Source organism: Rhizobium sp. BR 315 (genome assembly GCF_050577975.1).
GTDB lineage: Bacteria > Pseudomonadota > Alphaproteobacteria > Rhizobiales > Rhizobiaceae > Rhizobium > Rhizobium miluonense.
Genome location: NZ_JARWKZ010000008.1, coordinates 57,358 through 111,951 on the forward strand (window position 1 = coordinate 57,358; position 54,594 = coordinate 111,951).

General features: G+C 60.3%; 60 protein-coding genes (2 of these 60 cut by a window edge). 30 read left to right on the forward strand and 30 right to left on the reverse strand.

Annotated elements, in window-relative coordinates:
- Positions 1-72, forward strand: partial view of an MmcQ/YjbR family DNA-binding protein gene (locus QD409_RS11285; RefSeq protein ID WP_430762759.1) — the 3' end only. Its footprint begins 258 nt before the window's first position; the window shows 72 of its 330 coding nt (coding positions 259-330); its start codon lies beyond the left edge, outside the window; the stop codon is at positions 70-72.
- Here QD409_RS11285 and QD409_RS11290 read toward each other — a convergent pair.
- Entirely contained in the window at positions 50-538 is a 489-nt protein-coding gene (locus QD409_RS11290; RefSeq protein WP_430762760.1) for a YcgN family cysteine cluster protein, read from the reverse strand. The genes QD409_RS11285 and QD409_RS11290 overlap by 23 nt on opposite strands.
- Positions 539-707: 169 nt before the next feature.
- Between QD409_RS11290 and QD409_RS11295 the strand changes: the two genes are divergently transcribed.
- From QD409_RS11295 to QD409_RS11315, 5 genes are all read left to right on the forward strand, one after another.
- Positions 708-2,903, forward strand: a complete 2,196-nt coding sequence (locus QD409_RS11295; protein WP_430762761.1) for a transglycosylase domain-containing protein — start codon at positions 708-710, stop codon at positions 2,901-2,903.
- 264 nt (positions 2,904-3,167) lie between these two features.
- The gene (locus tag QD409_RS11300; protein ID WP_430762762.1) at positions 3,168-3,755 is read left to right on the forward strand and encodes a DUF1214 domain-containing protein; all 588 of its coding nucleotides are present in this window, start codon (positions 3,168-3,170) and stop codon (positions 3,753-3,755) included.
- The gene (locus tag QD409_RS11305) at positions 3,748-4,296 is read left to right on the forward strand and encodes a DUF1254 domain-containing protein (protein ID WP_092845767.1); all 549 of its coding nucleotides are present in this window, start codon (positions 3,748-3,750) and stop codon (positions 4,294-4,296) included. Before QD409_RS11300 ends, QD409_RS11305 begins: the two co-directional genes overlap by 8 nt.
- 796 nt (positions 4,297-5,092) lie before the next feature.
- A complete protein-coding gene (locus QD409_RS11310) occupies positions 5,093-5,299 on the forward strand; it encodes a hypothetical protein (RefSeq protein ID WP_092845769.1) in 207 nt (68 codons plus the stop codon).
- Positions 5,300-5,750: 451 nt separating this feature from the next.
- Positions 5,751-6,758 carry a DUF2336 domain-containing protein gene (locus QD409_RS11315; protein WP_430762763.1) on the forward strand — a complete coding sequence of 336 codons (1,008 nt, stop codon included), beginning with the start codon at positions 5,751-5,753 and terminating at the stop codon, positions 6,756-6,758.
- A 7-nt stretch (positions 6,759-6,765) separates the two neighbouring features.
- On the opposite strand, the gene QD409_RS11320 is transcribed toward QD409_RS11315, so the two are convergent.
- Genes QD409_RS11320 through QD409_RS11330 form a run of 3 tightly spaced genes read right to left on the reverse strand, consistent with a single transcriptional unit; the run spans position 6,766 to position 9,712 of the window.
- Positions 6,766-7,125, reverse strand: coding sequence for a DUF1491 family protein (locus QD409_RS11320; RefSeq protein WP_430762764.1), 360 nt, complete (start codon positions 7,123-7,125; stop codon positions 6,766-6,768).
- Between the two features lie 48 nt (positions 7,126-7,173).
- Positions 7,174-8,205: a peptidoglycan-binding domain-containing protein gene (locus QD409_RS11325; protein WP_430762765.1), complete on the reverse strand. Its 1,032-nt coding sequence runs from the start codon at positions 8,203-8,205 to the stop codon at positions 7,174-7,176.
- Entirely contained in the window at positions 8,177-9,712 is a 1,536-nt protein-coding gene (locus QD409_RS11330; RefSeq protein WP_208858619.1) for a sensor histidine kinase, read from the reverse strand. The genes QD409_RS11325 and QD409_RS11330 overlap by 29 nt, the downstream gene beginning before the upstream one ends.
- A 470-nt stretch (positions 9,713-10,182) precedes the next feature.
- On the opposite strand from QD409_RS11330, the gene QD409_RS11335 reads away from it, so the two are divergent.
- Together QD409_RS11335 and QD409_RS11340 are read left to right on the forward strand one after the other, a co-directional pair.
- On the forward strand, positions 10,183-10,644 hold the full coding sequence (locus tag QD409_RS11335; RefSeq protein WP_430762766.1) for a DUF5330 domain-containing protein: 462 nt from the start codon (positions 10,183-10,185) through the stop codon (positions 10,642-10,644).
- Between the two features lie 128 nt (positions 10,645-10,772).
- Complete coding sequence (locus tag QD409_RS11340) at positions 10,773-11,195, forward strand: SufE family protein (RefSeq protein ID WP_430762767.1); 423 nt, start codon at positions 10,773-10,775, stop codon at positions 11,193-11,195.
- Positions 11,196-11,361: 166 nt separating this feature from the next.
- Here the strand turns inward: QD409_RS11340 and QD409_RS11345 are convergent, their stop codons facing one another.
- The 8 genes from QD409_RS11345 to QD409_RS11380 all read right to left on the reverse strand — a co-directional run bounded on the left by QD409_RS11345 (position 11,362) and on the right by QD409_RS11380 (position 18,288).
- A complete protein-coding gene (locus QD409_RS11345; RefSeq protein ID WP_004121588.1) occupies positions 11,362-11,793 on the reverse strand; it encodes a MucR family transcriptional regulator in 432 nt (143 codons plus the stop codon).
- A 529-nt stretch (positions 11,794-12,322) separates the two neighbouring features.
- On the reverse strand, positions 12,323-12,688 hold the full coding sequence (mnhG, locus tag QD409_RS11350; RefSeq protein ID WP_430762768.1) for a monovalent cation/H(+) antiporter subunit G: 366 nt from the start codon (positions 12,686-12,688) through the stop codon (positions 12,323-12,325).
- On the reverse strand, positions 12,688-13,065 hold the full coding sequence (locus QD409_RS11355; protein WP_430762769.1) for a cation:proton antiporter: 378 nt from the start codon (positions 13,063-13,065) through the stop codon (positions 12,688-12,690). Before QD409_RS11355 ends, mnhG begins: the two co-directional genes overlap by 1 nt.
- A complete protein-coding gene (locus tag QD409_RS11360) occupies positions 13,062-13,535 on the reverse strand; it encodes a Na+/H+ antiporter subunit E (RefSeq protein WP_430762770.1) in 474 nt (157 codons plus the stop codon). Before QD409_RS11360 ends, QD409_RS11355 begins: the two co-directional genes overlap by 4 nt.
- On the reverse strand, positions 13,532-15,097 hold the full coding sequence (locus QD409_RS11365; protein WP_430762771.1) for a Na+/H+ antiporter subunit D: 1,566 nt from the start codon (positions 15,095-15,097) through the stop codon (positions 13,532-13,534). Before QD409_RS11365 ends, QD409_RS11360 begins: the two co-directional genes overlap by 4 nt.
- A 4-nt stretch (positions 15,098-15,101) precedes the next feature.
- Positions 15,102-15,479, reverse strand: coding sequence for a Na+/H+ antiporter subunit C (locus QD409_RS11370; RefSeq protein WP_430762772.1), 378 nt, complete (start codon positions 15,477-15,479; stop codon positions 15,102-15,104).
- Positions 15,479-15,898: a Na+/H+ antiporter subunit B gene (locus tag QD409_RS11375; protein WP_430762773.1), complete on the reverse strand. Its 420-nt coding sequence runs from the start codon at positions 15,896-15,898 to the stop codon at positions 15,479-15,481. The genes QD409_RS11370 and QD409_RS11375 overlap by 1 nt, the downstream gene beginning before the upstream one ends.
- Positions 15,895-18,288, reverse strand: a complete 2,394-nt coding sequence (locus QD409_RS11380; protein WP_430762786.1) for a putative monovalent cation/H+ antiporter subunit A — start codon at positions 18,286-18,288, stop codon at positions 15,895-15,897. Before QD409_RS11380 ends, QD409_RS11375 begins: the two co-directional genes overlap by 4 nt.
- Positions 18,289-18,670: 382 nt before the next feature.
- Between QD409_RS11380 and QD409_RS11385 the strand changes: the two genes are divergently transcribed.
- The gene (locus QD409_RS11385) at positions 18,671-19,186 is read left to right on the forward strand and encodes a hypothetical protein (RefSeq protein WP_430762774.1); all 516 of its coding nucleotides are present in this window, start codon (positions 18,671-18,673) and stop codon (positions 19,184-19,186) included.
- Here QD409_RS11385 and trhA read toward each other — a convergent pair.
- On the reverse strand, positions 19,161-19,829 hold the full coding sequence (gene trhA / locus QD409_RS11390) for a PAQR family membrane homeostasis protein TrhA (protein WP_430762775.1): 669 nt from the start codon (positions 19,827-19,829) through the stop codon (positions 19,161-19,163). The genes QD409_RS11385 and trhA overlap by 26 nt on opposite strands.
- A 316-nt stretch (positions 19,830-20,145) precedes the next feature.
- Here trhA and QD409_RS11395 point away from each other — a divergent pair, with 316 nt between their 5' ends.
- The gene (locus tag QD409_RS11395) at positions 20,146-21,012 is read left to right on the forward strand and encodes a VOC family protein (protein WP_430762776.1); all 867 of its coding nucleotides are present in this window, start codon (positions 20,146-20,148) and stop codon (positions 21,010-21,012) included.
- Positions 21,013-21,111: 99 nt separating this feature from the next.
- Positions 21,112-22,281: an AI-2E family transporter gene (locus QD409_RS11400; RefSeq protein ID WP_430762777.1), complete on the forward strand. Its 1,170-nt coding sequence runs from the start codon at positions 21,112-21,114 to the stop codon at positions 22,279-22,281.
- Between the two features lie 13 nt (positions 22,282-22,294).
- Here QD409_RS11400 and QD409_RS11405 read toward each other — a convergent pair whose 3' ends face one another.
- On the reverse strand, positions 22,295-23,086 hold the full coding sequence (locus QD409_RS11405; RefSeq protein WP_092846014.1) for a polysaccharide deacetylase family protein: 792 nt from the start codon (positions 23,084-23,086) through the stop codon (positions 22,295-22,297).
- 262 nt (positions 23,087-23,348) lie between these two features.
- Between QD409_RS11405 and QD409_RS11410 the strand changes: the two genes are divergently transcribed.
- Together QD409_RS11410 and QD409_RS11415 are read left to right on the forward strand one after the other, a co-directional pair.
- On the forward strand, positions 23,349-24,260 hold the full coding sequence (locus tag QD409_RS11410; protein ID WP_092845803.1) for a DnaJ C-terminal domain-containing protein: 912 nt from the start codon (positions 23,349-23,351) through the stop codon (positions 24,258-24,260).
- A gap of 3 nt (positions 24,261-24,263) precedes the next feature.
- Positions 24,264-24,596, forward strand: coding sequence for a chaperone modulator CbpM (locus QD409_RS11415; protein ID WP_092845805.1), 333 nt, complete (start codon positions 24,264-24,266; stop codon positions 24,594-24,596).
- Positions 24,597-24,620: 24 nt separating this feature from the next.
- On the opposite strand, the gene QD409_RS11420 is transcribed toward QD409_RS11415, so the two are convergent.
- Entirely contained in the window at positions 24,621-25,010 is a 390-nt protein-coding gene (locus tag QD409_RS11420) for a DUF930 domain-containing protein (protein WP_092845807.1), read from the reverse strand.
- Positions 25,011-25,298: 288 nt separating this feature from the next.
- On the opposite strand from QD409_RS11420, the gene QD409_RS11425 reads away from it, so the two are divergent.
- From QD409_RS11425 to QD409_RS11440, 4 genes are all read left to right on the forward strand, one after another.
- A complete protein-coding gene (locus QD409_RS11425) occupies positions 25,299-27,392 on the forward strand; it encodes a S9 family peptidase (protein WP_092845809.1) in 2,094 nt (697 codons plus the stop codon).
- Between the two features lie 22 nt (positions 27,393-27,414).
- Complete coding sequence (locus QD409_RS11430) at positions 27,415-27,942, forward strand: DUF1697 domain-containing protein (RefSeq protein ID WP_092845811.1); 528 nt, start codon at positions 27,415-27,417, stop codon at positions 27,940-27,942.
- 100 nt (positions 27,943-28,042) lie between these two features.
- Positions 28,043-29,521 carry a protein adenylyltransferase SelO gene (locus QD409_RS11435; RefSeq protein WP_245297947.1) on the forward strand — a complete coding sequence of 493 codons (1,479 nt, stop codon included), beginning with the start codon at positions 28,043-28,045 and terminating at the stop codon, positions 29,519-29,521.
- A 72-nt stretch (positions 29,522-29,593) separates the two neighbouring features.
- On the forward strand, positions 29,594-30,121 hold the full coding sequence (locus QD409_RS11440) for a hypothetical protein (protein ID WP_092846016.1): 528 nt from the start codon (positions 29,594-29,596) through the stop codon (positions 30,119-30,121).
- A gap of 83 nt (positions 30,122-30,204) precedes the next feature.
- Here the strand turns inward: QD409_RS11440 and bla are convergent, their stop codons facing one another.
- On the reverse strand, positions 30,205-31,206 hold the full coding sequence (gene bla / locus QD409_RS11445) for a class A beta-lactamase (RefSeq protein ID WP_092845815.1): 1,002 nt from the start codon (positions 31,204-31,206) through the stop codon (positions 30,205-30,207).
- 229 nt (positions 31,207-31,435) lie between these two features.
- Between bla and QD409_RS11450 the strand changes: the two genes are divergently transcribed.
- Positions 31,436-31,849, forward strand: coding sequence for a MerR family transcriptional regulator (locus QD409_RS11450; protein WP_092845817.1), 414 nt, complete (start codon positions 31,436-31,438; stop codon positions 31,847-31,849).
- Between the two features lie 199 nt (positions 31,850-32,048).
- Positions 32,049-32,537 carry a GNAT family N-acetyltransferase gene (locus QD409_RS11455; RefSeq protein ID WP_092845819.1) on the forward strand — a complete coding sequence of 163 codons (489 nt, stop codon included), beginning with the start codon at positions 32,049-32,051 and terminating at the stop codon, positions 32,535-32,537.
- A gap of 38 nt (positions 32,538-32,575) precedes the next feature.
- On the opposite strand, the gene QD409_RS11460 is transcribed toward QD409_RS11455, so the two are convergent.
- From QD409_RS11460 to QD409_RS11475, 4 genes are all read right to left on the reverse strand, one after another.
- Positions 32,576-33,202: a C39 family peptidase gene (locus tag QD409_RS11460; protein WP_430762778.1), complete on the reverse strand. Its 627-nt coding sequence runs from the start codon at positions 33,200-33,202 to the stop codon at positions 32,576-32,578.
- Between the two features lie 108 nt (positions 33,203-33,310).
- The gene (locus QD409_RS11465; protein WP_092846018.1) at positions 33,311-34,225 is read right to left on the reverse strand and encodes a cytochrome c; all 915 of its coding nucleotides are present in this window, start codon (positions 34,223-34,225) and stop codon (positions 33,311-33,313) included.
- A gap of 101 nt (positions 34,226-34,326) precedes the next feature.
- Positions 34,327-34,770, reverse strand: a complete 444-nt coding sequence (locus QD409_RS11470; RefSeq protein ID WP_092845823.1) for a c-type cytochrome — start codon at positions 34,768-34,770, stop codon at positions 34,327-34,329.
- A 166-nt stretch (positions 34,771-34,936) separates the two neighbouring features.
- Positions 34,937-35,572 carry a LysE family translocator gene (locus QD409_RS11475; protein ID WP_092845825.1) on the reverse strand — a complete coding sequence of 212 codons (636 nt, stop codon included), beginning with the start codon at positions 35,570-35,572 and terminating at the stop codon, positions 34,937-34,939.
- Between the two features lie 129 nt (positions 35,573-35,701).
- Here QD409_RS11475 and QD409_RS11480 point away from each other — a divergent pair, with 129 nt between their 5' ends.
- Positions 35,702-36,403 (forward strand): helix-turn-helix transcriptional regulator, encoded by a 702-nt coding sequence (locus tag QD409_RS11480; RefSeq protein WP_092845827.1) that lies wholly within the window; start codon positions 35,702-35,704, stop codon positions 36,401-36,403.
- Between the two features lie 108 nt (positions 36,404-36,511).
- Here the strand turns inward: QD409_RS11480 and QD409_RS11485 are convergent, their stop codons facing one another.
- Complete coding sequence (locus QD409_RS11485) at positions 36,512-37,354, reverse strand: metallophosphoesterase (RefSeq protein WP_092845829.1); 843 nt, start codon at positions 37,352-37,354, stop codon at positions 36,512-36,514.
- A gap of 129 nt (positions 37,355-37,483) precedes the next feature.
- Positions 37,484-38,086: a superoxide dismutase gene (locus QD409_RS11490; RefSeq protein WP_092845831.1), complete on the reverse strand. Its 603-nt coding sequence runs from the start codon at positions 38,084-38,086 to the stop codon at positions 37,484-37,486.
- A gap of 271 nt (positions 38,087-38,357) precedes the next feature.
- Here QD409_RS11490 and QD409_RS11495 point away from each other — a divergent pair, with 271 nt between their 5' ends.
- On the forward strand, positions 38,358-39,005 hold the full coding sequence (locus tag QD409_RS11495; protein ID WP_092845833.1) for an Asp/Glu racemase: 648 nt from the start codon (positions 38,358-38,360) through the stop codon (positions 39,003-39,005).
- Positions 39,006-39,009: 4 nt separating this feature from the next.
- Here the strand turns inward: QD409_RS11495 and QD409_RS11500 are convergent, their stop codons facing one another.
- Positions 39,010-39,354, reverse strand: coding sequence for a nuclear transport factor 2 family protein (locus QD409_RS11500; RefSeq protein WP_092845835.1), 345 nt, complete (start codon positions 39,352-39,354; stop codon positions 39,010-39,012).
- A 178-nt stretch (positions 39,355-39,532) separates the two neighbouring features.
- Between QD409_RS11500 and QD409_RS11505 the strand changes: the two genes are divergently transcribed.
- The 3 genes from QD409_RS11505 to QD409_RS11515 all read left to right on the forward strand — a co-directional run bounded on the left by QD409_RS11505 (position 39,533) and on the right by QD409_RS11515 (position 42,369).
- On the forward strand, positions 39,533-40,348 hold the full coding sequence (locus QD409_RS11505) for a helix-turn-helix domain-containing protein (protein ID WP_092845837.1): 816 nt from the start codon (positions 39,533-39,535) through the stop codon (positions 40,346-40,348).
- A 108-nt stretch (positions 40,349-40,456) separates the two neighbouring features.
- Positions 40,457-41,143 carry a YbhB/YbcL family Raf kinase inhibitor-like protein gene (locus QD409_RS11510; RefSeq protein ID WP_092845839.1) on the forward strand — a complete coding sequence of 229 codons (687 nt, stop codon included), beginning with the start codon at positions 40,457-40,459 and terminating at the stop codon, positions 41,141-41,143.
- A complete protein-coding gene (locus QD409_RS11515) occupies positions 41,140-42,369 on the forward strand; it encodes an MFS transporter (RefSeq protein ID WP_092845841.1) in 1,230 nt (409 codons plus the stop codon). The genes QD409_RS11510 and QD409_RS11515 overlap by 4 nt, the downstream gene beginning before the upstream one ends.
- Positions 42,370-42,374: 5 nt before the next feature.
- Here the strand turns inward: QD409_RS11515 and QD409_RS11520 are convergent, their stop codons facing one another.
- Entirely contained in the window at positions 42,375-42,626 is a 252-nt protein-coding gene (locus QD409_RS11520; RefSeq protein WP_092845843.1) for a DUF1488 domain-containing protein, read from the reverse strand.
- A gap of 69 nt (positions 42,627-42,695) precedes the next feature.
- Positions 42,696-42,818 (reverse strand): hypothetical protein, encoded by a 123-nt coding sequence (locus QD409_RS11525; RefSeq protein ID WP_280949814.1) that lies wholly within the window; start codon positions 42,816-42,818, stop codon positions 42,696-42,698.
- A 142-nt stretch (positions 42,819-42,960) separates the two neighbouring features.
- On the opposite strand from QD409_RS11525, the gene QD409_RS11530 reads away from it, so the two are divergent.
- Complete coding sequence (locus QD409_RS11530; RefSeq protein WP_430762779.1) at positions 42,961-43,485, forward strand: GNAT family N-acetyltransferase; 525 nt, start codon at positions 42,961-42,963, stop codon at positions 43,483-43,485.
- Between the two features lie 17 nt (positions 43,486-43,502).
- Here the strand turns inward: QD409_RS11530 and QD409_RS11535 are convergent, their stop codons facing one another.
- Entirely contained in the window at positions 43,503-44,390 is an 888-nt protein-coding gene (locus tag QD409_RS11535; RefSeq protein WP_092845847.1) for a branched-chain amino acid aminotransferase, read from the reverse strand.
- A gap of 208 nt (positions 44,391-44,598) precedes the next feature.
- Here QD409_RS11535 and QD409_RS11540 point away from each other — a divergent pair, with 208 nt between their 5' ends.
- From QD409_RS11540 to zwf, 4 genes are all read left to right on the forward strand, one after another.
- Positions 44,599-45,639, forward strand: coding sequence for a zinc-dependent alcohol dehydrogenase family protein (locus tag QD409_RS11540; protein WP_092845849.1), 1,041 nt, complete (start codon positions 44,599-44,601; stop codon positions 45,637-45,639).
- 335 nt (positions 45,640-45,974) lie between these two features.
- Positions 45,975-47,534: a TerC family protein gene (locus tag QD409_RS11545; RefSeq protein ID WP_092845853.1), complete on the forward strand. Its 1,560-nt coding sequence runs from the start codon at positions 45,975-45,977 to the stop codon at positions 47,532-47,534.
- 15 nt (positions 47,535-47,549) lie between these two features.
- Positions 47,550-48,320 (forward strand): trans-aconitate 2-methyltransferase, encoded by a 771-nt coding sequence (gene tam, locus QD409_RS11550; RefSeq protein WP_092845855.1) that lies wholly within the window; start codon positions 47,550-47,552, stop codon positions 48,318-48,320.
- 173 nt (positions 48,321-48,493) lie between these two features.
- A complete protein-coding gene (zwf, locus tag QD409_RS11555) occupies positions 48,494-50,014 on the forward strand; it encodes a glucose-6-phosphate dehydrogenase (protein ID WP_092845857.1) in 1,521 nt (506 codons plus the stop codon).
- Positions 50,015-50,191: 177 nt separating this feature from the next.
- Here the strand turns inward: zwf and QD409_RS11560 are convergent, their stop codons facing one another.
- Together QD409_RS11560 and QD409_RS11565 are read right to left on the reverse strand one after the other, a co-directional pair.
- On the reverse strand, positions 50,192-50,518 hold the full coding sequence (locus QD409_RS11560) for a hypothetical protein (RefSeq protein ID WP_139115039.1): 327 nt from the start codon (positions 50,516-50,518) through the stop codon (positions 50,192-50,194).
- A 226-nt stretch (positions 50,519-50,744) separates the two neighbouring features.
- Entirely contained in the window at positions 50,745-51,143 is a 399-nt protein-coding gene (locus tag QD409_RS11565) for a hypothetical protein (protein ID WP_092845859.1), read from the reverse strand.
- A 216-nt stretch (positions 51,144-51,359) separates the two neighbouring features.
- Between QD409_RS11565 and QD409_RS11570 the strand changes: the two genes are divergently transcribed.
- A complete protein-coding gene (locus QD409_RS11570) occupies positions 51,360-52,871 on the forward strand; it encodes a helicase HerA-like C-terminal domain-containing protein (RefSeq protein ID WP_092846020.1) in 1,512 nt (503 codons plus the stop codon).
- Between the two features lie 116 nt (positions 52,872-52,987).
- Here the strand turns inward: QD409_RS11570 and QD409_RS11575 are convergent, their stop codons facing one another.
- Complete coding sequence (locus QD409_RS11575; RefSeq protein ID WP_092845861.1) at positions 52,988-53,764, reverse strand: VOC family protein; 777 nt, start codon at positions 53,762-53,764, stop codon at positions 52,988-52,990.
- Positions 53,765-53,980: 216 nt separating this feature from the next.
- Positions 53,981-54,594: the 3' portion of a DUF899 domain-containing protein gene (locus tag QD409_RS11580; protein WP_092845863.1), read on the reverse strand. It continues 112 nt past the right edge of the window; 614 of the gene's 726 nt are visible here — the last part of the coding sequence; its start codon lies off the right edge, out of view; its stop codon occupies positions 53,981-53,983.

The window sequence follows — 54,594 nt, forward strand, 5'->3', positions numbered from 1 at the left end:
GCGATCAGGGTGCTTTTACGGCGCGCCTGGCGGAACGTAGCGCCGAAATCTATGACTTTACCGGCAGATTAGGCAGCATATCGTCTTCGACCGTCAGCGGCCAGTCGACGACATAATCCTCGAAGTCGTCGAGTTCGACGTCGTTTTCGCTGACCGTGCGGCCGCGCGCGGAAACGCCGGCGATATGCACCGTCTCCGGATCGCCCGAGATCAGCGGATGCCACCAATAGAGATCGCGACCGTCTTTGACGAGGCGGTAGGCGCAGGTGGGCGGCAGCCATTCCAGCTCCGACACCTTCTCTGGCGTAAGCTGAACGCAGTCGGGCACGAAATCCCAACGATTCGGATAGCTGGTGCAACGACAGCTTTCACCGTCCATCAGCTTGCAGCGGATCGAGGTGAAGTAGACGTCGCCGGTATCCCACTCCTCGAGTTTGTTGAGACAGCAGAGGCCACAGCCGTCGCAAAGGCTTTCCCATTCCGACGGGCTCATTTCCGTCAGGCTCTTGCTTTTCCAGAAGGGTATCTCGTCTGTCATCATCATCATCCTCGCCACCCGACAAAAGAGGGAATTCGGGCTGCGGCATGCATGTCTCTTGTTCTTTTCTCTAAATCAACCAATTATTCAATTCGCCGTCCTATGAGATAATAGGCTTTGCGTGCGCCACAAGGAGACATGCAGCCGTAATTTGGTCGGGAAGTAGAGCGTGGAAGACCCATCCAATCCAGAAAACGGGCCGAAGATGGAGCCCGAGACGCGGAAGGACGACGGGGCCGAGAAGCCCCGGCGGCGGAAACGCTATTTTTTCCTGCGGCTCGATTCATGGATCGACTCCACCCTTTGGAACGCAGGTTTTCGTCTCGCCGAAGCCTGGGAAGAGATCACGATCTTCTTCCGCCGGTTCCGCGTGCGCGGCTGGAAACGCATTATCTTCGAACTGCTCGGCGAAGGTCTGACGCTCGGTGCTGCCGGCTCCGTCGTCATGCTGATGCTCGCCATGCCGGCCTTCGAGGCAACCCAGGGCGACTGGCGCAATCGCGGCAACTTCGCCGTCACCTTCCTCGACCGTTACGGCAACGTCATCGGCCATCGCGGCATCATTCATGAGAATTCCGTGCCGGTCGACCAGTTGCCGGACTATTTCGTCAAGGCAGTGCTCGCCACCGAGGACCGGCGTTTCTTCGACCATTTCGGCATCGATGTGATCGGCCTGTTCCGTGCGGTGACCGTCAATGCGCAGGCAGGCGGCGTCGTCCAAGGCGGCTCGACGCTGACGCAGCAGCTCGCCAAGAACATCTTCCTCAGCAACGAGCGCTCCATCGATCGCAAGATCAAGGAAGCCTTCCTGGCGATCTGGCTTGAGGCCAATCTCTCCAAGAAGGAGATCTTAAGCCTCTATCTCGACCGCACCTATATGGGCGGCGGCACCTTCGGTGCGGCGGCGGCGGCGCAATTCTATTTCGGCAAGAGCATCACCGACGTCAATCTGGCCGAAGCGGCGATGCTGGCCGGCCTGTTCAAGGCGCCGGCTAAATATGCGCCGCACGTCAATCTGCCGGCCGCCCGCGCCCGCGCCAACGACGTACTTTCCAACCTCGTGCAGAGTGGGCTGATGACCGAGGGGCAGGTGATCGCCGCACGGCGCAATCCCGCCTCCGTCGTCGACCGCGCCCAGATCGAATCTCCCGATTATTTCCTCGACTGGGCCTTCGATGAAGTGCAGCGGCTTGCCACGCGCTTTCCGGATCGCTCGCTGATCGTCCGATCGACCATCGACATGGGCCTGCAGAAGGCGTCGGAGGATTCGATCCAGTCCAGCCTGATGGAATATGGCGAGCGCTATCATGCCAAGCAGGGCGCGAGCGTGATGATCGAAAACGGCGGCGCCGTGCGCGCCATGGTCGGCGGCAGCGACTACGGCGAAAGCCAGTTCAATCGCGCCACCAAGGCGCTGCGCCAGCCGGGCTCCTCGTTCAAGATCTACACCTATTCCGTAGCGATGGAGAACGGTATGACGCCGACATCCACCATCGTCGACGCACCGATTACCTGGGGTAATTGGAGCCCGCACAACTACGAGAACCGCTACGAGGGCAAGATCACGCTCACCCAGGCGCTCACGCAATCGATCAACACAATCCCGGTGCGCCTGGCCAAGGAAAAATTCGGCATTCAGCCGATCCGCGACATGGCCAAGGCCTTGGGCGTGGAAACGCCGATCCGCAACGACAAGACCATTCCGATCGGCACATCGGAAGTCACCGTGCTCGACCAGGCGACCGCCTATTCAGTCTTCCCGGCGGACGGCATGCAATCAAGACGCCATGGCATCGAGCAGATCACCGGCTATGACGGCAAGGTGCTCTATGATTTCAGTCGCGACGAAACGACGGCCAAGCGCGTTCTCAGCGAGAAGGCCAATTCCTATATGACCCAGATGCTGACGCAGGTTCCGGTGATCGGCACCGGCCGCAAGGCAGCTCTGGACAACGGCATCGTCGTCGGCGGCAAGACCGGCACCACGCAAGCCTATCGCGACGCCTGGTTCATCGGTTTTACCGGCAACTACACCTGCGCTGTCTGGTTCGGCAACGACGACTACACGTCGACGAACAATATGACGGGCGGGACGCTGCCGGCCATGACTTTCAAGAAGATCATGGACTACGCGCATCAGGGCATCGTGCTGAAGCCGATCCCGGGGATCAGCGATCCGTTCCCCGTGCAGAAGCCGCAGACCGCTGCGGCCAAGAAGCCGGCGGATCCGGCAAGTGCCGGCCTGCCCCCGCTCGTGCGCCCACGATCCCTATCGGTGGATTCCACCAAGATCCTTCGCGATATCGGCGAAAGGCTGAAGGCCGCAGCTCCGCTCGCAGTACAAAAACTGGCAGCGGCGGAGTAGCAATTCGCCGGTGAAGGCGGCCGGCATGCCATGCCGCCTGATCTCAGCCGGATGGATTTCCATCGATGATGCGGAGCAGCGCATCTCTCGCCGAAATTGGCTGGCCTCCGCAGAGCCTGACGGGCGCTGACATCCGACCGTCGATCCCGACTTTGGTTCGGCTAGAAACCGTCCGCAAACTCGACCCTTCGACGCCCTGCCCTTCCCCCTGCCGTCAGAATCAGGAATAAATCGATATCGATTTGTCACGAGGACGATCCCAGGGTGTTCCGAGTTCCCCTTCTTGTTGCGCTTTCGCTGCTGATCGCCTTCGGCGGCGGGATACTGTTCACGCTCCTTGCGCTGAATGCGACATCCGGTTTCGGCGCGATCAAGCTAGGCGCCTGGCAGGCATTCCCGGAAATGCAGACGGCAGATGCGGACCCCTATGCGAAATCGCACCGTGCGCGCGCCGGGCGGTTGCTTTACGGCACGGCCGAAGGATTGGTGTTTACCGCCTCCGACGACGATACGGGCGCGCGGCTGACGGCAAATTGCAGCTATCGCATCAGCGGCCAGACGCCGCCGGCGCGGGTCTGGACGCTTTTCACCGCCGGTAATGACGGCGCACCGCTCGCCGGGCTTCCCGGACGTCCCTCGACGATCAACTCCTGGGTCGTGCTGCGCGCCCCGGACTCAAGCTTCAGCATCACCGTCTCGCCGAGTGCCCATGCGGACAACTGGCTTGCCCTGCCCGCCACGGGTAATTTCCGGCTGGTCTGGACGCTGCTGGATTCGCCGGCGGCCAGCAATTCCGGCCTGATCGACCTCACCATGCCGAAGCTCGAGAAGATCGGGTGCGGCAATGTTTAGGTTTGTTTTCGCCATCCTGACGGGCCTATTCGGCGCAGCGCTGCTGCATATCGTCATCATCCTGTCGCTGCCGCACTTCTCCGACCGCGATGCCTACACCCGCGTATCGGACGAAGGTGACGAGAACCACTTCTATATGCTTGAAGACAAGGATGACGATGCAGGGCTTTCCAACACCGACCCCTACATCCGCACCGCCGTTTGCGCTTATGACATCGAAGACAAGCCGGTGCATTTGACTGCAAAGGGCAAGGTGCCGTTCTGGTCGCTTGCCGTCTACGATGCTGCCTCGAACGAAGTGTTCAGCATGAGCGACCGCACCTCGGTCGGCGGCGCGCTCGACCTGCTGCTCGCCTCCCCCGTCCAGCTGACGGGCATACGCAAGGCTCTGCCGCCGGCTCTTGCGCAATCGATCCTGGTGGAAGCGCCGCGCGCACAAGGCTATGTGGTCTTGCGTACGGTGGCGCCACAGGCAAGCTTCAACAATGCGGCTAGAGAATTTCTGTCGGAGGCTGGCTGCGACGAATTCGGCGACGACTGAGGCTTGGTCAGTGACGAAGCTTGCGCTTCCAGTCGCGAGAGGCAGGTTGGCAAAGCAAACCCGCAGCAACCTATGGACGCGGGTTTGACGCTTCTTCCAGCCGGCGGGCGTTACTTGCCCTTAGCCCGCTTGGGCCCGGTTCCGGGACGGTGGGTAGGAGTATCCAGATGCTCGTAGCGCACTCCGGTAAACAGCAGTATCCGCGCTTCTACCGGCTCCCGCTGAGCGCGCTGCGGCAGGCGCGATCGCCAGTCTGAAAGGGATATTATCTTTGCCATTCTCGTCTCCATTTACGTCTTGAGACGGATGAACCTGCGACTGATTTCACCCTGCCCGCCATCAAAGCGGGCTAGCGCTTCCCTCTCTCAGCTCTATCCTTCCAGCTAAGACGAGGGACATTCACGCCTTCTCGCGGCATTCTCGGAACGCCTTGGCATGGGTGCCGTTTACGGTTCCATGCCCTGCTTGCACCTGATTAGATTCTGCCAGCGGCTGCTTTCACCGGAATTCAGACATAGTGCAGTTAACAGAATGCTAATCTTCGTCGCACGTCACCCTTGCCATAGGTGATCATACGCTACTAACGCCGTGACCGCGGCTTTGGTTTCACGAGCAGCCGAAAATTCCCAAAAGTCGATTTCGCGACGAAATCAAGCGATATCATATAGTTAAATAAACATGCGGTCCTACCGACGGGTAGATTGGCGATACATTCGTTGCAAAAAAGCGTCATGCAAATATTATTTGCGATCACGAAAAATTAACGTATTGTAAGGCCGGCAATCGAGGGCGACGCATGTTTGCGACGGGCAACTCCATCTTCTCTCCAGAGGATATCACTGTCCTGCGCCACGCGCTCGATGAATGGTGCCTGGAGAGGCGGATCGACATCAAAAGTGCCGAAGCCCAGTTTGCAGCGACGGCCGCGCTCGGCCTTTTTCAATCCGGCTACAACACCCCGGAAAAGCTCCTCGCGGCATTGCGCGAGCATCGGGGCATCTAGCCCGCATCCACGCCGTTTCAGCTTTCGCCGGCATTGAGAATGTCTCTCCGGGCAGCCGCCAGCAGGGCAAATGGGCCTGCCATCTATGAACCCCCATAGGTTGAAATCGAAATCGAATACTCCTGCGGAAAAAGTGTTTCGCGGCAGGCTCTACCCCTTAGAGGCCACATCATCCAGCAAAATTCAGGCGCTCGCTCGCGCGCAAGCTTAACGCGCAATTTTTATTCGGATTTTAATAAAGTTTTCACGAACCATTAACCGAACCGGCCTTAGTCTCACGCAAAAGCCAGACAAGGACGGTCGTGTCTATCCCCATTTCGACAATCGCCGCCGAGGACGCCCCCGTTGAGGGAAGTGTCATTCGGCGCGAACGAAAAGTGGTGCGACAATATCGGCGGTCGACGATCCGGCTCCCCGCGTTTTTGTTCTGCGTTTCTGTATGGGTGTTGGCGTGCGTGACCGGTTTCGAGACCTTGAAGAGCCTGCGACTGTCCGCAAGAAGGACGTGGTTCTGATGGCGACGATCACCAGCTTCGAAGGCATGGGCCACCCATCCAGATCCGAACTTCGGCAGTTTGCGGAACTCTTCACGCCAGTATTCCAGGCCTCCTCCGACGAAGCGAAGCGCCAGGCCGTGGCCGCCCTGTCCCAATGTGCGACAGTGCCGCAGGCCGTTGCCCTCTTCATCGGCTGCCAGCCGATCGCCATCGCCGCCCCCTTCCTCACCAGTTCGCAGGCGATCGACGACGACACCCTCATCACCATCGCCCGCACGCAGGGCGCGGCCCATGCCCGCGCGATCGTCAGCAGACCGTCGCTGTCGCCCAAGGTCATCGACGCGCTCGTTGGCCTGCATCAGGCCGAGCCGGATCGTGGCATGACTGCGCCGGACGCAGCAGCGAATGCACTTCCGCCGAAGGCCGATACGGCCGAAGCGGATAGGCTGGCGCGCGAGGAATCCTTACGCCTGCAGATCAAGCAGGTTGCACGTCATCTGGCTCGCGACGACAGGGATCGCCTCGGCCTGCGCAGCCTCGACGAAATGCAGGAGGCTCTGCTCGTCCGCTTCGCTCGGGAACGCGATGCACAGCAATTCGCAAAAACGCTCGCAGACGCGTTGTCCTCAAGCTATTGGCTGGCGGAGCGCATCATGCTCGATACGTCGGGGCAGCAGCTGGCCGTGACGCTGGTCAGCCTTGGCATGGGCATTGCAGACGCCGTCCATTCGCTGGAGCGTTTCTACCCGCATCTGACGGAACGGCACGGCAGCGTCAGCCGCGCATGGCTTGTGCTCGACGGCATCGATGCGGAGGAGAGCCAGACCCGCGTCGAAGCATGGCGTCGTGCCGACAGCTACACTTATCTTCCGCAGGAGAAGCCAGCAGAGCGCCTGGCCGCACCATTGTTCGGCGCCAAGTCCGGTACGATCCGCGAATTGAGAGTAGCAAACCGGCGATAGGGACTGCTCAATCCAGCGGATTGGCGCGAGAACCGGCCAAAGGGACGATTTCGGCCGCATCGTCCGTCTCCAGCTCAATGATCCACAAATCCGGATCGAACTTCAGCTCGCGATCGAGGACCTCGCGGATTTCCGCCGGCTCCTTGCGGTCGCTCCTGATCTCGAAGAGGCGGCCTTCGTCCCCCTCCCCATCGAAGAAACTCTGCGGCGCCGGACCATAAAGGGTTTCCAACCCGTCGCGGAAGCGTTGGCGGATGAAGATCGCTCCCGCCTGCTCCTCGCCCTTTCGCTCGACCGCAGCGAAATCGCCCCGGGCAAACAGGCGGCGGGTCATGGCGGAAACGAAGATGTCGCTGCGCAATCTCATAGCCGAGCTATAGCGGCGAGCGGCGAGCGAGGCAATTGAAGCGGAGGACTAAAGCGCGCCGATATCCTGCAGTTTCTTCAGCACGGCCATGTTCGGCTCTCCGGTCTCCGGCAGGCGATAATGCTTCTGGAACCGGCGGATGGCAGCCTTCGTCTGCTCGCCGGCGACGCCGTCGATGCTGACATTGCTATAGGCGATATTGCTCAGGCCCTTCTGGATCTGCATGACCAGATTGACCTTGGTAACCGTATCGCCCGACACGGGCTTCGGCACGACGGTACCGGTCCTCATGTTTTTTTCGGCGTTCTGAATGGCGGCGGCGACCGGATCGATGGCGTCCGCCGTGGCCGAGACATTGATTGGACGCTGTGCGGGAATGGCCGCAATGCTTGCCTTGCTGCCGGCAGCCGGCGGAGAGCCGGCGGCATTGCTGGCTTTCAGGGCAGCTAGAAGCTCCGGCGTCGGCGCCCCTGTCTGCGGCAGGCCGGATGCCTCCTGAAAGAAGAGAATGGCGGCTGTGGTGCGCGATCCCGGCACGCCGTCTGCTGCGCCATCATAGAGGCCGTGGCGGATAAGCTCGGCCTGCACGTCGGCAATCAGCTTCGTTGGCGCAGCGGAAGGCTGCGTGCCGGGTGAGTTCGCCGACGGTTTGCCGGCTGCAGGCGCGGCAGCAGTCGAATCCTGTCGTTCTATGCGGAACGTCGTGACATTGCCGGCATCGGCCTGCTGTGCGTGAAGGAACGATTTGCGGCCGGGGATCTGATAGGGAGAGGCGGGATCGCGGGTGCGCAGCAAGGGCGATGGATGCGCGCCCGTCTGATACCAGAGCGCATTCGCCGTGACGAAGCCGAAAACCCCGAGGAAGAGAGCGATGCCGCCGGCAATCGCAGGATGCCGGCCGACCGCGCCGCCGACCAGGCCCGCAAATACGCCTGCTCCGCGCAGACCGAGACCGCCCAGCGCGGTACCGCCACGCAGGCTGAGGCTGCCCAGGGCGACCACTCCGCGAGAAGCGAACCCAGGCTGCTTACGTTTGCCCTTGCCTCTTCCCTTAGGCGATTTTCGCTTTTGCGGCGCCATCCATCCCTTCCTCTTTTCGCCCTTCACTCATCTCCACAGTATGTTTCAGGCGCGGCGGAAAATCGACGGGGCGATTGACATCCACAGGCTGTTGCACAGCCGAGACGCCCGAACCGTCGAACGGAATAAGGATCGTGATCACCGTGCCCTCGCCTGGCGAGCTGGCTATGTTGAAGCTTCCGCCATGCAGGGAGACGAGCCCCTTGACGAGCGACAGGCCGAGACCAGTGCCGGCATAGCGGCGCGTGTAATCGTTCTGGATCTGCACGAAGGGCTGCCCCAGCGAGGCCAACCGCTCGCTGGCGATGCCGATGCCGGTATCTCCGACCGAGAGCTTCAGCATGCCGTCCGCCAATGCAGCATCGACAGTGACCGCGCCACCGGCATCCGTGAACTTGATGGCATTGCCGACGAGGTTGATCAGGATCTGCTGGATTGCGCGCTGATCGGCGACGATGTCTCCAAGGCCGCGCTGGACGCGGCTCGACAAGGTCAGTCCCTTTTCCTTGGCCTGCAGCGCCAGCATGGCTTCGCATGTGGCAATGGAATCCTCTATCGGAAAGGCTTCCATCAGCAGTTCATAGCGGCCAGCCTCGATCTTGCTCATGTCAAGCATGGTGTTGACCACCGACAGCAGATGCGCGCCGGACTGGCGGATCAGGCCGACATATTCGCGCTGGCGGTTGTTTTCCAACTTGCCGAAATATTCGCCGCTGAGGATATCGGAAAAGCCGAGGATGGCATTGAGCGGCGTACGCAGCTCATGGCTGACGGCGGCAAGGAAGCGCGACTTGGCGTCATTGGCCGATTCCGCTTCAGCCGTCTTGCGCGCGGCATCCTCGCGAAGCTGCTGATCCTGCGATATGTCGCGCAACTGACTGACGATCGCCGTCAGGCGTCCTTCGGCATCGCGTCGCGCGGTCAGTTCCACGCGAGCATGGACGAATTGCTGGTCGCTACCGATAACGGCGGAGCGCTCCAGGCGCAGGTCGACACAGAATGCGTCCCTTCCCTGGCGAAGCACGTCGATGGCCTGCAGAAACACGATCCGGTCCGATACGTGGATCTGCTCGATAAGACCGCGGCCCGTCGGATCGCGCATCCAGCTCAGGAATTCCGCCCGGTCACGACCACCGACGGTGGTGACGTTCCCTTGCGGATCGAGAAGCAAGACTAGGCCGAAGGCGGCTTCCAGCATCAGGTCGCGATGCTCGACGACGACGGCTTCAGCAGATTGGGAAGCGGGCCGCTGGCGCGACAGCGCGATGCTGCCGACCGCCGAAAACAGGAAAGCGGCGCAAACCGTGGCAACACCGGCAGGCAAAGCTACGGCGGGGCTGGTAATGAAGGAAAGCCCGGCAGGAACGGCAAAAAGCGCCACCGAGGAGGCAAGCGCAAGCCGCCGCAAGATCGTCAGCTCCTGCGCCCGGACCTCGCCATTTCCGCTCGTCCCGGAGAGCCAGCTTCCGCTCACCCGGTCTACGAAGGCTACAGCCCCGACAGCCATGTCACTCAATACGCGCACACTACAACCCGTCAAAACGGTCACTTATTGGACTGTACAATAGGCCTTCGCGACTTAAGGAAAGAATAAAGAGAGAACCCGCCGACCGGCCGAAAAGGCTCCAAAATCCCGTTTTGGCGCAGAATGCGAGACCTTTGTTTTTTGTGGTTAACAGCGGGTAAGCAGCGGATTTTATTCATATTTCCGGCGCGCGTTAACTTTTGTGACGAGCCCAAACTCCGCAAAGCCCTGCATATCAACAGGATCAGGCGAGACATGCTTAACAGCAATCGCTACAATTTGATCCAAATGCGGCTCGAATTCGGAAAGCTAAAATTTGAATCAAATTTGCCGAAAAAGCCGCGGAGTTTTGAAAAGCGATGTTGTCCTCTGCCGGGTAGGGTTCAAGCCACATCGGACAGACCAGTCCGAATCGGCGATCGAGCCGAACGACAGAGAAGGTGGGCAAGGACATGTGGTTTCTGATTAGAGCGGGGTTCTGGTTTTCACTGGTTCTCATGTTTCTGCCGATCTTTGCCAAGCCTGAGGGCGCTCCCCGGCCGGCCGGCGAGGCGACGCTACAGGTTTCCGATGCGATTTCCGCTGCCTCGGGTGTCGTTCAGTATGTCGGCGCCATGTGCACCGAGAAGCCGGATGTTTGCGTCAAGGGCGGCGAAACACTGACGGCCCTTGGATATCAGGTCGGCGACGGCGCCCGCGTTGCCTACGACATGCTCGGTCGTCACTTTAAGGATCAGTCTTCACGCTCCTCGGCCGATGCCGCAGCGCGCGTGAGCCCGGAACAGATCGCTGCCGCGACTCAGCCTATGCCGGCAAAGCGCATTCTCGGGACCGAGACTGCCGACGTGGTCGTGACCGGAACGGTCCGGCTGCCCTCCTCGGTGCCGCTGCCGATGCCACGCCCGCGGACCTGATACTTCCCAATCTTGCCTCATTCTAGCCGCGGCCCGAACAAGGCCAGCGGCGTTCTTTTTTGCCGCGGGTTCAAATTGCCTGCAGTTTCGCCTATATCCATGGTCAATGGATAATCTGGACCGATACAATGACTGCGCTTGAGAAGATCATCGACGACTTTTCCTTCTTGGACGACTGGGAGGATCGCTATCGTTATGTGATCGAACTCGGCAAGGCGCTGCCCGACCTGCCGGAAGACAAGCGGACGCTGGAAAACAAGGTGCAGGGCTGCGCGAGCCAGGTCTGGCTCGTTACACAGGCGTCCGGCGATCCTGAGAATCCGATATTGATCTTCGAGGGTGATTCGGATGCGCATATCGTGCGCGGGCTGGTAGCGATCGTGCTGGCAACCTATTCCGGCAAGCCGGCCTCCGAAATCGCCGCGCTCGATGCGCTCGACGTCTTCGGAAAAATCGGGCTGGTCGAGCATCTTTCGTCGCAGCGCGCCAACGGATTACGCTCGATGATCAAGCGCATCCGCGAAGAGGCCCGCCTCCGGGCCGCTGCCTGAGCAATTACCAAAAACAGGAAGTAGTTTTCCGTTCGGAACCAAGCGCGAACGGGAGTTTCGGCGCGCCCACAGAGTTCCGCAACATCTCACCGATTGGAGCCGCTCGCCCGGCGGCTATAGTCAAAACCCGGCCCGAAAGCCGGGTTTTGGGAGCCTTCTAAGGTTCTTAGCGACCGCCGCGCTTGCGGCGCTGGCCGAGGCCCATTTCCTTCGCAAGCCGGGAACGTGCTTCCGCATAGGCGGGCGCCACCATCGGATAATCGGCAGCCAGATCCCACTTCTCGCGGTATTCTTCGGGCGAGAGGCCATGATGGGTCATCAGATGGCGCTTCAGCGACTTGAAGCTGCCACCGCATTCCAAGCAAGTGATCTGGTCATCCTGGACCGATTTACGGACGGATACGGCCGGCTTCTGCTTTTCAACAACGGCAACGGCGGGAGCCGGGGCCGAAGTGCTGCTCAAGGCGGAATGTACGTCGGAAATCAAATTCGGAAGGTCGCTGACCGGTACGACATGGTTGCTGACGTAAGCCGCGACGATATCGGCGGTCAATTCAACCAACAACTCCTGCCCGTTGCCAAGGGCCGCATCTGACATTGTGTTCTCCTGTTCATCGGCTTGCCTGCTGCGCCGCGGCTCCTTGGAGCGCGCAAGGCACAACGTTGCTATATGATCTGCGCTGAGCCCAGAAATCTGTTGATCACCAAGTTAGCGTAGCGCCGAGCAATCCGCATAAGCGTATTGCTCGTATTCGTAGCAGCCACCGGCAAAAAACGGTGCATAACGCCATGTTTCTTACCACAAGAAATCCACCCCTAGATTTCATGCGGAGAAAACCGCCTCGTACCGTCTGATATCCGTATTAGCGATCACGAAAGGTGATCTCCAATCCTTAACCGGAAGAAAGTTTTGCTCAGCTTTTTCTTAAGGAAAGTTAAAAGCATTGAGAGCTTAAACCCGGTTGAGACTAACGCAACATCAGAACTCTACTTGAATCTGAATTAGCACTCTTTACCCAAATGTCCAGTTTTTAATCCGAACATTTCTTCGTAAAAATTTCATCTACAAAAAAGCAGGTAACTAATGAGGCGAACTACCGTTGCTTATTCTTCAATCACTGCGTTTGTTAGCCCCTCTTTCTATACCCGCGTTTCGCGATTCGCCCCTGCATTAGTAGTTCATCTCGGATCGAAGGTGGCGTCAACCGACACCCAGCCTCGTGCGCTGCGCGTGCAAGAAGGTGCGCTGCAATCGGAGCAGTCAATACAAAGAAGACAAATCCGGCCAGCGCCCGCACCAGGATCGACAGATCCTGCGAATGAATACCGACTGCAAGTAGTAGCAGACCAGAGCCGACAGTACCGGCCTTCGATGCCGCATGCATGCGACTGTAAAGGTCAGGCAAGCGGACGATACCGATGGCTGCAATAAGCGAGAACAATGCGCCTGCCAACAGAATGACAGCCACGACGATAGCCCAAACGAGATCCATTACCGCCCCCCCTTCTGCCGTCTGCCATGCTTGCGCGTTTTCTTGTGAAGCGATTCGCTTCCTTTGCCTCCTCCATCGGGGGGCTGCTTCGAGGCATCCGATTGCGCCTGAGTGAGAACGAATCTGGCGAAGGCGACGGTGGCGAGAAAGCCGACGAGGCCGAGCGCAATGGCAATATCAATATAGAGCATGAAGCCGGTCTTGATGGCGATGACTGCGATGAAGCCGATCGCGATCGCCACGAGCATATCGAGTGCCAGAATCCGGTCCGGCAATGTCGGGCCTGCCACCACACGATAGACCGTAAGCAGAAATGCAAGGCTGAGAATACCGAGCGCTACCATGGCTGCTGCGGAGACGATGGATGCCGCGATCATCGGAAGGCCTCCATGATCCGGCGCTCGAAGCCATCAGCAATACTTCGTTTGATGGCTTCCGGGTCGGAGCAATCGAGCGCATGGACATACAGGGTCTTGCGATCGTCGGAGACGTCGACGGACAAAGTGCCCGGCGTCAGCGTGATCAGATTGGCGAGCAACGTGATTTCGAAATCGCGGTCGACCGTCAAGGGGAAGGCAAAGATCCCGGGTTTGACGTCCATTTTCGGGCTCATGACGGCAACGGCGACCGCCCAGGCCGACTTGGCAAGCTCGCATATGAACAGCAATAGCAGGGCAAGTATCCGGCGAGTGTGGCCGAGGTAAAGCCCGCCGCCATAGGATGACCGCACGACGGCAAGCGCGATCGCGGCAAGGACGAAACCAAACAACAGATTGACGAAGGAAGCACTGCCCGTGATGGCGACCCAGACGACGGCAAGCAGGAGGTTGAAGACCAACAGGATCATTGTGCGCCCCCTGCCTGCGGGAAGACGGAATGCAGATAGGCGGACGGCTGCTCGAGGCCGGCGGCGGCAAGCTGCGTCAGCTGCAGAAGCCTCTCCGGAAAGACACCGAAGCCGACGACAAATATTGTCAGCGCGATAAGCGGCACGCCCGCCTGCCACCTGATCGGCTCCGGAGGAGCATTCCCCTCATCGACTGCGGGCCGCCAATAGGCCAGCAGGAAAACCCGCCCGAAGGCGATCGTGGTCAGGAAACCTGCCGACAGGATCGCCGCGGCAAGCCACCAGGCACCTGTCGCGAGCGCCGCCTTCACCAGGACTACCTTGGGCCAGAAGCCGGAAAAGGGCGGCAGGCCGCTGGCCGCAAAGAACAGCACCAGTGAGAGCCCGGCGAACCAGCCGCTCCGCCGGTAAAGTCCACCAAGTGAAGCGAGTGAAAAGCTGCCGCCGAGCTGGGCCGCCTGGCCGGCAAGCAGATAGAGAGCCGTCATCAGCACCATGGAGTGCAATGCGTAGAAGATCGCGCCGCTGAGGCCATCGGCACCGCCGAGCGCGACGCCTGCGAGCATCGTTCCGATGCCGGAAATGACGATATAGCCCAGTAGGCGGCGGATGTCGGTCGACCCGAGAGCGCCCAGCACCCCGGCCAGCATGGTGGCGATGGCAACGACCGTTATCATCGGGCCAAGCTCCGTGCGTTCGACCGGCAGCAACATGACCAAGACCCTGATGAGCGCATAGACGCCGACCTTGGTGAGCAGGCCCGCGAACAGAGCCGAAACGGTGATCCGCGGCGTATGATAGGAGGCCGGCAGCCAGAAATTGACGGGGAAAGCAGCCGCCTTCATGCCGAAGGCAAGCAGGAACAAGCCAGCCAGCGTCATCATCGGCGCGGTGCTGCCGCCTGCCCTCGCCTTCATGGCAATATCGGCCATGTTGAGCGTGCCGAAGACGGCATAGAGATAGCCGACGGAGACGAGAAAGAGCGTGGTGGCGATGAGGTTCAGCACGGCATATTTCAACCCGCCGTCGATCTGCTCCCGCTCCGAGCCAAGGATCAGCAGACCGAAAGACGAAATCAGCAGCACTTCGAACCAGACGTAGAGGTTGAAGATGTCTCCCGTCAGGAAGGCGCCGCTGACGCCGGCAAGCAGCAACATGAGGAACGGGAAAAAGCCGTAGCGGCGGCCGCTGGTGCCGATCTCCGCGAGTGCGTAGACGCCGGCGGCAAGCGCCACGATCGCCGCCGTCAGAGCCATGGCCGCGCCGAGAAGATCGATGCTGAAGGCAATGCCGAAAGGCGGCAGCCATCGGCCCATGACCATCGTCACGGGTCCATCGCCCGCAACCCTATAAAGCAAGGCGGCATCGACCAGCACCAAGAACATCAATCCAGGAATGGCGATCCAGGCATGCCATTCGGTGCGGTTGCGCAACATCAGGAGAATAGCGCCGAGGCCGACGCACAGGGCGACCGGCAGAATGACCAGCCAATGCCCGAGCGGCACAGGCGCTGCCACCAACGCAGCGGAGAGATCGACGGGGATATCGGTCGGTCCGGCCATATTGTCAGTACCCCAAGGGCGGCAGCGGCCGCTCGTCCGGTTCGGCTGCCAGCATCTCGCCGGTATTGTCCGTCTTGAGATCCTGATAGGCCCGGTAGGTCAGGACAAGCAGAAAGGCGAAGAACGAGAAGGAAATGACGATCGCAGTCAGGATCAGCGCCTGCGGCAGCGGATTGGCTGCGGCCAGATCGAGTGTGCTCGCTCCTTGCGGAATGATGGGCGGCACTTCGGGCGTTATCCGACCGGCCGTAAAGAGCAGCAGATTGACGGCGTTGCCGAGGATGGCGATGCCGAGCATGATGCGGATCGAAAACTTCGACAGCATCAGATAGATCGCCGCGGCGAAGAACAGGCCGACCAGAGCGGCGAAAACGACCTCCATCAGTCCACCTCCCGCTCTTCGAGCGCAAGCGCAATCGAGGTGATCGCGCCGACGACGACCAGATAGACGCCGATATCGAAGAGCATCACCGTGGAGAGCGCCACTTCGACGCCGAACAGATGCGGATAGACCCACAGCCCGGTCATGAACGGCACGCCGAAGAAGGCGGACAGGAAACCCGCAAGGGTCGACGCCAGCAGGCCGAAGCCGGCAATCGCCAATGGATGAAAGACAATGGCGCGCCGCACCGCCGTCACGCCGCAGGCGATGCCGTAGATCGCGAAGGCTGACGCGGCGACCAGCCCGCCGATGAAGCCGCCGCCGGGTTCGTTATGGCCGCGCAGGAGAATGAAGACGGAAAAGAGCAGCATCAGTGCCGTCAGAAACGGCGCGGCAGTGCGGAAGATCAGCGTATTCATGAGCGCTCGGCCTCCATCCTCACCTCAAGATCGGGCTTTTCCTCAAGTTCGGGATCGTTGGTCGCGAGTTTGCGCTCGCCGCCGGCACGGATGCGGATCAGGGCCAGGATGGCAAGCCCGGTCATGGCGACGACGGCAATCTCGCCGAGCGTATCCGTGCCGCGGAAGTCGACGATGATGACGTTGACCACGTTGTCGCCATGGGCGATCAGCTTCGAATAGTGGTTGAAGAAGGCGGTCAGCGTCAGATCGAAGGGCGCTTGCGTCGCCTTCAGCAAGAGCAGGCCGAAGCCGACGCCGCAGGCGATCGCCAGCGCGGCATGGGCGACCATCTTCAGCGGCGGGCGACGATCCGACGGAGAAAGACGCAGCCTCGTCATCACCATGGCCAGGATGACGACGGAAAGGGTCTCGACCATGAACTGCGTGAAGGAGAGATCTGGCGCGCCGAACAGCAAGAAGATGACGGCGACGGCAAAGCCCTGGATACCGAGCGAAACAATGGCCGTCAGCCGGTCACGCGCCATGACGACAGCGGCAAGCCCGATGATGGCGATGAGGAAAATGGTCGCCTCATGCCATTGCAAATTCGGCCAGGCAGGGATTGCCGGCAATTCGCCATGGGTGACAAGGGGAACCAGCAGCATCGCGGCAAGGCAGAGGAAGCTGACCGCCACATAGATTTCCAGGCGGCCCGGCTGCAGGATCCGCGAGATGGCATGCGACAACCGCACCAGTCCGGAGATGAAACCATCGAAACCGCGATCCGGTCCCGGCCCTAAGTGCCGCAAGATAACCGACATCAGGAAGCGAGCGCGATCAAGCTGCCAATAGACAAGGATGCCAATGAGCGCGGTTGCCAGCGAAAGCGCCAGGGGCAAACCGATATGCGGAGCAAGCGAGGCCGAAATATGCAGCTCCTTGCCGCCGACGGCGCTCGCCATCGGCGAAGAGACATAGGCATGCCACGGCCCCGACAGCAAAGCCGAAGCGAGACCGAGCAACGCAAGCAGCGCCGGCCCGAGCCAGAGCAGTGGCGGCGCCTCATGCGGGTGGCGCGGCGTCTCAGTCAGCGGCCCGACGAAGGGTTTTAGCGCGACGGCAAAGGCGACGGCGAACATCAGCACATTGCCGGCCACGGCGACGACGGTCAGGATGATCGCAGCCGGCGATGCCTGTGCCAGCGCGGCATATATCTCTTCCTTGGCAAGAAAGCCGAAGGCTGGCGGCACGCCGCCCATCGAAATCGCGGCGATCAAGGCGGCGGCGAAGGTGAGCGGCATGGCCGAGCGCAGCCCGCCCAGGCGCGTGATGTCGCGCGTTCCCGTCTCATGATCGACGATGCCGGCGACCATGAACAGGGCGCCCTTGAACAACGAATGGGCCACCAGATAGAGCACCGCCGCTTCGACGGCATAGTCCGTGCCGAAGCCGGTGAGCAGCACGAGCAGGCCAAGGGAGGAAACGGTCGTGTAGGCGAGCTTTAGCTTGAGATCGGTCTGACGGATCGCCAGCAGAGTTCCGACCAGCAGCGTCACGGCGCCGAAAATCGGAAGGATCGTCTGCCACGCAGCCGTGTCACCCATGACTGGGTTGAGCCGCATCAGGAGATAGACGCCGGCCTTCACCATGGTTGCGGAATGCAGGTAGGCCGAGACGGGGGTCGGTGCTTCCATGGCATTCGGCAGCCAGAAGTGAAACGGAAACTGCGCCGACTTGGTGAAGGCGCCGCCAAGCACAAGGATCAGCGCGGTGAAATAGAGCGGGCTTGCCCGCAAGGTGTCGCCCGAGTGCAGCAATTCGAACATCGAGCCGAGGCCGGTGATCTGCCAGATGAGCAACAGGCCCGCCAGCAGCAGCAGCCCTCCTCCACCGGTAACCACCAGCGCCTGCAGTGCCGCCCGGCGCGACGCCTCACGCCGATGATCGAAACCAATCAGCAGGAACGAGGTGATGGAGGTCAGCTCCCAGAAGACGAACAGCGTGAGGAAACTGTCTGCCACGACTAGGCCGAGCATCGAGCCCATAAAGAGGAAGATGAAGGAGAAGAAGCGTCCGAGATCCGCATGCCCCTTCAGGTAGCCGCCGGTGTAGAGAATGATGAGGGTGCCGATGCCGGTGACGAGCAGTGCAAAGGTGAGCGACAGCCCGTCGAGCAGCCAAGAGAAACGCAAGTCCAGGCTCGGCACCCAATCAAAGCCGGCTTGGACGACTTGCCCCGAGGCAATATCGAGCAGAGATCCTGAAAAATGGAGAAAGGCTAGCCCGGGAAGCAGCGCCAGGAGCCAGGCGGCGTAGTGCCCCAACCGCCGAACGACGACGGGCGCGATCAACGCACCCAAGAAAGGCAGACATAGAGCCAGGAATGTCAGGCCCGTGACACCGGCCATGCCTTCCCCCTGCTGAACGATCATGCGGAATCCGGCAAGGCCGGAGCTAGGGTGCAGGGATAGGCGAAAGGGTGGGCTGTCTCAAGTGCAAACGGTCGAAAACCGGGATTAAACCACTGAAATCGTTTTCCGCCCGAACAACACCAGGTTGCCGGGATCGGCATCAAGGCCCTTACGGACGACGGCTTCTCCACTTCGGAGCCGGGGCCTCTTGCGCGGATCGCTTGGCCGTGGCAGCAAATCGTCCAATCCTGCATGGCTCGCAATGAAGCTGTAACGAATTTGAGCTATTTTTCAGCTACTCCTAGAATCGCTATGGAATTTCTGCGGAAAAATGCGCTATTCTTGATCGGTTTGCAGATCCCGCCTCCCGGAAACCGCAATGCTCGCCCGCCTGATTGCCCTCCTGCTGCTTTGCCCCGCGTCGGCGCTTGCTGCCGACTGGTGGTCTTATGACGATGCAGGCTTCGGCTATGCGATCGAGCTGCCGTCGGATTTCCATCTCTCGGCCTCTTCCGGCGATGCCAACCGCCTTTCCCTGTCGCCGGCGGATCGATCCGCCATGCTACAGGTCTTCGGCACGGCGCTCGCCAATGGTGACTTCACGGAAGAAGCGAATGTGCGCGTCGCACTCGCGCGGGATCAGGGCTGGAAGATTTCCTATTCCAAATCGAACTCGCGCGGCATCAGCTTTTCCGGCACCAAGCAGGGGCGCATCGTCTATGTGCGCGGCGTGGCGCTCTGCAACGGCGGAGCGGCCTTCTTCCAGATGGACTATTCGAAGGCCGACATGCAACGCTATGACGCCATCGTCATGCGTCTGGTGCGCAGCTTGCGCCCGACCAAGAAGTGCACTCCCACGGCGCAGGTGGTCAAAAACTTTCCGGAGACAGGCTGAAACAGGTGAGCACCGCCGAATAGTGCACGGCGGCGGCAGCGACCACGAAGCCGTGCCAGATCGCGTTCTGGAAGCGCAGCTTTTCCCATACGTGAAAGATGACGCCGAGCGAATAGATCMCCCCGCCGATGACGATCAGCAGCATCGAGGTGAACGGGATATACATCGAGACCGGCTTGGCCACGATGATGCCGCTCCAACCCATGGCAAGGTAAAGCAGGATGGCCAGCCGATCGTAACGCCCCGGAAACAGGCATTTCAAAACGATGCCGAAGGTGGCGAAAACCCAGACTGCTATCAGCATGGCAAACAGCAGCGGATCCCCGGCACCGCGTTCGAGAAACGGCGTATAGGTGGCGGCGATCAGAATGTAGATGAAAGAATGATCGAACCGCCGAAGGAACCATTTCGTCGGCGACACCGGCCAGAGATTATAGGTGAACGACATTCCGAGCGTGAGAACCAGGCCGACGCCGTAGATCCAGGCGGCAGCAATCCCACCATAAGAACTCCAGACGGTCGCATAGAAGATCAGTACGGTTGCGCCGATCAGCGCCAAGACCACTCCGACGCCGTTGACGATGCCGTCAGCGATCACCTCATATCGATCGTAAGCCCAGCGAATGCCTCGGTATTCGGCCATTTCTCTGCACGTTCCAATTCCGTGACGGCTCGATCCTTGCACCTCGCCAATGTGGAAGCAACTGTGCGAAACGGGCATTGCAATCAATCTTCGTGAACGTCGCCAGGGATATCGTCAACAGCAAGCGAACGCTCAATCCGCAATTTCTGGCCTTCTGTGAACAATCGAAATCCGCCATATAGTTGATCAAGTACAGCGGGTCGAGGATATCGAAGAGGCATATCAACCGGCGAAAACCTTCCGCCCGCCACCGACGGCTCGCTTGCCGTCCACGCCGGTTGCCTTTTTCAAGACTCTCAAGGTTGGAATTACCCCCATGACCGAAACTGCCCCCTCCTATGCACTGACCCGCCCTGCCTATGTCGGCCAATCGCACCTCGTCGTCACCGATCTGCCGCTGGTGTCGCGCTTCTATCAGGAGATGCTCGGCCTGAAGGTGATCGAGAAGACGGCGAGCGGCGAAGTCCTCGGCGTTGCCGGCCAACCGCTTCTGACCCTGACGACGGATCGCGCAGCGGCTCGGGCGCCGCGGACGGCAGCAGGCTTGTTCCATACCGCGTTCCTGTTGCCGAGCCGTGTCGAACTCGCGCGCTGGCTCCGTCATGCCGCACACAACAACGTTGCGCTGGAGGGTGCCTCGGATCATATCGTCAGCGAAGCGATCTATCTTTCCGACCCTGAGGGTAACGGTATCGAGATCTATGCCGACCGGCCGCATGAAGAATGGACATTCCACGACGACGGCACGGTGGAGATGGCAACGCTCAGGCTCGATCTGCAGAAGCTCTATGAAAGTGCCCCGCAGGACCGCTGGGACGGCATGGCCGACGGCTCCGCGATCGGCCACATCCATCTGCAGGTCGGCGACGTCGCCGAAGCGAATGCTTTCTATCGCGATGTTCTCGGCATGAAGGTCATGGCTGCCCGCTATCCCGGAGCGACCTTCCTTGCGACCGGCGGCTATCACCACCATCTCGGCGCCAATACATGGAACAGCCGCGGTGCCGGCGTGCGCTCCGAACACATGACGGGTCTCTCGGACTATACCTTGCGTTTCAACGACAAGGCCTCGCTCTACAAGGCCGTGGCGGCCCTCGATCAACACGCGATCAAGACCGAAAAGCGCGATGGCGGCATTTCGCTGCGCGACCCCTGGGGCATCGGCCTCAATCTGGTCGCCTGACATCCTCATTCGACACGCTTTTGAAGGCCCGTTTCGGAACCGGAACGGGCCTTTCGCGTTTGAGTGGTGAGGCAATCTTGCCTTCGAGGATTTGAGGGCATGGAGAGCGACAAAATCGCCGGCAAGCGGCCTGGCGGAGCGGCGGTGCCCGAGCCGGACGGTAGCGCGAGGCGCGCGAGTTCTGAGGAATATCGCAACGACGCCGACGCCTCAGAGATGATGGACTATGCGACGAGAGACAAGCTCGATGTCGCAACGTCCTGGGCGACTATCGGCATCTTCCTCAGTCTGGCGCTGATGGGCGTCTCCGCAATGTCGATGATCCTCATTCCAGTGACGCTGGCCGTCGTGGTCGGCATGATCCTCGGCCTGGCGGCAGAGAAACTCAGCAAGCTCGGCGTGCCGCGCGTTCTCAATGCCGTTCTCTTGTCGTCCGCGGTTGCGCTGACGATCTTTCTCGTCATCAATGCGCTCGCTGGGCCGCTCGCGAAGCTGGCTCAGGAGGCCCCTGATTTCTTCCAGCGAACCTCCGATAGGCTGGTGCCCTATCTCGACCGGTTCAAATGGCTGCATATTTCGCCGGAGACGTTTCAGGGCAGCCCGATGTCGATCAGCACCCTGCTGGAAAACAGCGGCAACGTCCTGCATGTGGTGTCCAACAGCCTGACGCCGGCCATCGTGCAAATCCTGATCTTCTTTGCAGCACTGCTATTGTTTCTCGCCGGCAGGGTCAGCCTGCGCAAAACGATCATCATGGCCTTTTCCAACAGGACCTCGAGGCTGACGGCGATCAGGATCATCAATGCGGTGGAGAGGGTGCTCGGCGTTTACTTCGCTACGGCCTCGCTGATCTATGCAGGCATCGGCGTCGCCATGACGGTGATTGCCTATGTCGGCGGCATGAGCGTGCCGGTGCTCTGGGGCGTCTTCGCCTTTCTTTCCAGCTTCATCCCATTCCTTGGCGTCACGACCATGACCATCGCGCTGGCGATCGCCGGCATCGTCACCCATTCGGACCTCGTCTTCGGTTTAGCTCCCGCCGTGGCGTTCTTTGCCGTGCACCTGACCGTGGAGAACCTGGTCTTTCCTGCCGTCATGGGCCGGCAATGGGAACTCAATCCTTTTGTCGTCTTCCTCGCCATCATCTTCTGGACATGGATGTGGGGCGCCGTCGGCGCCATGCTGGCGCTGCCTTTGTCGCTAATCGTGATGACCGTGATCGATGAACTCTTCATCGAGGAGAAGGCTCAGCCGCAACTGCCGGGCTAGGCGGTTCACACCATCAGTTCGTCGTGCCGCCATCACCCTTTTCGGGGATATCCTGCAGGCGGACGAACTGCACACCCTTTGCCTTCAGCGCCAGAATGCTCGCAGCCACCCCCTCGCCCGCGGCATGGGTCGGCTGGTTGATGTGAGAAATGATGACATCGCCGTCCTTGGCGGAAGCATATTGCTTTTCCACCAACTTGGCCGGCAGAAGCGAGCCGCTGTCACCGTTCACCGAATAGCCGGCGATCCGATAGCCCATGCCGCGGATCTGGGCGATGGCCGAAGGGCTGTATTTTGCGGTCGCGCCACGGAACCAGCGCGGCTGCGGAATGCCTGCGGCGATCATCGCATCGGCGCCGCCCTTGACCTCCTGGGCGACCGCCTGCGGCGAACCGGCAGCATCGATGCCATAGACTTTGATTGGAATATCGACGGCCGGAATATGGTTCTGGCCGTGATTTTCGAGCTCGAAAAGATCGGGATGAGCAAGGAAGACGGCGAGCGCATCAGGATTGGTGCGCAGCCAGCGCGCGGTGACGAAAATCGTCGCCGGGATGCGCTGATCGACCAGGGTGCTCAAGATGCGCGGATCGGTCTTGCCCATGCAGGCATCGAAAGTGAGCGCAATGCGCGGTGGGCCTTTGCCGGCTCGATTGACGCGCAGGTGCGGTTCCAGGAGCTTGACGGTCGATGCCGGCGCCTTCGGCGGCAGCTGTGGCCAGCCGGCCGGCGGTTGCTCCGGCTGCGCGGCGAAGGCGGCCTGTGCGGCAAGCAGGATCATGGATGTCAGCAACAGGCGTTTCATCGGGAGGCCACCGGGTGAATCAAGCAAACGAAATCTGGAGGGCGAGACGATCACCGTCCCAGCCGCAACGCTCGCCATCATCCGGCAACCCGCCGGAAATAAGGCAAACGGGCGACGACGGTGCTCATTTCACATCACAAATACGCCAGACAGGAAAGCGGCAAAGTCCGGGCTTCACCCTGACGGCGTCTGTGCTACGATTGATAAGAAGTGGCCGTGACACTATCTGGATATTTTTCCGTGCTCCTAAAGAGAGACATGTATGAGTCGCGATCCGTATGAAGTCTTAGGCGTAAAGCGGGACGCCCCGCAAAAGGATATTCAAAGCGCCTATCGCAAACTTGCCAAGAAGCTGCACCCCGATCTCAACCCCGGCGACAAACAGGCCGAGGACAAGTTCAAGGAAGTTTCGGCCGCCTATGGCATCCTCGGCGACGAGGAGAAGCGTGCGCGGTTCGACCGCGGCGAGATCGATAGCAGCGGTGCCGAGCAGGCGCCGCGCAGCTACTATCGCGATTATGCGGCGCGTGAAGGCCAGCGCGGCCCCTATCAGAATACGGGTGGTTTTGCCGATTTCGGCGATGCCGACGACATATTTTCCAGCTTCTTCTCGCGGCGCAGCCGAGGCCAATCCCAGATGCAGGGTCAAGATCGTCACTACACGATGGAGGTCGATTTTCTCGACGCCATCAACGGCGCAAAGAAGCAGATCAGCCTGCCTGAGGGGCCAGCGCTGGACGTTCAAATTCCGCCCGGCACGCGCGATGGTCAGACGCTTCGCCTGAAGGGCAAGGGTGATCCAGGCTTTAACGGCGGGAAGCCCGGCGATGCGCTGATTGCGGTGCATGTCCGTCCGCATCGCTTCTATACGCGCGACGGCGACGACATCCGGCTGGAACTGCCGATTTCGCTGGCGGAAGCGGTGCTCGGCGGCAAGGTCAGGGTTCCCACCCCCTCCGGCGATGTCACTGTGACGCTGCAGCCGAATTCCAACACCGGCAAGGTGCTGCGGCTGAAGGGCAAGGGCGTGCCGGTTCGCGGCAAGGAAAACGGCGACGCCTATATCTCCCTGAAGATCGTCCTGCCGGATGCGCCGGATCCAGAGCTCACGCGTTTCGTCTCGGAATGGGAGGCCGGCAAGACGCAAGATCCCAGAAAGACCATGGGAGGATAAACGATGAACGAGAGAGAGTTTCGACTGCACCTCGAAATCGAGACCACGGTGCTGGAAATCTGGATCTCACAGGGCTGGGTGGTGCCGGAAGTGACGGATCAAGGCCGGAACTTCCGCGAGGCCGACATTGCCCGCGGCCAGCTCATCCTCGACCTCGGCAATGCCATGGGCGTCAATGAGCCCGGCGTCGATGTGGTCATGGATCTCGTCGATCAGCTTCACAGCCTGAGGGCAACGCTGCGTGACCTCACGGAGGCCGTATGCCGGCAGCCTTCCGACGTGCAACAGCACATCCTGTCAGAACTCAGCCGCGTCGACGTTCAACGGCGACGCTAGCGGCTCACGGCAGCGCCGGATCGCTCAGTCGTAGAGATAGTGCTCCTGCCATGCGTCACGCGGCACTTTGTCGCCGATCTGGTAGCTCAGATCCCGGACATGGATGTGCTTTGGGCCGGTGATGCAATCATACGAAAGATGATACCAGTCGCCCTTGCTGCGGAAGACGGCGCCTGGCGCCTTCATTGAATCCGGGTTCATGGCGGGATCGCCGAATGTGTAGGCGATGACTTTGTCCGGCTTAAAACCCGTCTTGTCCGTGCCGATCCGCTTCATGGCCTCCGCGTCACACGCCTGTTCCATCCGCTCTGACGGATCGAGCTTTTCCAATTGCTTCTTGATGGCCGGGTCGACCGCGAAAGCAGAGTTAGCGAAAGCCGCCAATGGGATAAGGATGGCAACGAGTTTCAGCATCAAGACCGGTCCCTTTGCATTATTCTGGAATTGATTGCGTCCATTCCATCAGGGATGGCGGTTCGACCGCCTTTATGTCGACGCAATGTATATCGACTTCGATAAAGAATGTGGTCTCATCAAGGCAGCTCCCCCATCGGCTTTCCCGCAAGCTGCCCGTTCGATCAACACTAGTTGATCCGACTTGCATGAAACTTGAGAGGAGAGTTCCCTATTGAACCTCATGCGGCCTCCCTCTATTTCTCTGTTCTCTTTGCATCCGACTTTCACTCCAGAGAAAGCGCTCTCGTGTCTGTATTCAAGAACCTCCCCACCCCGCCTGCCGCCCCGAAACATCCCGTTACGGATACGCGTCACGGCATCAGCCGCAGCGACGATTATGCATGGCTGCGCGCCGACAACTGGCAGGCGATGTTCAAGGATCCATCGATCCTGGCTCCGGAAATCCGCGCCCATCTGGAAGCTGAAAATACCTATATGAACGCCGCCATGGCCGACACGAAGGACCTGCAGAAGGCTCTCTTCGGCGAGATGAAAGGCCGCATCAAGGAAGATGACAGCTCGGTGCCGGTCAAGGACGGCCCCTATGCCTACGGCACGCTTTTCGTCACCGGCGGCGAGCAGCCGCATTATTTTCGCGAAGCCCGCAACGGCGGCGCGCGCAAGCTGCTGCTGAATGGCGACAAGGAGAATCAAGGAAAGTCCTATTTCCGTCTTTCCGGCCTCGACCACTCCACCGATCACAGCCTCGGTATCTGGGGTTATGACGACAAGGGCTCCGAATATTTCACGCTGAAGGTCCGCAACCTTGAAACCGGCGAGGATCTTTCGGATGTCCTCGAGAACACCGGTGGCGGCGGCGTCTGGGCACCGGACGGCAAGAGCTTCTTCTACACACTGCAGGACGAAAACCATCGCCCGTCCAAGATCTACCATCACATCCTCGGCACGCCGCAATCGCAAGACCGGCTCGTCTACGAAGAGGAAGATGCAGGCTTCTTCATGGGCGTCGGCGGCTCGCTGCTCGACGACTACATCTTCATCGACATCCACGACCACGAGACCAGCGAATATCGCATCATCCCGACCTCCGACCTGACCGCCGAACCGAAGATCGTGGCCGTGCGCGAAACGGGGATCGAGTATGAGCTCACCGAAGGCGGCGATGTCTTCTACATCCTCACCAACGACGGCGACGCCAAGGATTTCAAGATCATGGAGACGCCGGCCAACAAGCCGGGCAAGGAAAACTGGAGCGAAGTGGTGGCCCACAAGCCAGGCACGCTGATCCTCAACCACATGGCCTATGCCCGCCACCTCGTCTGGCTGGAGCGCAAGGACGGCCTGCCGCGCATCGTCATCCGCGATCGCCGCAGCGGCGAGGAACATTCCATTGCCTTCGAAGAAGAAGCCTATTCGCTCGGTCTGCAGGGAGCTGCGGAATACGATACCGACGTCATCCGCTTCTCTTATTCCTCGATGACGACGCCGAGCCAGCTCTTCGACTACAATATGGCGACGCGCGAGCGCACCCTCTTGAAGACGCAGGAAGTGCCCTCAGGCCACAATCCGGCCGATTACGTTACCCGCCGCGTCTTCGCGCCTGCCTGGGATGGCGAAAAGGTGCCGGTGACGCTGCTTTACCGCAAGGACACGCCTCTGGACGGCTCGGCACCGTGCCTGCTCTATGGCTACGGCGCCTATGGCATCACCATTCCGGCCGGTTTCAACACCAACTGCCTGTCGCTTGCGGACCGCGGTTTCGTCTACGCCATCGCCCATATCCGCGGCGGCAAGGACAAGGGCTTTGCCTGGTACGAAGACGGCAAGATGGAAAAGAAGACCAACACGTTCAAGGACTTCATCGCGGCTGCCGACTATCTGAATCAGGAGAAGTTCACCTCTTACGCGAAGATCATCGCTGAGGGCGGTTCGGCAGGCGGCATGCTAATGGGTGCGATCGCCAACATGGCGCCGGAGAAATTCGCGGGCGTCATTGCCGCGGTGCCCTTCGTCGACGTGCTCAACACCATGCTCGACGACACCCTGCCGCTGACGCCGCCGGAATGGCCCGAATGGGGCAACCCGATCGACAGCAGGCAAGAATACGAGCAGATCGCCGCCTACAGCCCCTACGACAATGTCGGCGAAAAGCCCTACCCGCCCATTCTTGCGCTCGGGGGCCTCACCGACCCGCGAGTCACCTATTGGGAACCGGCCAAGTGGGTTGCCAAGCTGCGCGACAAGACGACGGGCGATGCGCCGATCCTCTTGAAAACAAATATGGATGCCGGGCATGGCGGCGCGTCCGGCCGTTTCCAGCGCCTGGAGGAAGTTGCCTTCGAATATTCCTTCGCCATCAAAGTCGCGGGCAAGATGTAGGCTGAGAGCCGGGAGGGAGCGGATGGCAGTCTTTGTAGCCCTGCTGCGTGCCGTCAATGTCGGCGGCACCGGCGCATTGCCGATGGCGAAGCTGAAGGCGCTCTGCGAGGAAATCGGCTTCACGGACGTGATGACCTATATCCAGAGCGGCAATGTGCTCTTTCGCTCCGAAGGGGATGAGGCGACGGTGCAGGCGCGGCTCGAACAGGCGCTGGCGCGCAAGATGGGCACATCACCCGGCGTGATTCTGCGCAGCCGCGAGGCTTTGGATAGGGTGGCTGATAATTCGCCCTTCCCGCATGCCAAGCCAAACTATCTGCTCGTCAGCTTCCTGCCGGATGCGCCGCCGAAGGATGCGCTGGACAAGCTTGTCGCGCCCGGCGGCGAAGAAGTGCATATCGCCGGCCGAGAAATCTATGTGCATTACCCCGATGGTTCCGGACGCTCGAAACTGAAGCTGCCGGCGCTGAAAGCAGGCACATCGAGAAATCTCAACACGGTACGGAAGCTTGCGGAGATGGCACGCGAGCTTGAGGAGCGCAGGGATTAGACGACGAGACGGAGGCGCGATCGATTGCGATCCGCAGCTTGCACCTCCTCTTCATGCGTCCTACTTTAGAGGCATGAGCTCTTTCCTTTCCGAAACACAGATGCTTCAGGCGCCTCCGGTTCTGTTCGACAACAGCTATGCGCGCCTGCCACCGCAATTCTTTGCGGACCAGAGGCCGACACCCGTGGCGGCACCGCAGCTCATCAAGTTCAACGAGGCGCTGGCGCGCGAGCTTGGGCTCGATGTCGAGGCGTTGAGACAGAATGCTGCGGCTATCTTTTCGGGAAACCAGCTTCTGCCGGGATCGCAACCGATCGCAATGGCCTATGCCGGTCACCAGTTCGGCAATTTCGTGCCGCAGCTCGGCGATGGCCGCGCGATCCTTCTCGGCGAAGTGAAGGATCGCAACGGCAGGCGCCGCGACATCCAGCTCAAGGGCTCTGGCCCCACTCCATTTTCCCGCCGCGGCGACGGGCGTGCCGCGCTCGGGCCGGTATTACGCGAATACATTGTCAGCGAGGCGATGTATGCCCTCGGCATCCCGACGACGCGGGCGCTGGCGGCAGTGACCACCGGGGAGCCCGTCTATCGCGAGGAAGTCCTTCCCGGCGCGATCTTTACGCGCGTGGCGGCCAGCCATATCCGCGTCGGCACCTTTCAATTCTTTGCCGCGCGCGGCGATACGGAGAGTACAAAAACGCTGGCTGACCATGTCATTGCCCGGCACTACCCCGAAATCAGAGACCGTGCGAACCCCTATCTCGCGCTGCTGGAAGCCGTGGCCGAGCGGCAGGCGGCGCTGATTGCGCGCTGGTTGCATGTCGGCTTCATCCACGGCGTGATGAACACCGACAATATGAGCGTGTCGGGCGAGACGATCGACTTCGGTCCCTGCGCCTTCATGGACGCCTACGACCCGGCGACGGTCTTCTCTTCCATCGATCGCAACGGCCGCTATGCCTATGCCAACCAGCCGGCCATAGGCCAATGGAATCTCGCGCGCCTCGGCGAAACGCTGATTCCGTTGATCGATCCGTCCGTCGATAAGGCGATCGAGCTGGCAAACATCGTTATCAAGGCCTATGGCGAGCGCTTCCAGGCGCATTGGCTCTCCGGCATGCGTGCCAAGATCGGCTTGGCCGGCGAGGAAGAAGGCGATCTCGATCTGATCCAGTCGCTACTGGCGATCATGCAGCAGCAAAGTGCGGATTTCACGCTCACCTTCCGCCGCCTTGCCGATCTTGCGGCAGACGAGAACACAACCGATTTCGCCGCGACCTTCCAGGATTCGCAAGCTATTACGCCTTGGCTTGCGCAATGGCGTGAGCGGCTCGCCCGCGATCCTCAGCAGCCTGCCGCGCGCGCGCAAACGATGCGAAAGGTCAATCCGGCGTTCATTCCCCGCAACCACCGGATAGAACAGGCAATCGAAGCTGCGGTCGAGGACGGCGATTTCTCCCTGTTCGAAGCGCTGCTGAAGGTGCTCGCCAAGCCCTACGAAGACCAGCCCGCCTTTGCGCCCTATGCCGAGCCGCCCTTGCCGGCGGAAAGGGTATTGCAGACCTTCTGCGGCACTTGAGAAAGCTGGGCGCATAAGCCCCGGGCAGGCTTGCAGAGTCATCGTCTCCCCAACCCATAGGGAGATATGACGATGAAAGTGCACCACGGCACCCACAATTATTTCAGCACCCCGATACGCAGCAAGCAGGATCAGAATTCCGACGACAGCTCGCCTTTTAGCCTGCCTGACGACAGCGAGCAGCAGGACGATTCGCAGGGACCATCGGTCTCAACGAGCGGTGTCCCCTCCTCCATTTCATCGGGCTTCTGGCTCAGCCAGATCGGCGGGGCGTCAGCATCCGGCACCAGCGACGATCAGGATGGCTCGACTGCCGCAAGCGGCAGCAGTTCGACCTCATCGACCAAGCAGTCCAATCAGGACATTCTGGACGAGTTTGCCAAATGGGCGAACATGACGCCGGCCCAGAAAATCCGGGCGCAATATCTGCAGGCGCATAGCCTGACGGAAGAATCCTTCAACGCTCTCTCCACCGACGACCAGAAGGCGATCAACGACCAGATCGCTGCCGAGATCAAGCAGAAGCTCGGCGCTGGCAACAACAAGGGTGACGACGAGAAGGAAACGGACGGCGCATCCTCGGCCTTGTCCATCGCCTGAGCAAATTGCCAGATTGCATGAAGAGGATACGATCCTGATTCACGTCTCGATCGTATCCTCTTGTTTTTACTGGCCGCATTTCGTCACTGACCAACCATTTGGACAATGATCTTGCTGACTTCGACAAAGACGGCTTCGACATCCTTCGCAGGCGCGGTTGCCTCCGCGACGAACGTCGTGACAAGGACGGGGCCACGCTCGGGCGGCCAGATCACCGCGATATCGGCATAGGAGCCATTATTGCCCGTACCGGTCTTGTCGCCGACCTTCCATTCCTTCGGCAGGCCGGCGCGCAGACGATTATTGCCGGTGGTGTTGGCGACCAGCCAATTGATCAGCTGATCCCTGGATGTTTCTGACAGCGTGTTGCCAAGCGTCAGCAGCCCGATCGTGTCCAGCATCGCATCTGGCGTCGTCGTGTCGCGCAGATCGTCCTTGACCGCCTGATTGACGTCGGGCTCATTGCGATCGAGGCGGGTTTCGGTGTCGCCGGTGACGCGCAGCCAGGAGGTCAGCGCAGCAGGACCGCCGACGCTTTCGAGCAGCAGGTTGCCGGCGGTATTGTCGCTCAGGGTGATGGCGGCGCCGCAAAGTTCGGCGACGGTCATGCCATCGGTGCCGGCATGCTTTTCCGTTTCCGGGGAATAGGTAACCACCACCTCTTTCCCATAGGTGACGCGGCGGTCGAGTTTTTCGACACCCTGATCGACACGCGCCAGGACAAAGCCGGCTGCCAGAGCCTTGTAGGTGCTGCACAGCGGGAAGCGCTCTTCCTGGCGATGGCCGAGTGAAATATTGGTTTCAGTGTCGAGGACGGAGACGCCAAGTCGCCCGCCGGTTTTCTTTTCCAGACCCGCCAACTGCTTGTCGACATCGTCGGTCAGCTGCGAATTGTCCGTCTGTGCGCCGTTATCGCCGTCCATGTCTTGTCCGTTGGCCGGCGTTGCGGAATTGTCCTGGGTGGCCGGCGCCTGCGGCGACGTAGCGACACCCTGGGCGAAGAGCGCATCCGGACCGAGCGTCAGAGCGGGGAACAGCAGCGCCGAGCCAGCCACAAGGCGGCGACGGGTGAGCAATATGGGCATGCAAAAAGCCTCCAGCAGAATCGGGCAGATTGTGGGCTATGCGACGAATATGGCAAGCCTCCGACCGGCCCGATTGCTATCGGATTTCATGCCGTCTTGTCGACCGTGACTTCAATGACCGCGTCAATAATGGGCTGATCCCGATTGTACCGTATGACTACCTGCCCTTGTAAATTTAATAGGCGATCGCATATATTGCTCTAGAGACTAGAGGTATTGGAGATCACAGATGTTGTCGATCGGCGACTTGTCCAAGCGTACCGGCGTCAAAGTACCGACGATCCGCTATTACGAGCAGATGGGACTGATCTCGGAACCCGACCGCAGCGAAGGCAATCAGCGCCGCTATACCAAAACCGATCTGGAGCGCCTGGCCTTCATCCGCCATGGCCGCGACCTCGGTCTGACGATCGACGCCATCAAGGAACTGATCTCGCTCAGCCAGCACCCGGATCGCCCCTGCGTCGGCGCCGACCGCATCGCCAAGGAACATCTGGATGACGTGCGCATCAAGATCGCGCAGCTGAAGCGGCTGGAGCATGAGCTGGAGCGCATCGTCTCGCACTGCGACGGCCACAGTATCGAAGACTGCTATGTGATCCGGGCATTGTCGGATCATGGGCTATGCGACGGAGAGCATTGAGGCCCCCATTGACAAATGCGCTGAACCGGACCATTGATGCGCTCATGATCACGCACGCGCTCCATAATTGCTCGTATTTTTGGCTGTACCTGTAAGGGGCGGCCGAGACAGATCATATTGTCAACAAGCCGCCGTCAGGCGGCTTTGTTGTATCGGCAGCGTCCTGACGGCTCATTCAAAAACAAGGACGCAAAATGCCATGCTAGACGATAGCGACATCTCACTTCTACGGCCGCCTGTTCTGACCATCCGCAATGCGCAGCCGCGCGACCTGCCGGAACTGAATGACATGATCCGGCTGCTGGCCGCCCATCACGGCGATCCTTCCGGCACAACGCCCGAGCAGCTCGAACGCGATCTGTTCGGCCCGGTCCCCTGGATCACAGCGCTGGTCGCCGAAGGCGAAGATGGGTTGCTCGGCTACGCCATCCTCGTGCCGCTCTACAAGGCGCAGGAAGGGCAGCGGGGCATGGATCTGCATCATCTCTTCGTGCGTGATGGCCATCGCAGCCATGGCATCGGGCAGCATCTCGTCGACCGCGCCCGCGATATCGCGCGCAAGGCCGGCTGCACCTACCTTTCGGTTGGCGCCGCGACAGGCAACTTCAAGGCTCACCGCTTCTACGAGCACATGGATTTCAAGCCGCGTCCGGTCACCGGTATGCGTTACCTGCAGGCACTGGCCTGATGCCGGCCTTTGACGGGATCGCCATCAGACGCCCGATGTCAGCGATCGATGGCGATCCCGCGGCCGGCAAAGAACCTATCGAACGTCTCCAGCGGCATCTCGACATTCTCGCGTGTCGCATCGATGTGACCGGAAGGATTGTGGAAGCGGATCATATCTCCGTCGATGGCCGTGACCAGCACGAGATGGCCGCCCTTGGCCGGCGGCTCGGTCTCCGGCCAGCGAATGGAATGATGTACTGACGCGATAAAAAATTCCGATTGCGTGAGGATATCGGCAATCTCCGCAATGGAAATGCCGGTGACGACCCTGGCATTCAGATCGAAGCGATCGCGGACGAAGGGAATGAAGGGCGCATAGATCAGCCCCCTGATCCGGCCATCCGGCTCCTCGACATAGCCGCCGTAATCCCTGCATCCCATGGCCAGATCCATGATCGGAACCGTTTTGCCGGTGCGGGCGGCAAGCACCATCTTCAGGCAGGCCATGCCGCAGAGATTGGCAGCCCAATGAGCATATTCCTCGATATCGCGAGCGCCGGAAGACGCCCAGAGCGGGTCCTTCAGCAAGGCGGACCGCGCGCCCTCGGCCACGACAGCCAGCGTCATGTCAGCCGTTTCCCACTGGCTGAAATAAGGAACCCTTTGCGCCACCCTTGCGTCCACGACCACCCTCTCCCGTTGCCGAATCCCGTGGCATAAGCTTTATCGGAAATGCGCTGGAAAAATGGCTGCATCCGCCAAGCGCCGGGCGCTTCGTGGACAATTTCCAGCCTATTTCGCCGGCAGCGCCTTCAGATAAGCCGCGATCGCCTCGCGGTCGGTTGCCGGCAAGTGGGCGATGTTCTGCTGGACTTCGGCCATCGAGCCGCCAGCTGAATCGTAGTTCGGGGTGAAGCCGGTTTCGAGATAGTTGGCGATGTCGCCGGCGCTCCAGCTGCCGATCGCCTTTGAACCTGGCCTGATATCCGGGATCTGGCCCTTTCCTTCCGGATTGGGCGCTCCGGCCAGCCATTGACCGCTCAGGAAGCCGCCGAGGCTATCGCGCGGCGTGTGGCATTCGCCGCAATGGCCCGGCCCTTCCACCAGATACTGCCCGCGCTTAATCTTGTCGTCAGCATTGACGAGGACGACGCGCGGCTGGTCGTTGAGATAGAGAAATTTCCAGGCACCAAGCGCCAGCCGGATGTTGAAGGGAAAGGGCAGTTCGTGCGGCGGAGCGATATTGCTGCTCTTCGGCAGCGTCTTCAGGAAGGCCCAGAGATCGTTGATGTCCTTATCGCTCATGCGGCTATAGGAGCCGTATGGGAAGGACGGATAGAGATGTTCGCCTTGTCTGCCGACGCCGCGTTTCATGGCATTGCCGAAATCTGCGAGCGTCCAGCTGCCGAGCCCTGCCTTCTCGTCCGGCGTGATATTCGGCACATGGAAGGTGCCGAAGGGGCTCTTGAGCCCCAGGCCACCCGAAAGCACGAGCTTGGCTTCCCCTTGAGCGCCTGGCGCGGCATGACAGCTGGTGCAGCCGCCGGTCCAGAACACCATCTCGCCATTCTTGACATCGGGATCGCCGAGATTGGCCCAATGGCTTGCCGGCAAGGACGTCGGCGCGGTGACGACATAGAACGCGCCGCAGCCGAGGATGATCACACCGAAAAGGCAAAGCAGCCACCGGACAAACCGCGCCATCACCACTACCCCCAAGCTCTAGCTCTAAAGCCATGAAGCTCCGCACCGCCAGCAAAACCGGTGCGGAGGCCAAAACCGATTTTCAGGCGAGGCCGACCTACCGCTCAGTCTTTCTTGATGCGGTAGGCCTGATGACAGGCGCCGCAGCTGCCACCGAGGGTCTTCAATGTTGCGCCGACGCCGGCCTTGTCATCCGGGAGCTGGGCGAGCGCCGTCTCGGCATCGGTGGAGAGCTTCGCAGCCTTGGACTTGAAGTCATCGAAGTTCTCCCAGATCTTTGGATTGACCTCGGCATCGCTCTTGTCGCTCTGCGGATTGAACTGGTTCGGGAACGCCTTGGCGGTTTCGGCGATCGTCGCCAGTGACGCCTTGACGATATCGGCGTCATAAGGTTTGTCGCCCTTTGCAATCGCTCCGAGAGCTCCGGTGGCGCCACCGATCTTCTTCATCAATCCGATGCGGGAGTCATGCGTGCCATCGGCCGCCACGACTGAACCCAGGGCGATACCGGCCAAGGCCGTTGCCGCCACAATCGCTTTCCACTTCATTTCCTTCTCCTACGTCTTCCTGATGATCAAGACCGCATGCGCGGCCAGCGCATGTTTACGGCTGACATGTTTGCCGGTTTCCTTTCCCGCAATGAAGTCACAAAGTGGTGAGAGACAAGTGAAATCAGTGTCATGCTATCGACACATTCATTCGCGGCTTCAGCTCTCACGCCAATTTGAGGCCCATACAGACCGTAAACACCGAAACCGCGACGAGCAGCAGCCCTGCCGAACGGCCCGCAAAAGCGGTTGCCCGCGGATTGGCAACCAGCAGGTTGCGGCTGCGCCCGGCAGTGATGGCTAGGCCTCCATAAACGGCAAACTGCGTTGCTATGGTCATGGCTCCCATGATGGTGGCCTGTATCCATACCGGGCCGTATTCCGGCTTCAGAAACTGCGGATACACGGCAAAGATGAAGAGATAGGCCTTCGGATTGATCAGGCAAGTGACCGCTCCCTGGCGAAAGGCTTTCCAGGTGGAGCGGCTGGCGGCGGGGCCATCATGACCGACGGTGATGGAACTGCGCATCAGCGTGTAGCCGATGAAGGCCATATAGGCGCCCCCGGCAATCAGCAGCGGATTGAAGAGAACAGGCACGAAATGCATCAGCAGACCGATGCCGACAGCGCCGTTCAGCGAGTGCACCACACCGCCGAGCATGATGCCGCCCGTCGCAGCAAGGCCGCGATTGCTGCCGCCGGTCAGGGAATTGGCGAGCACGAACAGCATGTCCATGCCCGGCACGATGATGATGCCTAAGAGAAGGAGAAAGAAAAGCCAGAGATTTTCTGCGTAACCCATGTCAGTTGCCTATCGCTCTCTCCATGGAAGCAGGAGAGGAAATGATTGATTTTCAAGTGAATAGGCGATCATATAAATCGAGCCAACTGACGGGGTGTTGTCAGTAGCCTTCGTCATTAAGGAAATAAAATGCGCAAGGCGTCGCGCCTGTTCGAGATCATCCAGATCCTGCGGCTGGCCAAAAGGCCGGTGACGGCGGCCGATATTGCCGGCCAGCTGGAGGTGACCGTGCGCTCGGTCTATCGCGACATCGCAGCGCTTCAGGCGATGCGGGTGCCGATCGAAGGCGAGCGCGGCATCGGCTATATATTGCGGCCCGGCTTCGACCTGCCGCCGCTGATGTTCTCGATCGAGGAAATGGAGGCGATCGTGCTGTCGCTGGCGCTGTTGGAGCGCACCGGCGACTCCGAACTGAAGCAAGCGGCCAAGCGCGTGAGCGCCAAGATCGCCGGCGCCGTGCCGCCACCGCTGCGCCAGACCCTCGATGCCAATGCGCTGCATGCCTGGGGTTTTGCTGCGCCTTCTGCCTCGGCGATCGACCTGGCATTGGTTCGCCGTGCCATCCGCGACGAGGAAAAACTCGATCTTGCCTATCGCGACGAACTCGGCCGGGCCACCGAGCGCCTCATCCGGCCGATCGCGCTGATCTATTACGCCGAAACAGCCAACATCGTCGCCTGGTGCGAGTTGCGCCAGGCCATCCGCAATTTCCGCAGCGACCGGATCGAGGACTGCCAGCCAACCGGCCTCTGGTTCAAGGGCGAAGGCGACCGTCTGCGGCAGATTTGGGTGAATGGCTGGCAAACGAACACCTCGGCCGCGACCGGCTGAGGTGTTGCGAGACGTCCAGGATGTGACCGGGCTTTATAGAATCATTCCGCCGCCGCCTGCGCCTCAGAAAGAGACGTTACCAAGATACGGATGGCGATCGAACGCGTATCAGCGCAGCGCCAAGGTCCTGCTGGTCTCGCGGCCGAATCCCGTAACCTCAATCCGATCCCTATAGACCGAGACGATCGCATAGGCAGTGGTGTCGTCGGTATCGACCATGCCCATGAAGTTGACGAAATAGGTTCCGTCGGACACCCCGAAATTGCCGGCGTGATTGTGGCCGTTGAGATAGGCGACGACGTGATCGTGCTCGGCCAGCAGCGCCAAAATCCGGTCGCTGTTCAAGGCATTGTGCGGATTATCCGGGAAGATCGGATAATGGTTCAGGAGAATGACCTTCTCGCCGGACGCTTTTGCCTCCCGCAGCTTCGCGGCGAGCCAGTCATATTGCGCATCGCCGATGGCCCCGTTCCAGCGATGGCCATTGAGCGCGCCGGCGCGCTCCAGCGCCTTCATCAGGTCCTTCGCCTCCTGCCGGCGCGGATCGCCTTCCGGCGGGGCGAAAACGCTGATCTCATTGCCGTCGAGCGCGATGAAGCGATAGCCGGAATGGACGAAATCATAATAGGCTGACGGCATGCCCACATGTGCTGCCACCGTGCCGAGATGTTCGGATGCCACAGCGAAATCGTGGTTGCCGAGCAGGAAATGCTTGCGATGACGCAGCGCCTCATAGGCGGGCAAGACGGTATCAAAACTCTTCCATTCGCGATCGATGATGTCGCCGAGCGTGACGACGAAGGCGAGATCGTGCCGGTTGAATTCGTCTATCGCCGCGCGAAGCTTGATGAGGCTGTTCGCCGGATAACGATTGAGAGCCAGATTGGGCTCGAGATCGGCATATTGCGGATCGGCGATGACACCGAAGCGGAAGAGCGGTGTGGACGTCATTCGGCCTCCTTGGACGGCTTCCTTGCGCCGGCGAGGCGGCACGCGGATACATCAATGACGGCCGGCGGATAAGAAAACACCCGACGCCAGTAAGGCGCCGGGTGCGAAAGCCAGCCTTTACGGCAAACCTTACTTCGTCGCGGCTTCGTAGCGCTCCAGGACGTAGTCCCAGTTGATCAGGCTGTCGATGAAGGCTTCGAGATACTTCGGACGCAGGTTGCGATAGTCGATGTAGTAGGAGTGTTCCCAGACGTCGACGCCGAGGATCGGGTCTGCACCATGAACGAGCGGGTTTTCGCCGTTCGGGGTCTTGGAGATTTCGAGCTTGCCGTTCTTGACGGAAACCCATGCCCAGCCCGAACCGAACTGCGTGGCACCGGCAGCGGCGAAATCGGCCTTGAACTTGTCATAGCCGCCGAGATCGGAATTGAAGGCTGCTTCGAGCTTGCCCGGCAGCTTGTTGCCGCCGCCGCCCTTCTTCATCCACTTCCAGAAATGGATGTGGTTGTAGTGCTGGGCAGCATTGTTGAAGAGGCCTGCATTGGTGCCGAAGGACTTCTTCACGACTTCTTCGAGCGACAGATCGGCAAGGCCAGCTTCGGCAGCGAGCTTGTTGCCATTGTCGACATAGGCCTTGTGGTGCTTGTCGTGGTGATATTCAAGCGTCTCGCGCGACATGAACGGCGAAAGGGCGTCGTAATCGTAGGGAAGTGCAGGCAATTCGAAAGCCATGGTCATATCTCCTCTTGGCAGAAAATTGCGGTCGGCAGGTGACCGGAACATAGGAGCGGTCGCCAGGAAGAGCAACCGGCGTCATGCCAAAAAAGTTGCAGACACGAGCAAAAATTGCCCTATTTTTCAAACATGTATAGCCTAGACATAGAAGTTTATCCCACAGAATACGACGACGCATGGCTTCATGGCCGAACGCGGTTCCCAAACATCGACAAAGCAAGCCGCTGCGACTAGGTTCACGGTCCTTCTGCCATGCCGAGGAATGCCCGTGACGATAGCTTGCCTGCACACCGCCGAAAGCAATATTGCCGTCTATGAGGCGACGGCGAAGGCGCTCGGGCTGCCTGATGGCATGCTCCGTCATCATGTCCGCGCCGATCTTCTTCTCGCCGCCGAAAAGGTGGGGCGACTGACGGATGAGATATCAGCAGAAACGGCTGCGCTCCTACGGCATCTGGCTGAGGATGCCGATGCCGTCGTGCTTAACTGCTCGACGCTCGGCCCGGCTACGACGGCTGTAAACGCTGGCGCGGCGGCACCGATCATCAGAGCGGATGCCACGCTTGCCGAGGAGGCCGTCAAGGCCGGCGGCAGGGTCATCGTTCTCTGCACGGTCGAAACGACCATAGTTCCGACCACAGCGCTTTTTGAGGCCGCAGCCAAAGCGACGGGCGCTGAGATCAAGGTCCGGCTGGTTCCGGGCGCATGGGCGCACTTCCGAGCGGGCGATCTGCCAGCCTATCTTGCCTCCATTGCCGATGCGGTGACGGCGGCCCATGGCGAGGGTCCTGTTACGATCGCTTTCGCACAGGCGTCCATGACCGACGCTGCACGCCTTCTTCCGGAAAGCTATCCGCAACCGATGAGCGGCCCGGCGACTGCGCTTGCAGCGGCGATGACGAAGATCGCGGGCTGACCCGCTACAAATGCCGTCCGAAATAGACATTCACCTCGGCGATCCGGTCGCCGGCAAAGCGGATCAGTTCGACATTGCGGAAGCTGCCGCCATCCATTTTCTCGGCGCGATAGCCGACGATCACGTCATTGCCATCGGCTACAAGATGTTCGATGTGAATGTCGCGGAAGGCTTTCTCCTTCGGCCAGCATTGCTCGAAATACTGTTCCCGGTTGATATGATCGTCGCGCGGGCTGGAAAAGGTGAAATCCCTGGTCAGCATCGGATCAACGAACTCGGGATGTTGCGCCACATAGGCGGCAAAGAGACGTTTGACCGTGTCGAAGCGAGCATTTTCGAGAGAGTTCATATTGTGCCTCCTCCTTTGCAATGGACGATTTTCGGCTGCCTCACTGCAAACTGATTGCGAAATGCAATCAGTTAATAACATAAGACAGGCGAACCAACAAAGCGCTTTGCGGGCTTGGCATCGTCGTGCGTGTGGTCCAAACTTCAGGATACCCCCATATCAGCAGGAAGCCATCGTCGTGTCCGAGGCTCATCACCACATATTGGAAAAGTTGCGCCGGCTGGCGGCAAAGGATAATCGCCCTACAGCCGCTCCGAACGGCGCCGGCAGCTATTCCACGCTTTTCACCTTCGTGACGCGGGAACGCGAGCGCATTGCCGGCTCGGCCTTTTCACAGGTCTCAATCGTCGCCATCCTCGAAGGTTCCAAAGAAATCGTCAGCATGGGGCGGCAGCGGCACTTTGCGGCCGGTACGGTGATCGTGCTGCCGGCCGGCTGGAGCGGCGATGTCGTCAACGATCCCGACCCGCAGACCGGCGTCTATCGGGCGATCTTCATCACCTTTCCCCAGGAGTTGACGCGCCGGGCGGCAAAGGCGTTTCCGCCCGCCCAGATCGCTTCGCAGGCGGAGTTGCCGCTCGATCCATTGCTGGCAGCGGCCATCAGCCATGCCGGTGAAGGCATTGCCGGCGGCAACATGCCGATCCCTTTGATCGAACACAGGCTTCTCGAAATCCTCATGGTGCTCGGCATGCGCGGCGCCCTGCCCGGCTCGCCTGAGACAACCGCCGAGGCGGTGCGGGCGCTGGTGCGCTGGCAGCCAGACCGCCCCTGGACGGCCGATCTCATCGCCTCCGAACTCGGCACAAGCAACGCGACCCTGCGACGGCGGCTTTCGCGCGAAGGCGCTTCCCTGCGGGATGTGCTGGCAAGCGAGCGCGTGGCGCTGGCAACGACCCTTCTTGCCGAAGACGGGCTGTCGCTGCGCGAAGCCGCCCTTGCCACCGGCTATCGCTCCCCCCGCCGCTTCGCCGATCGACTTCGCAGCGCGTGAGCGTTTCCGACCGCATTTTGAGCGTTTTCGTACGCCGGCGCTCGGCACGAATTTGTTAAACCCTGCCCTCGAAGGCTGACAGCAGCCGCAACAAGAAAGGGCAACATCATGAAAACCATGCTCAAAGTTCTGAACGCCATCATCATCGCGACAGCCGTCGCCACGCCGGCCCTATCGGCCGATCTCAAGGTGACGTTCGCAAAGAGCGACGGCCGGATGCTGCTGCCGGAAAACGCCTCCTGCATTTCGACAGGGTCCGACAAGTCTGCGCCCGGACCCAACAAGAGCTTGGCCGTGTCATGGTCGAAAGGGCCGAAGGGAACGCGCTCCTATGCGCTGACGATGGTCGACCCCGACGTTCCCACGGATTTCTCGCTGTTCAATAAGGCCGACAAGACCATTCCGAAAGACTTCAAGCGGATGGAATTCGTCCATTGGGTGCTGGCCGATATTCCTGCGGCGCGCACCAGCCTTGCCGAAGGCACGGATGGAAACAGTTCGTCATCCGGCGGCCTGCCGCTTGAGCGCACGGCCTATGGACGACGCGGCCAGAACGGCGCCGGCAGCGGCAACTTGAAGGACGGACCGCATGGCGGTTATATGGGCGCCTGCCCGCCCTGGAATGACGAGCGCGTCCATAGCTACCACGTCACCGTCTATGCGCTCGACGTCGACCAGCTGAAGCTTCCCGACCTCTTCACCCGCGCCGACCTGCTCGCCGCCGCGAAGGGTCACATCCTGGCATCGGGCAGCGAGGAACTGTTCTACACATTGAATACCAAGGCCGAGAAATGACCGAGACACGATGGGATGCGGCCGCACCGGCCGAGCCGGAAACCGCTCATTGGATGCGGAACCTGATCATCTGCCTCGTCGGATCGTTCACGACGATCGTGGCGATGACGCTGCTGCTTCCCTTCCTGCCCCTCTATGTCGAGGAGCTCGGCGTCAGCGACAAAGCCGCGATCGTGCAATGGTCAGGCATTGCCTATGGCGCCACCTTCTTTGCCGCCGCCTTCGTCGCGCCGCTCTGGGGGCGGCTCGGCGATATCTACGGCCGCAAGCTGATGCTGGTGCGCGCCAGCCTCGGCATGACGCTCGCTATTTCGCTGATGGGTATGGCCGGCAATATCTGGCAGCTGGTGGCGCTGCGCCTCTTCACCGGCCTTGCTGGCGGCTATGCCTCTGGATCGATGGTGCTGGTGGCGGCGCAGACGCCCAAGCATCGCTCGGCCTGGGCGCTGGGCACGTTGTCCGCAGGCATCATGGCAGGAAATCTCGTGGGACCGTTGATCGGCGGCGCGCTGCCGCCGCTGATCGGCATCCGCGGCACCTTCCTGCTGGCCGGCGGCGTGATCTTCTTCACCTTCCTTGCGACGACCTTCCTCATCAAGGAGGAGAAATCGACGGCAAGGAAAAAGGCCGCGAAGGCGAGCGGCAGCTGGGCCTCCATTCCGAACAAGCGTCCGGTCATCGCCATGCTGTCGCTCGGCCTGTTGCTGATGCTGGCCAACATGTCAATCGAGCCGATCATAACGGTTTATGTCGCACAGTTCGTCAGCGACGCACAGGTGACGATGGTCTCTGGCGTCGTCATGGCCGCTGCGGCGCTCGGCAGCATCCTGTCGGCCTCCTGGCTCGGCAAGCTGGCCGACCGCATAGGCCACTGGAGCGTGATCATGGCAGCTCTTGGCGTCGCGGCGCTGCTGTTGATACCGCAGGCCTTCGTGACCTCGGCCTGGCAGTTGATTGCCCTGCGCTTCCTGATGGGTGTGGCGCTCGGCGGGCTTCTGCCCTGCATCACCGCCGTCATCCGGCACAACGTTCCCGATGCGGCCACCGGCAGCATCCTCGGCCTTTCCATCTCTTCACAATATGTCGGTCAGGTGGCAGGTCCCGTCATCGGCGGCTTCGTCGGCGGCCATATCGGCATGCGCGCTGTGTTCCTCGGCACCTGCGTGCTGCTGGCGATCGGCGCCGTCTACTGCTGGTGGGTCAGCCTCAGGACAGAGGCGAAGTAGTCTCGTCAGCGAAAATCGCTAGCCGTCAGGATATAGAGGCGCCGCCGGGCATAGCCGTAGGCTTTCACCGCCACCTTCTGGATCGAGTCACGTCCGGCATCGAAGGCTGCAAGATAGCCTGCCTCGGTATTCGAGCCCGGGAAGACATCCGCATCGACGAGAAACGAAACCTCGAACATGCCGTCATGGCCGGTGAATCGGATACGCTTTGCCGAGGCATCGTAACTGCGGCTGCGGTTGGGAAAGCTCAGGCCCATCGTCGACTACCTCGTAACAACATGGACCGGCGGCCTCATGAAGGCCGGCGGTTTTAACGGCTTCCAATGTCACCAAGTCAATCCGAACAGCGCCGAGTAGATGACAAATCCAATCGCGGCGGCGACACAGAGCTGCAAGAACAGCTTGTAATAGTCGAAAAGATAGACAGAAGCAGGAAGAGAGATTTTCATGGCGGCCTCCTTAATGGTTGTGCCGACCAAATTCATAGTAGCATAAAAGCTGTCTTCGCGCCGTTTAATTTGGATTGGCCGCGCGGTTAGATATTATTGCCTGGGATCTTCACTTCTATCTCGATAGCCTTGGAGAACAACAGTGCTTCCGACCTTTGAAACCGGCCGCCTGATCCTGCGCCCGCGCACCATGGCCGACATCGAAGATTGCTTTGCCATGGATCGTGATCCGGAGGTGACGAAATTCATTCCGGGGCCGTGGAACGATCCGAAGGCGCACCGGCTATTCCTGACGAGGCGCATCGAGGCCGACTTTGGTAATGGCCTCGGCTATTGGTCTGTTTTCGCCAAGGAAAATCCGAAGCAATTTCTCGGCTGGATACTGTTGATCCCTGATGATGCGGTCGGGCCAGAAATCGAGATCGGCTGGCGCCTGAACAGATTCAGCTGGGGCAAAGGTTACACAACGGAAGCGGCAAGACCGGTTCTTGCTCATGCTTTTGCCACGCTCGGCCTCGACTGCGTTATCGCCGACATAGCACCCGGCAACATCGCCTCCATACGCGTTGCCGAAAAGCTCGGTCTGTCGCCGACGCGCGAGACAAATTATCTCGGCCAGCCCTTTGCGTCCTATCAAATAACCAGGGGCGCTTTCGAAGCAGAATAGGTGTGGGCTATACCCGACTACTCTTCGCTTGCGCTGCGGCCATGGGCCCAATTCATATAAAGTTCCAAAGCCTTGCGGGCGACCGGTCCCTCCTGGAATTCGCGATCATCCAGGCGCTTGACGCCGACGACCTTGGAATAGTTGCCGGTCGTGAAAACCTCGTCGGCCGCCTTGAACTGCTCCACAGACAGGGTTTCCTCGCGAACGTCGAACCCTTCCTGGCGCAGCAGGCCGATGACGCGGGCGCGGGTGATGCCGGCAAGGAAGGTGCGGTTGGCGATCGGCGTGTAGACGATGCCGTCCTTGACCATGAAGACGTTGGATGCGGCGGTTTCGGCGACGTTGCCGTTCATGTCGCACACCAGTGCATTATCGAAACCGCGCTTCCTGGCCTCCAGGATCATGCGGCCGCTGTTCGGATAGAGCGAACCGGCCTTGGCGTCGGTCATCGCCGTTTCCGGCGACGGGCGGCGGAAGGGCGAGACGGTGAGCGTGATGCCGCCATTGCCGCCGAGCGGCGCTTCAAACAAGCAAAGCGCGAAACGCGTCGATTCCGGATCGACGGCGACGACGCTGCCGGGCGAGCCATGCTCGCCCCAATACATGGGCTTGATGTAGATCGGCGTCTTGCCGTCGAATTTCCTGATGCCTTCCCAGGCGAGCGCTTCGATTTCCTCAGCCGTCTTGACCGGCTTCAAGCCCATGGCAACGGCGGAGCGGTTGACGCGCTGGCAGTGCAGATCGAGATCGGGCGCAATACCATCGAACCAGCGCGCGCCGTCGAACACCGTCGAGGCGAGCCACATGGCGTGAGACGTCGGCCCGATCAGCGGCGGATTGCCTTGGAGCCATTCTCCTTCGACATAGGTCCAGGTGGTAGAGCGGGGCGACGTATCGACTGCCATGGTAGCTTCCTCTCTTAATTGGCGAAGAGCAAATAACCGCACAATCTCAAGGTCAAGCAGAAACTGCGCGGCAAAATCCATTTGCAACAAAGCGCCCGATATCGCATTCATAGCGCAATTTTCATGCGCCGAAACAACAACTTGACGAATGGGTTCATCAGGAAAAATGATGAGCCGAACAGACGGCAGGCAAACAGGGAGAACTCCGATGAAAGCCATATATTACGAGTCTTTCGAGGCGACGCCCGAGATCCGTACCCTGCCCGATCCGACACCGGTCGAGGACGGCGTGGTGATCGCCGTCGGCGCGACCGGGCTCTGCCGCAGCGACTGGCATGGCTGGATGGGTCATGATCCGGATATCAAGCTGCCGCATGTGCCTGGACACGAGCTTGCCGGCAAGGTCGTCGCGGCCGGTCGCGGCGTCGTCCGCTTCAAGGTCGGCGATCGCGTCACCGTTCCCTTCGTATCGGGCTGCGGCCATTGCGCCGAGTGCCACTCAGGCAACCAGCAGGTCTGCCCCAGCCAATTCCAGCCCGGCTTCACCCATTGGGGCTCCTTTGCCGAATATGTCGCCATCGATTATGCCGACACCAATCTCGTTCACCTGCCCGAGACGGTCGACGACGCGACGGCGGCAAGCCTCGGCTGCCGTTTCGCCACCTCCTTCCGCGCCGTTGCGGATCAGGCGAAGACGCGCCCCGGCGAATGGATCGCCGTGCATGGCTGCGGCGGCGTCGGCCTGTCGGCGATCATGATCGCCAGCGCCCTAGGCGCCAATGCCATCGCCATCGATATTTCCGACGAGAAGCTGGCTTTCGCCCGCGAATGCGGCGCAGTGGCGACGATCAATGCGGCTGAGGTCGCCGATGTGGCAGAGGCGGTGCGCGAAATCACCAAGGGCGGCGCCCATGTCTCGATCGACGCGCTCGGCCATCCCACGACCTGCTTCAACTCCATCAAGAATCTGCGCCGCCGCGGCCGGCATGTGCAGGTCGGCCTCATGCTCGGCGACTATGCAACGCCGCAGATTCCGATGGCGCAGGTCATCGGCCATGAGCTCGAAATCTATGGCAGCCACGGCATGCAGGCCTGGCGCTACGATGCCATGCTCGACATGCTCGCCGCCGGCAAGATCGCGCCACAGAAGCTCATCGGCCGCAAGATCAGCCTGGACGAGGCCGTCCCCGCGCTGATGACGCTGGACAAGGCCGAGGGCAAGGGCATCAGCGTGATCACGCAATTTTGAACCATGCCGTTGAAGGGCATGAAACCTCAAGATTGACCCGCTTCGCCCGGTTCAACCGGGCGATGAAGATGTGGTTTCGAAAAACTGTCACGCAATCCGGATAGACTCATTCATCCGATGCCCTTGCGCAAATGTCATTTCGTGCCCAGATTGCCGCCCATGCCCGAAAGCGAGCCTCATAGTTCCTGCTCCAGGAAAGCCGGCCCGACAAATAGCGATCCGGATAGCGACGGCTGTACCAGCCGCGCGGTGGCATTGGCGCGCGGCATCTTACTCGACAAACAGAAGGAAAGAATTGGCAGGCCCATCGCGGCCGGCGCCAAGCTTGCACATTGATGATCTTCGACTGGCTATCCGACCCTTCCGCCTGGATCGGTCTTGCTACCCTGATCGTTCTCGAGATTGTTCTCGGTATCGACAATCTCGTCTTCATTGCGATTCTGGCCGACAAGCTGCCGCCGCACCAGCGCGACGCCGCGCGCATGATCGGCCTGGCGCTGGCCCTCATCATCCGTCTGGCGCTGCTAGCCTCCATCGCCTGGGTGGTGACGCTGACGGCGCCGCTGGTCAGCGTCTGGGGCTATGGCCTGTCCGGCCGCGACATCATCCTGATCCTCGGTGGCATGTTCCTGCTGTTCAAGGGTACGATGGAGTTGCACGAGCGGCTGGAAGGACACGAAGCACAGGGCGAAAAGAAGCTCGTCCATGCCGTCTTCTGGCAGGTGATCGTACAGATCGTCGTGCTGGATGCGATCTTCTCGCTGGACAGCGTCATCACCGCCGTCGGCATGGTGCCACAGCTTTCTATCATGATGGTTGCCGTCATCATTGCGGTCGGGGTCATGCTATTTCTGTCGAAGCCGCTGATGGCCTTCGTCTCGAAGCATCCGACCGTCGTCATCCTCTGCCTCGGCTTCCTGATGATGATCGGCTTCTCGCTTGTTGTCGAAGGCTTCGGCTTCCATGTGCCGAAGGGCTATCTCTATGCCGCGATAGGCTTCTCGATCATTATCGAGACGCTGAACCAGCTCGCCCGCCGCAATAAGGAGCGGCTGATTACGCCAAGCAATATCCGCAATCGCACGGCCGATGCAGTCCTCGGCCTTCTCGGCGCCACGCGGCCGCAAGGCGCACTTGGCGAACCGACCGAGAAGACGGCCGAAAAAACCGTCAGCGAAGAGGTATTCTCAACCGAGGAGAAGGACATGATTCATGGCGTGCTCACGCTTGCCGACCGCTCGGCGCGCTCGATCATGACGCCACGGACCGATATCGCCTGGCTGGACCTCGACAAGCCGCGCGAGGAGCAGCAACGCCGTGTCATCGAGATCGGCCATTCGCGCTTTCCGGTGGTCCGCGGCAGCCTTGACGATTTCGTTGGCATCGCCAGCGCCCGCGACGTGATGCGCGACCTGATGGAAAAGGGCGAGATCGATCTGGAGCGCTCCATCCGCCAGCCGCTCGCCGTGCATGAGAGCATCAACGTGCTCAAACTGATGGAGCGGCTGCGCCATCAGAATCAGGCCATGGCGCTGGTGCTCGACGAATACGGCGAGATCGAAGGACTGGTGACGACAACGGACCTTTTCGAGGCCATTGCCGGCGAGTTCCCCGACGAGGAGGACGAGCGCCTGACGATCGACAAGGGCGAGGACGGATCGCTGACCGTCGACGGCTGGATCGACATCCGCCATCTCTCCAAGCTTGTTGGCACCGACCTCGTCGACGAAACAGATCGCTATTCGACGCTTGCCGGTTTCATCCTGTGGGGTCTCGGCCATCTGCCGCATGAAGGTGAGAGCTTCAATTCTGGCCGACTCGCTTTCGAAGTGGTCAAACTCAATGGCCGAAATATCGACAAGGTCCGCATTCAACCGTTGGAATATGCAATCTAGAAAGAGGATAAGCTCATGGCATGGTCTGCCGGCCAATATGTGAAATTCGAGGATGAACGCACGCGCCCGGCGCGCGACCTGCTGGCGCAAGTGCCGCTGGAGCGCATCGAGCGGGCGATCGACCTCGGTTGCGGCCCCGGCAATTCGACGGAACTGATCGTCGAGCGATACGGCGCCGCGGGCGTCTCCGGCCTCGATAGCGACGACAACATGCTGGACGCCGCACGCAAGCGCATGCCCGGCACGGCCTTCGCCAACGCCGATCTCGCGACCTGGCGCCCCGAGGAGCCCGTCGACCTGCTGTTTGCCAATGCCGTCTTTCAGTGGCTGCCGAACCATCTGGATGTTCTCGACCATCTGATGGATGGCCTGAAGCCTGGCGGCGTGCTTGCCGTGCAGATGCCCGACAATCTGACCGAGCCGAGCCATCTGATGATGGAAGAAACCGGCAAGAATGGCCCCTGGAGCGAGGCCTTTGCCAAGAAGAGCGTGCGCCGCAATCCGCTCCCCGCCCCTTCGGTCTATTACAACAGGCTGATCGGCAAATCGGCTCGCGTCGATATCTGGCACACCAACTACAATCATGCGCTGGAAAATGCGGCTGCTATCGTCGAATGGGTGAAGGGTACGGGCCTGCGTCCCTATCTCGACCATGCCGGCGCCGAACATCGCGAGGCCTTCGCGGCCGAATATCTGAAACATATCGAGAAAGCCTATCCGCCGCTCGTGGACGGCAGGGTGCTGTTGCGCTTCCCGCGGCTCTTCCTGGTCGCAGTGAAGAAATAGGCGCGTTATCCCTCCTTAAAAAGTCTGACGATGGCGGTGCGTCGATCCCATCGACAACCGGCGTCGGCCCGCGCTAGAACACAAGCAGCCAAAGCTGAAACAGCAATAGCTCCGAGGAGATAGTCGATGTCGTCCAGAAGCCCCCTCTATGGCCGCCACAAGGAGAAGTGCTCATGACCACCCCCGACGTCGCACCCGCCCCACCGCTGACTTTCGTGATCTTTGGTGCCACGGGCGATCTCACCCGCCGTCTTCTTATTCCAACTCTGATCAACATGACTCGCAGTGGGCTTGTGGGGGAGGATCTGCATATCCTTGGCGTCGGCATCGAGACTGGCGGTGTCGATATGCTGCTGGAGCGTCTGGACGCATTTTTGAAAACGTCCGGCGACATCGACGATCTGGAGCGGCGAGACGCATGGCAAAGCCTGCGGAAGCGCGTCAGCTACATCTCGGGCGACTTCACCCAGAACGCCGTCTATAGGGAAATCGCGAATTACCTTTCGCATGCACAAAGCGCCAACGCGGCCTTCTATTTCGCCGTGCCGCCAAGTTTCTTCGGAGATATCGCCGAAAAGCTGTCAGAGAATGGCCTGACAGATGAAACGACGGGCGCCTTCCGCCGCATCGCGATTGAAAAGCCCTTCGGCCGCGATCTTGCCTCGGCGCAGGCGTTGAACGCGCGACTGCTGAATCATGCCGATGAAAGCCAGATTTATCGCATCGATCACTTCCTCGGCAAGGAAACCGTCCAGAACATCATGACGACGCGCTTTGCGAACATGATGATCGAGGCGCTCTGGAACAACAACTATATCGACCATGTCCAGATCACCGCGGCCGAACTAGTGGATGTTGGCCTTCGCGGCAAATTCTACGATGCGACCGGCGCCTTGCGCGACATGGTGCCTAATCATCTCTTCCAGCTCCTCGCGATGGTGGCCATGGAGCCGCCGAACAGCTTCGACGCGGAATCGATCCGCAACGAAAAAGCCAAGGTCCTAAAGGCACTGCGGCATTATTCGCAGGAAGAAGCTGCCAAGAACGGGGTACGCGGCGCCTATACGGCGGGCCCGCTAAATGGCAGAGATCTGCATGCTTACACTCAGACTGCCGACGTCGCGCCCGACAGCGATACGGAAACCTTCGTGGCGCTGAAGCTCTTCGTCGATACGTGGCGCTGGGCCGGCGTGCCCTTCTACCTGCGCACCGGCAAGGCGATGAAGGCGCGCGATACGGAAGTGGTCATCACCTTCCGGCAGGTGCCTTTCGCGCAGTTCCCCCGCCAGGGCTCGAGCCCGGAACTGCCGCCGAACAGGCTCATCATCCAGGTGCAGCCCGACGAGGGTCTGGACATGGAGATTTCGATCAAGTCACCGGGGTTGGTGCTGAAAACCGCGCCGGTTTCGCTCGACTTCCGCTATGCCGACAATTTCGACATCGGCAAGCAGACCGGCTACGAGAGCCTGTTCTACGAACTCTTCGTCGGCGACCAGACCCTCTTCCAGCGCGCCGACGGCATCGAAGCCGGCTGGGCGGCCGTGCAACCCTTCCTCGATCTTTGGGCCGAAGGCGGCAAGCCCGACCCTTATGCACCCGGCAGCACCGGCCCGGCCTGTGCCGACGAACTCATCGGACGCGACGGCCGCAAATGGCACCAGATCGATGGGACGTCAAGCGGCAGGAGGGTTTGAGGTTGAAACGGGCCGGTATCGGTGGATACCGATGCCGGCCGATCTACTTCTACTCGATCTTACTGCCAAAGGCCTGTTTTGGCCGTTGAGGCTACGGAATTTCCGCCGAGCTATTGGACCCGATCGGCTTCAAGCGCCTCAACCGCTGGCCTCATTGTCGACTTCAGGACAACAATTTTATTGTTTTGGCGTTTTCGACTTTCCACAATCGACGGCGGCAATAGTGGAATTATCCGAATTTTGTACAGACTCTCGAAGGACGGAACAGCCGCTGGCTTTCTCTATCGCCTTTACATTCCCCGCATAGATAGTCGGGTTGATAATCAGGAGAGATGATCCCGTCGGGCGAGTCAAGCCAGCCTGCCATGAGTTCTTTGCTGAAAGTGGCCGGGCCATATATTCGGTGCCGTCAATAGTTACGACCTTCGAATCTGGAAAATAGCCCGACACAGTAGAGCACCCTGCCAGCACAACAAACGCAAAGACTTTTAAGAACTGCTTCATATTCGCCCCAATCCCTCACGAAGACGCCTGCACGACTCGCGTCGAAGTTTCACACATTGGACGGAATATACGTTTTACGTGTTGCAGCAAGAGCATTCTCAGCTTGAGATTGAGCCGCAACGAGGACGCCGGGATGGCTTGAGGCTTTCTGCTCCTGCACTTGCGTCCTCAACAAAAAGCCCCACGGCATCACCGCGGGGCTTTTTACTATCGGCGGTAATACGGATTAGATGAACTGGCTCAGGCCCGGAACGGAATTCACGACTTCGTCGACGACTTCGTTGCCGGCATATTGCCGGGCGGTTGCGACCGTTTCCTTTGCAAGCGAGGTAATGTCGCCCATGCCGAGGCCGGTGCTCATCAGCTGCTGGCCGAGGCCCATGATGCCGCCGCCGGCGCCGACCGCGCTCAACAGACCGCCGAGAAGGCCACCGCCGCCCGAGCCCTGATCGCCGCCATACTGTGCGACGAGATCGGTTGCGCCGGGAAAGGCTTCAATCATCTTGGTAACGGGGCCATCCGGCGCTTCGCGCTGCAGGAAGCTGAGAATCATTCCGACAGCCTTCTCCGCGAGGTCGGGAGCGATACCGGCTTTGGTCGCGATCTGGTCAATAACTTCGTTCACTGTGGCCTCCTGCCTTTACGACGTTAACGTCAACGTAACTGAATGAAGCAACCGACACAAGCCGCGCCGGAGGCCGTCATTCTACCAGAAGCGGAACCCAACGCGAATGGTTGTCCCTCTTCATGCGAGTTCTTATAACAGTGTCAGGACAAATCGATGAATGGCCCTGGCAGCTTGCAAAAGCTGCTGTGCCGCCGCCCAAAGGGAGACGACACCATGCCGCAGCTGGATGGACAGATTTTCGTCGGCGCGAGCCGCAATCCGGATGAAAGCATCAACAAGGATGAGTTCCTGACGCTGAAATTCGGCAACCGCCACGGCCTCGTCACTGGCGCCACTGGCACCGGCAAGACGGTGACGCTGCAGGTTCTGGCTGAGGGCTTTTCCAAGGCCGGCGTGCCGGTGTTCTGCGCCGATATCAAGGGCGATCTCTCCGGCATCGCCGTCAAGGGCGAGGCCAAGGATTTCCTGCTCAAGCGCGCCGAGGAAATCGGCCTGTCGCCCTACGAATTCGATCAGTTCCCGGTCATCTTCTGGGATCTTTACGGCGAAAAGGGCCATCGGGTGCGCACGACCATCGCCGAGATGGGGCCGCTGCTGCTAGCGCGGTTGATGGACGCTTCCGAGGCGCAGGAGGGCGTACTCAACATCGCCTTCAAGATCGCCGATGAAAGCGGCTGGGCGCTGCTCGACCTCAAGGATCTGCAGGCGCTGCTGAACTATATGGGCGACAATGCCAGCGAGCTTTCCAGCAAATACGGACTGATCTCGAAATCCTCCGTCGGTTCGATCCAGCGTGCGATGCTTGTCCTGGAGCAGCAGGGTGCGGAAAACTTCTTCGGCGAGCCGGCGCTGAAGATTTCCGACATCATGCGGGTCAGCAATGATGGCTATGGCCAGGTTTCGGTGCTTGCAGCCGACAAGCTGATGATGAATCCGCGCCTCTATGCGACCTTCCTGCTGTGGCTGCTGTCGGAATTGTTCGAGGAACTGCCCGAAGTGGGCGATCCGGAAAAGCCGAAGCTCGTCTTCTTTTTCGATGAAGCACACCTGCTCTTCAACGATGCACCGAAGGTGTTGATCGAGCGTGTCGAGCAGGTGGTGCGCCTGATCCGCTCCAAGGGTGTCGGCGTCTATTTCGTCACGCAAAATCCGCTCGATGTGCCGGAAACCGTGCTGGCGCAGCTCGGCAACCGTGTGCAGCATGCGCTGCGCGCCTATACGCCGCGCGAGCAGAAGGCCGTGCAGACGGCGGCGACCACCTTCCGGCCCAACCCCGCCTTCGATTGCGCCGAGGTCATTACCACGCTCGGCACCGGGGAAGCATTGGTGTCGATGCTGGAGGGCAAGGGCGCACCGTCGATCGTCGAGCGCACGCTGATCCGCCCGCCAGCCGGCCGCATCGGTCCGGTGAACGATGTCGAGCGTCAGGCCATCATCCATGCCAGCCCGGTTGCCGGCGTCTACGACCAGACGATCGACCGCGAATCAGCCTATGAAATCCTGACGGAACGCGCGCGCAAGGCTGCCGCGCCGCAAAATGAGAGCGCTGGCGATGGCTGGACGCTGCCAGGCTTCGGTGGCGACAGCAACAAGTCGTCCGGCCGCCGCTCCGGCTATCAGCGCGAGACGATCATGGAAGCGGCGCTGAAGAGCGTGGCGCGCACGGTCGCCACACAGGTCGGACGCGCATTGGTCCGCGGCATTCTCGGCAGCTTGAAACGGTAGAAAGTTACCCTCCCCTTGAGGGTCAGAGCAAAGCTTCGGGAGGGGTGATCCTTCGAACCAGGAAATCACCCCCACCCGCCGCTTTGCGGCTACCTCCCCTCAAGGGAGGTGTTATTTTAGCGCACCGGCGCGACCAGCGAGAAGAACGCTCCCTGCGGGTCGGTGGCCTGAACGATCCAGCTGCCGCCGGGGACCTCCATCGGGCCGTTGGTAATCTTGCCACCGCCTTCGGTGATGCGGATGATTGCCGCATCGATCGCCGGGACATTGATGTAGAAGTTCCAGGCCGGCACCGGCATTTCCGCCGGCTTGGTCATGATGCCGCCGAAGTCGCGATCGCCGATCTTGAAGATTTTGTACACGCCCATCGGCCCCATGTCGAAATCGGAACTCGATTCCCAGCCGAACATCTCGCAATAGAAATCGAAGGCCTTCGGGCCGTCGCCGGCATAAAGTTCGTGCCAGCCGAAGTAGCCGGGAGTGGCAGGGGCCGCCGGCTCCCAATCCTGGCCCGGCAGCGGCGTGAAGAGGCAGAAGGCAGCGCCATAGGGATCGGTGACGACGGAGAAGCGGCCGACACCCGGAATATCAGTCGGTTCACGGTAGATCTTGCCGCCTTTGCCGGCGACCGTCTTGGTTGCTTCGTCGACATTGGGAACACCGATATAGCCAGTCCAGCAGGGCGGCGTGCCCATGGCCTTCGCCTCTGCCGGCAGTATCATCAATCCGGCAACGGGGCCGGCGCCGGCGCTAAACAGCGTATAGTCCATTCCGACATCAGGCATGCCGGCATCCGCCGCATCCCAGCCGACGACCTTGGTATAGAAAGCTTCGGCCGCCTTCATGTCGGTGGTCATCAGCTCGTACCAGACGAAATATCCCTTATCAGCCATTGTATCTCTCCCCATTGTGATTGTTGCACTGTCCGTCTCGTCCCGAGCCGGCTTTCGGCGCGAGCGCATCATGGCCAATGAAAGTGACGGCCAAACGATGGTCGATCGATTGATCCGTCCGTCTCCGGCAAACACGCGCTAGGTACTATCTAGGCAGCAAGGGCAATGTTTCGACCCCCACCCCCTACAGCTTGAACCAAGCCACCTCATTATACCTCAATGGCAGCAGGAATGTGCCTGCTGCGTATCCTCATATTCGTCGTGGCGACGAACAAAATTCATCGTGCTGCTTTCGTTGCGTCCCTTGGGGGCTCGATCGAGGATCATCAGCGTGCCGATCAATTCCTCGGGGCCGCGGGCATAGCTCGAATAAGTGTGGAAGAGATTGCCAGCTTCGTCCTTGTAGAAGGCGCTGAGACCGGGAAGCTCATCATACCCTTCGGCCGAATCCATAGGCGTGAAGTTGTAGAAAACGGTCTCGCCGGCAAGCTGCTCCTTCGAGAAGGAGACATGATAATCGAAATTGAAGTCGTTGGCGTAGGACGACACCCAGGGGAAACCCCAGCCCATGCGTTTCTTGTAGGCTTCCACCTTCTCCAGCGGCGCGCGGGAAACGGCAACCAGGGTAACGTCGTGGTGATTGAGGTGCGGCAGCGCCCCATCGAAATGATCGGCAAGGAACGAACAGCCGGTGCATCCGGCATCCCAATCCGGGCCGAGCATAAAATGATAGATGATCAGCTGGCTGCGGCCACCGAAGAGATCCGCAAGCGTCCTCTTGCCGTCCGGCGTGTCGAAAACATAGTCTTTATCGACCTTTACCCAGGGCA

Excerpts from the sequence above, each read along its gene's own strand:
- QD409_RS11290 (WP_430762760.1), bottom strand. The coding sequence starts at position 538 with ATGACAGACGAGATACCCTTCTGGAAAAGCAAGAGCCTGACGGAAATG.
- QD409_RS11305 (WP_092845767.1), top strand. The coding sequence starts at position 3,748 with ATGTTTAGGTTTGTTTTCGCCATCCTGACGGGCCTATTCGGCGCAGCG.
- QD409_RS11310 (WP_092845769.1), top strand. The coding sequence starts at position 5,093 with ATGTTTGCGACGGGCAACTCCATCTTCTCTCCAGAGGATATCACTGTC.
- QD409_RS11320 (WP_430762764.1), bottom strand. The coding sequence starts at position 7,125 with ATGAGATTGCGCAGCGACATCTTCGTTTCCGCCATGACCCGCCGCCTG.
- QD409_RS11325 (WP_430762765.1), bottom strand. The coding sequence starts at position 8,205 with ATGGCGCCGCAAAAGCGAAAATCGCCTAAGGGAAGAGGCAAGGGCAAA.
- QD409_RS11330 (WP_208858619.1), bottom strand. The coding sequence starts at position 9,712 with ATGGCTGTCGGGGCTGTAGCCTTCGTAGACCGGGTGAGCGGAAGCTGG.
- QD409_RS11335 (WP_430762766.1), top strand. The coding sequence starts at position 10,183 with ATGTGGTTTCTGATTAGAGCGGGGTTCTGGTTTTCACTGGTTCTCATG.
- QD409_RS11340 (WP_430762767.1), top strand. The coding sequence starts at position 10,773 with ATGACTGCGCTTGAGAAGATCATCGACGACTTTTCCTTCTTGGACGAC.
- QD409_RS11345 (WP_004121588.1), bottom strand. The coding sequence starts at position 11,793 with ATGTCAGATGCGGCCCTTGGCAACGGGCAGGAGTTGTTGGTTGAATTG.
- mnhG (WP_430762768.1), bottom strand. The coding sequence starts at position 12,688 with ATGGATCTCGTTTGGGCTATCGTCGTGGCTGTCATTCTGTTGGCAGGC.
- QD409_RS11355 (WP_430762769.1), bottom strand. The coding sequence starts at position 13,065 with ATGATCGCGGCATCCATCGTCTCCGCAGCAGCCATGGTAGCGCTCGGT.
- QD409_RS11360 (WP_430762770.1), bottom strand. The coding sequence starts at position 13,535 with ATGATCCTGTTGGTCTTCAACCTCCTGCTTGCCGTCGTCTGGGTCGCC.
- QD409_RS11365 (WP_430762771.1), bottom strand. The coding sequence starts at position 15,097 with ATGGCCGGACCGACCGATATCCCCGTCGATCTCTCCGCTGCGTTGGTG.
- QD409_RS11370 (WP_430762772.1), bottom strand. The coding sequence starts at position 15,479 with ATGGAGGTCGTTTTCGCCGCTCTGGTCGGCCTGTTCTTCGCCGCGGCG.
- QD409_RS11375 (WP_430762773.1), bottom strand. The coding sequence starts at position 15,898 with ATGAATACGCTGATCTTCCGCACTGCCGCGCCGTTTCTGACGGCACTG.
- QD409_RS11380 (WP_430762786.1), bottom strand. The coding sequence starts at position 18,288 with ATGGCCGGTGTCACGGGCCTGACATTCCTGGCTCTATGTCTGCCTTTC.
- QD409_RS11385 (WP_430762774.1), top strand. The coding sequence starts at position 18,671 with ATGCTCGCCCGCCTGATTGCCCTCCTGCTGCTTTGCCCCGCGTCGGCG.
- QD409_RS11395 (WP_430762776.1), top strand. The coding sequence starts at position 20,146 with ATGACCGAAACTGCCCCCTCCTATGCACTGACCCGCCCTGCCTATGTC.
- QD409_RS11400 (WP_430762777.1), top strand. The coding sequence starts at position 21,112 with ATGGAGAGCGACAAAATCGCCGGCAAGCGGCCTGGCGGAGCGGCGGTG.
- QD409_RS11405 (WP_092846014.1), bottom strand. The coding sequence starts at position 23,086 with ATGAAACGCCTGTTGCTGACATCCATGATCCTGCTTGCCGCACAGGCC.
- QD409_RS11410 (WP_092845803.1), top strand. The coding sequence starts at position 23,349 with ATGAGTCGCGATCCGTATGAAGTCTTAGGCGTAAAGCGGGACGCCCCG.
- QD409_RS11415 (WP_092845805.1), top strand. The coding sequence starts at position 24,264 with ATGAACGAGAGAGAGTTTCGACTGCACCTCGAAATCGAGACCACGGTG.
- QD409_RS11420 (WP_092845807.1), bottom strand. The coding sequence starts at position 25,010 with ATGCTGAAACTCGTTGCCATCCTTATCCCATTGGCGGCTTTCGCTAAC.
- QD409_RS11430 (WP_092845811.1), top strand. The coding sequence starts at position 27,415 with ATGGCAGTCTTTGTAGCCCTGCTGCGTGCCGTCAATGTCGGCGGCACC.
- QD409_RS11435 (WP_245297947.1), top strand. The coding sequence starts at position 28,043 with ATGCTTCAGGCGCCTCCGGTTCTGTTCGACAACAGCTATGCGCGCCTG.
- QD409_RS11440 (WP_092846016.1), top strand. The coding sequence starts at position 29,594 with ATGAAAGTGCACCACGGCACCCACAATTATTTCAGCACCCCGATACGC.
- bla (WP_092845815.1), bottom strand. The coding sequence starts at position 31,206 with ATGCCCATATTGCTCACCCGTCGCCGCCTTGTGGCTGGCTCGGCGCTG.
- QD409_RS11450 (WP_092845817.1), top strand. The coding sequence starts at position 31,436 with ATGTTGTCGATCGGCGACTTGTCCAAGCGTACCGGCGTCAAAGTACCG.
- QD409_RS11455 (WP_092845819.1), top strand. The coding sequence starts at position 32,049 with ATGCTAGACGATAGCGACATCTCACTTCTACGGCCGCCTGTTCTGACC.
- QD409_RS11470 (WP_092845823.1), bottom strand. The coding sequence starts at position 34,770 with ATGAAGTGGAAAGCGATTGTGGCGGCAACGGCCTTGGCCGGTATCGCC.
- QD409_RS11475 (WP_092845825.1), bottom strand. The coding sequence starts at position 35,572 with ATGGGTTACGCAGAAAATCTCTGGCTTTTCTTTCTCCTTCTCTTAGGC.
- QD409_RS11480 (WP_092845827.1), top strand. The coding sequence starts at position 35,702 with ATGCGCAAGGCGTCGCGCCTGTTCGAGATCATCCAGATCCTGCGGCTG.
- QD409_RS11485 (WP_092845829.1), bottom strand. The coding sequence starts at position 37,354 with ATGACGTCCACACCGCTCTTCCGCTTCGGTGTCATCGCCGATCCGCAA.
- QD409_RS11490 (WP_092845831.1), bottom strand. The coding sequence starts at position 38,086 with ATGGCTTTCGAATTGCCTGCACTTCCCTACGATTACGACGCCCTTTCG.
- QD409_RS11500 (WP_092845835.1), bottom strand. The coding sequence starts at position 39,354 with ATGAACTCTCTCGAAAATGCTCGCTTCGACACGGTCAAACGTCTCTTT.
- QD409_RS11510 (WP_092845839.1), top strand. The coding sequence starts at position 40,457 with ATGAAAACCATGCTCAAAGTTCTGAACGCCATCATCATCGCGACAGCC.
- QD409_RS11515 (WP_092845841.1), top strand. The coding sequence starts at position 41,140 with ATGACCGAGACACGATGGGATGCGGCCGCACCGGCCGAGCCGGAAACC.
- QD409_RS11520 (WP_092845843.1), bottom strand. The coding sequence starts at position 42,626 with ATGGGCCTGAGCTTTCCCAACCGCAGCCGCAGTTACGATGCCTCGGCA.
- QD409_RS11525 (WP_280949814.1), bottom strand. The coding sequence starts at position 42,818 with ATGAAAATCTCTCTTCCTGCTTCTGTCTATCTTTTCGACTATTACAAG.
- QD409_RS11535 (WP_092845847.1), bottom strand. The coding sequence starts at position 44,390 with ATGGCAGTCGATACGTCGCCCCGCTCTACCACCTGGACCTATGTCGAA.
- QD409_RS11540 (WP_092845849.1), top strand. The coding sequence starts at position 44,599 with ATGAAAGCCATATATTACGAGTCTTTCGAGGCGACGCCCGAGATCCGT.
- QD409_RS11545 (WP_092845853.1), top strand. The coding sequence starts at position 45,975 with ATGATCTTCGACTGGCTATCCGACCCTTCCGCCTGGATCGGTCTTGCT.
- tam (WP_092845855.1), top strand. The coding sequence starts at position 47,550 with ATGGCATGGTCTGCCGGCCAATATGTGAAATTCGAGGATGAACGCACG.
- zwf (WP_092845857.1), top strand. The coding sequence starts at position 48,494 with ATGACCACCCCCGACGTCGCACCCGCCCCACCGCTGACTTTCGTGATC.
- QD409_RS11560 (WP_139115039.1), bottom strand. The coding sequence starts at position 50,518 with ATGAAGCAGTTCTTAAAAGTCTTTGCGTTTGTTGTGCTGGCAGGGTGC.
- QD409_RS11570 (WP_092846020.1), top strand. The coding sequence starts at position 51,360 with ATGCCGCAGCTGGATGGACAGATTTTCGTCGGCGCGAGCCGCAATCCG.
- QD409_RS11575 (WP_092845861.1), bottom strand. The coding sequence starts at position 53,764 with ATGGCTGATAAGGGATATTTCGTCTGGTACGAGCTGATGACCACCGAC.